The following is a 57,671-nucleotide window of genomic DNA, read 5'->3' on the forward strand; positions in this document are numbered from 1 at the left end:
TACTTCGTGCGGGGCAATACGTTCGACCTGCTGGTGATGGGGGCGGCCGGGGTGTTCGGCTTCGTCCTGCGGCGGCAGGGCTTTCCGATGGCGCCGCTGGTGATCGGCATGGTCCTGGGCCCCACGCTGGAACTGACGCTGCGGCAGGGGCTGATTCTAACGGATGGCAGCTTCCCGGCGTTCTTTACGGGCCATCCGATCGCGCTGGTGCTGGGGATCGTGGCCGTCGTGGCGCTGGCGGTCCCGATGGTCCGGGCGGGGCTGGCGCGCAGGAGGGGGACGGCATGACGGCGATCCTGGGTTGCATCGCGGACGACTTCACGGGGGCCACTGACCTGGCGGGCCTGCTGGCACGGTCGGGGGCGAAGGTGTCGCTGCGGATCGGCGTGCCGGACGGGCCGTCCGCCGATCCGGCCCCGTTCGAGGTGATCGCCCTCAAGATCCGCACGGCGCCCGCCCCCGACGCGGTAGCACAGGCGCGCGCCGCGCTGGCCTGGTTGCGGCGCGCCGGGGCGGAGCGGTTCTTCTGGAAGTATTGCAGCACGTTCGACAGCACGGCCCACGGCAACATCGGCCCGGTGGCGGAGGCGCTGTTGGACGATCTGGGTGCGGCCCAGACGATATACGCCCCCGCCTTTCCGGAGAACGGGCGCCGGGTCTTCATGGGCACCCTGTTCGTGGGGCGGCAGCCCTTGGCGGAAAGCCCGATGCGGGACCACCCGCTGACGCCCATGCGCGACAGCGACCTGACGCGCCTGCTGACCCCGCAGGTGACGCAAGGGGTGGGGCTGGTGGACCGGCCGACCGTCGCGCGGGGCCCCGACGCCGTCGCGGGGGCGCTGGCGGACCTGGCGGGGCAGGGGGCGGCCCACGTCGTGATGGACGCCGTCACGGACGAGGACCTGCGCGCGATCGCCACCGCCTGCCGGGACATGGCGCTGCTGACGGGGGGGTCGGCGCTGGCGATGCCCTTGCCCGACCTCTACCGCGCGGACGGTCTGCTGGACCGCGACCGCGCGCCCGCGCCCGGGGCGGGGGTCGGCGGCGGAACGGTCGTGCTGTCGGGAAGCTGCTCGGCCATGACGAACGCGCAGGTGGCCGCCCATCGCGACGGCGGCGCGCCGTCCTATCGGCTGGATCCCCTGGCGCTGGCGGGGGACGGGGCCGGCCCTGCGCTGGACTGGCTGGCGGCGCAGGATCTGACGCGTGCGCCGCTGATCTACGCCACCGCCCCGCCCGACGCGGTGCGCGCGGCGCAGGACCGTTTGGGCGCCGCGGAGGCGGGCGCCCTGGTCGAGGCCGCGCTGGCCGCCTGCGCGGTCGCGGCCCGCGACGCGGGCGCGGGCCGGTTCGTGGTCGCGGGCGGCGAAACGTCGGGCGCGGTCACGCAGGCCCTGGGGGTCACGCGCCTGGACATCGGCCCGGAGATCGCCCCCGGCGTGCCCTGGACCTTCTGCGACAGCGGGGGCCGGCGGATCGCGCTCGCGCTCAAGTCCGGCAACTTCGGGGCGGAAACGTTCTTCGCCGACGCGCAGGCGACCTCGTGACCGCCGAGGCCCGGTTGCGCGAATCGATCTGCCTGCTGGCGAAGTCGATGTTCGACCGCGGCCTGACGGGCGGCAGCACGGGCAACCTGAGCGCCCGCACAGAGGACGGCGGCCTGCTGGTCAGCCCGACGGGCACCAGCTTCGGGCGGCTGGATCCGGGGCGGCTGTCGCGCTTCGACGCGGGCGGGACCCACGTCGCGGGCGACCCCCCGACCAAGGAGATGCCGCTGCACGCCGCGTTCTACGACACCCGCGCGTCGGCGGGCGCGGTGGTGCATCTGCATTCGTGCCACTCGGTCGCCTGGTCCATGATGCCGGACGCGGATGCCGACGACCTTCTGCCGCCGCTGACGCCCTACGGCATCATGAAGGTGGGGCGCGTGAAGCTCCTTCCGTTCTTCCTTCCGGGCGATCCTGAGATGGGCGAGGCCGTGCGCGGCCTGGCTGGTCGGCGGTCCGCGGTGATGCTGGCCAACCACGGCCCCGTGGTCGCCGGCGCCGACGTGGAGGCCGCCTGCAACGCCGTGGAGGAGTTGGAGGACACCGCGCGCCTGGCCCTGCTGACGCGCGGCCTGTCGCCCCGGATGCTGGATGCCGCGCAGGTCCGCGCGGTGGTGGACCGCTTCGACGTCGAATGGGACGGCTGACCGCCGCGTCGGGCGCGCGCCGGTAACCTCCTGTTGGGATCTCGCCGCTAGGTCGGGCGACGCGGCGATGCGCGCTGACCGGTTGGCATGACACGCCGCCCGCCCTGCGGGAGAGGCCGATGAAGACGTTGAACATGGTCCGCGGCAGCATCGCGGTGAAGCTTGCGCTGTCCGTCCTGGGCATGGCGGCGATGACGGCCGCGGCGATCGCCGTGTCGTTCGCGACCGTCCGCGACCTCACCGGCGCGCTGGAACGGTTCCAGGCCACCGACCTGCCCGAGCTGCACGCCGGCACGGCGGTGTCCCACCACGCGGGCCTGCTGACGCAACGGCTGAACTACATCATCCTGGCCTCGACGGTCGAAACGCTGGACGCGGCGGTGGAGGAGGCGCTCGCGGTGTCCGAAGGCTTGGCGGACCGCATCGCCCGTCTGCCCCGGCCCGCGCCCGACCTCCTGGAGATGCACGCCCGCGCGGAAGCGTCCCTGCTGGAGATGCGCGACGTCCGCGCCGAGATGTTCCTCGCCCGCGATCAGCGCGACGACAGCCTGCGACGGTTCGGCCTGCACGTCGCCGAGGCGCAAAGGCAGATCGAGGTCCTGGTCGACGACACGGACGTCCTGCAGACGTCGCAGGGCCGCCGCGACGCGCGGCAGATCCGATCGACCTTCGAGGAGGTCGTGGTCGACGAGTTCGAGATGATGGAGGCGATCCAGTCCGCTCGGGGGCGGGCCGCCGCGCTGGTGGCGTATGTCACCGCCCGGATGAGCGTCCAGGAACCGGACCTGCGGGCGGAGGCGGACGCGGCGATCGAACGCACGATCGCGGAGTTGGAGACGTCGATCGCGGCGCTCGAGGCACAGCCGGGCCTGGTCGTATTTGCGCCGCCGTTGCGCGACCTGATCGACCATGCCGCCGCCGAGCGGATGTCGGGCTACCGCGGGGGCGATGCGTTCCGCGCCGACATCCTGTCGATCCTGGCGGGAGCGGAGGTCAGGCTTGGGGATGCGGTCCGCGGGGTCGCCGGGCTGATGAACGGCCGGATCGGTCGGACGTCGGACAAGAACGAGGCGCGCATCCGCGAGCTGGTGAACAGCGGCGTCGTGGCGATGCACGACGTGACGATGCTGGAACGGCGGCTCCAGAGCACGTTCGCACTGGCGCTTCGCGCGGGTCAGGCCGGCGACGCCGTGGCGCTGCGCGATCTGCGCGGCGCGATGACCGCCGAACTGAAGGCGCTGAACGACCATATCGTCGAAATGGGCGAGACGCCGGTCCTCGGCGGAACGGCCCGCATGCTGCGGTCGCTGGCGATCGGCCCGCAGGGCGTGATCCCGTCGCGCGCGACCGAACTGCTCAGCGATGCCCGCGCGGCGCAGGTCTCGGCGGAGGCCACGACCGTCCTGACGGAGATGGGCGCGGTCGCGGACGCGATCGGCAGGGGCGCCACCGACCGGATCGTCACGCAAAGCGACGCCCTGGTGTCGCAGGCGAACGCGATGGCCCCGAAGATGCGTGCGATCGTGCTGGCCAGCGTGGCGATCATGGCCATGGCCGCGGTCATCGGATGGTTCTGGATCGTGAAGCCCCTCCTGCGTCTGTCGCGGGTGACCGAGCGCATGGCCGACGGCGACCTTGCGGAAGTGCGCGGCTTCGGCACCACGGGCGAGATCGGGCGCATCGCCACCGCGCTCGACGTGTTCCGCGACGGTCTGATCGAACGCGCTCGGATGCAAAGGGAGGAGCGCGAGCGCGAGGCCGCGGAGCGCGAAGCGGAGCGCCAGGCCGAGCAGGACGCGCAGGCTCGGGAGGAGGCGGCCCGCGCCGCCGCGCTGGAGCGCGAGCAGGCCGAGCAGGCGCGCGAGGCCGCCGAGATCGCGGAGCGCGAACGCCTGCGCGACGAGGCGGAGGCCACGCGCGCCGCGCACGCCGCGGAGCAGGATCGGATCGTCGGCACCTTGGCCCGATCGCTGGGACGGCTGGCGCAGGGCGACATGGGCGTCGCGATCGCGGATCCGTTCCCCGAGGCCTACGAGCCGCTGCGCCACGACTTCAACAGCGCTGTCCGCGCGCTGTCCGACCTGATCGCGGCGCTGACCGCCAGCGCCAACGCCGTGGACCACACGTCCGGCGAGGTGGCGGCCTCGGCGTCCGAGATCTCGCGCCGGACGGAGCTGGGCGCATCCACCCTGGAGGAGACGGCCCGTTCCATCGGGGTGCTGGCGGAATCGGCGCGCGGATCCGCGACGCGGGCGGAGGAGGCCGACCGGATCGTGCGCCTGGCCCGGGACCACGCGGAGCGCAGCCGCCGCGTCGTGCTGGATGCGGTGACGTCGATGACCGACATCGAGGCGTCGTCGCGATCCATCAGCCGGATCGTGGATCTGATCGAGGACATCGCGTTCCAAACGAACCTGCTCGCGCTGAACGCGGGCGTGGAGGCGGCCCGCGCGGGCGAGCAGGGGCGTGGCTTCGCCGTGGTGGCGACCGAGGTCCGGTCGCTCGCGGGGCGGTCGTCCGACGCCGCGCGCGAGATCGCGGAACTGATCGGAACGACGAACGGCCAGATCACCACCGGCGTCACCCAGGTATCGGAGGCGGGCGACGCCCTGTCGGGAATCATCGATTCCGTCACCTCCATCAGCACGGAGGTGGAGGCCATCGCGGCGGCGTCCCAGGCGCAGTCGAAGAACATCGGCGAGATCAGCCGCGCCATCGACGAGCTGGACCAGGCGACGCAGCACAACGCCGCCGTCAGCGAGGAGACCGCCGCCGCGGGCATCGCTCTGACGAAGGAATCGCGCCGCCTGGCGGAGATCGCGGGCCGGTTTCACGTGAGCGGCTTGGAGCCGGGGACCGAGGCGCGCGCGGCCTGACGGGCGCCCGGGTTGCCATCGCCCGCGCCCTGTCGTCCTGTGGGGGGGACCCCCGCCATCATGGATACGGGACCCCATGGCCGAGCCCACGCAGATGCACCGCGAGGTGCGCGAGATCCCCGATGCCGTCGACCGCCTCCTGAGCCGGGGCGCGCCCGCGATCGCCGCCGCCGCCGCCGCCATCCGCGACCTCGACCCGCCCTTCCTGTTGTCGGTCGCTCGGGGGTCTTCGGACCACGCCTGCACGTTCCTGAAATATGCGTCCGAGCTGATCCTGCGACGGCCGGTGGCCTCGGTCGGACCGTCCGTGACCTCCGTCTATGGCGTCGATCTGCGATGCCGGGGGGCGGTGGCGCTGGCGGTATCGCAATCGGGGGCCAGCCCCGACATCGTGCGGATGACCGCGTCGCTGGAACGGGGCGGGGCGCACACGGTCGCGTTGACGAACGACCCCGGCTCCGACCTCGCCGCCGCGGCCCGGACGGTCCTGCCGATCCATGCCGGCCCGGAAACGAGCGTCGCGGCCACGAAGACCTTCGTCACCTCCGCGGTGGCGGGCCTTTGGCTGGTGGCGGAGGTGGCGGGGGACGCGGGCCTGCTGGACGCGATCGCGGCGCTGCCCCGTCGCCTGGAGGACGCGACGCGGTGCGACTGGGGCGAGGCGGCGGCGGCGGTTGACGGGCGGTCGCTGTTCACCATCGGACGCGGACCGTCCTGGGCCATCGCCAACGAGGCCGCCCTGAAGTTCAAGGAGACCTGCCGGATCCATGCCGAGAGCTATTCCTCGGCGGAGGTCCTGCACGGCCCCGTCTCGATCGTGGGCGACGGCTTTCCCGTGATCGCCTTCGCGGCCGCGGACGCCGCCGAGGCGGACGTGGCGCGCGTAGCGGACGGGCTGGTCGACAAGGGTGCGCGCGCGTTCGCGACGACGGCCCGCGCGACCCGCGCGACGGTGCTGCCGCATGTCCGCACGGGGCACGGCCTAACCGATCCGATCGCGGCCGTGGTGTCGTTCTACGCCATGGTGGAAACGGTGGCCCGCGCGCGCGGCATCGATCCGGACCGCCCCCGTTACCTGCGCAAGGTGACGGCGACCGTATGACCGCGCCGCTGGCCTTCGCGGGCGGGCGCGTCTTCGACGGAGCGGCGCTGCACGACGGCCCCTGCGCCCGGTTCGAGGGCGGCACGTTCCACGGTTTGGCCGATGCCCCGCGCACGGGGGACCGGGTGGTCGATCTGGGGGGCGACGTGCTGTCGCCCGGCTATGTCGACCTGCAGGTCAACGGCGGCGGCGGCGTCATGCTGAACGCGGACCCGTCCGCCGCGGCGCTGGCCCGCATCGCGCGGGCCCACCGGACGATGGGAACGGTCCGCATCCTGCCCACGCTGATTACCGACACCCCGGCGGCGACGGCGGCGGCCATCGATGCGACCCGGGCCGCGATGGCCGAGGGCGTCTCGGGCATCGCCGGGCTGCACCTGGAAGGCCCCCATCTGTCGATCGCGCGGAAGGGGGCGCACGACGAGGGCCTTATCCGTCCGATGACCGACGCCGATCTGGCCGTCCTGCTGCGAGCCAAGCGGGACCTGCCCGTCCTGAAGGTCACGGTCGCGCCGGAGGGCGTGACGCCCGACCAGACCCGCGCCATGGCCCACGCGGGCATCCTGGTGTCCCTGGGGCACACGGACGCGCCGTTCGAGGATTGCATCGCCCACGTGGCCGCGGGCGCCCGCTGCGCCACCCATCTGTTCAACGCCATGAGCCAGCTCGGAAGCCGTCGGCCCGGTCTGGTCGGGGCCGCCCTTACGGACGGGCGGCTGTCCGCGGGGTTGATCGCCGATGGGCTCCACGTCCACCCCGCCACGATGCGCGCGGCCTGGGCCGCGAAGGCCGGACCGGGCACGCTGTTCCTGGTCAGCGACGCGATGGCGGTCGCGGGAACCGAGCGGACCGGGTTCGACCTGGGCGGCCGTCCGGTCGAACGGCGGAACGGTGGCCTGCGGCTGGCAGACGGGACGCTGGCCGGCGCGGACCTGGACCTGACCCGTGCCGTGCGCATCCTGGTGGAGCGGGCGGGGGTGCCCTTGGCCGACGCCCTTGCCGCCGCGACGCGCGGTCCCGCCGCCCTCGCCGGGATGGCCGCGGGCCGCTTAGTCCCCGGGCACACCGCCCTGTGCGACGTGATCCGCATCCGGGGGGATCTGTCGGGCCCGGTCCCCGTCCCCTGATCCGCGTCGTCCGGCATGCGGCGTCGGCGTTAATCGCCCCTGTCGGATGGTTAACATTTTCAAAGATCGGGGAACATTGCCGGGCCGAACGGCGCTTCTAGGTGCCAAATGACGTTGATACACGTTGTGTGAACCCATGCTCGATACGTCGATCTGCCCCCCGGGCGCGGACCTCCTGGCCGCGCTCGCCGATGCCGCACGTCCGGAGGATACGGGCCGTCCCATCGACGGCTCCGTCACCCGTCTGCTGGCGTCGGGTGCGGGCGATCTGACCGGGCCCGACCTCGTGCGGGCCCTGATCGCGGTGGCGGAGGCGAACCTCCCGCTCGCCCGGCTGTACGAGGGGCACGTCAACGCGGTGCGCCTGATCCATCTGCTGGGCGGCGACCCGCCGGCGCCCGGCATCCTCCACGGGGTGTGGGGCGCGGACGGCACGGCGCCCGTCGCCGCGCGGGGCCGGCGGCTGTCCGGGGCCAAGCGGTACTGCAGCGGCCTGGGCTCCGTCGCACGCGCGGTCGTCACGGTCGGGCAGGGAGGGGAATGCCGCCTGGCGGTGGTGGACGTGTCGGATGCGGCGCGTCACCGGCCCGGCACCTGGGCCATGCAGGGGATGCGCGCCACCCTGTCGGGGGATTGCGACCTGACGGGGCTGCGGGCGGACTGGCTGGGCGGGCCCGGGGACTATTTCCGCGAGCCGTCGTTCCTGGGCGGCGTGTGGCGCATCGCGGCCTGCCAGGTGGGCGGCACGCTGGGTCTTCTGGGGGCGGCGCGCGACTGGCTGGCGACCCAGGGCCGCCTGGGCGCGGACGCGCAGGTCGCCCGGCTGTCGCCCCTGGTCGCGCGCGCCATGGCCGCCTGCGGGCTGGTCGAGCGCGCCGCCGCGGTGGCGGACGGACCGGCGGGAACGGCCGACCCCGATCGCGCCGTCGCCCTGTCGCTGCAGGCCCGCCTGCTGACGGAGGACCTGGCCCAGGACGCCGTCGCCGGGGTGGAGCGGTCCGTGGGGCTGGCGCATTTCGCCGAAGGCTCGCAGACGGGACGGATCGCGCGGGACCTGGCGACCTATTGCCGCCAGGCCGCGCGCGACGCGTTCGAGCAGCGTGCCGGGACCATCGCGTTGGGGTGGCACGGTCCGCTTTCGGGGCTGTGGCATGGATGACCTGACCTCCCCGCACGGGCCCGTCCTGGTCCTGGCCCCGCATGCGGACGACGAGTCGCTGGGCTGCGGGATGCTGCTGGCCGACCTGTGGTGCGGCGGCGGGCGGGCGCACGTGGCCTGCCTGACCGACGGGGCGGCGTCGCATCCCCGGTCGCGGACCCATCCGCCCGCGCGGCTGGCCGCCATCCGGCGGCACGAGATGCGCGCCGCAATCGCCCGTCTGGGCGGAACGGATCGCGACGTGACCTTCCTGGACCTGCCGGACGCGGGCGCGCACCGCGTCCACGGGCCGGGGCAGGATCCCGCGCGCACCCTGGCCGCGCTGGTCGACCGCCTCGGCGCGGCCGTGCTGGTCGCGCCCTCGCCGCTCGATCCGCATTGCGACCACGACGCGGGCGCGCGGGCGGCGCGGGCGGTGGCGGCGATGCGCCCCGGTCTGCGCCTGCTGCTGTACCCGATCTGGTCGCGCTGGATCGGCGGCGGCACGGCGCCCGTGCCCTGGAACGGGACGCCCCTGCGCTTCGACGCGCCCCGGCACCGCGCCCGCAAGGCGGCGGCCATCGCGGCGCATGCCAGCCAGCGGGGCCGCGTCGTGCGCGACGACCCCGACGGGTTCGCGATGCCGCCCGGCTTCGCGGACCACTTCGTCGCCGGACCGGAACCCTTCTTCGCGGTGGCGTCGTGACGCCCCCCGCCGTCACCGCCGTGCCGCGCGCGCGGCTGGACGACCTCTATGCGCGGACGGACGATCCCTGGGACTTCCGGACGTCGCCCTACGAGATCGGGCGGATGGGGGCCGTCGGCATGGCGCTGCCGCGGGCGCGCTACGTTTCCGCGCTCGAGCTGGGCTGCGGCAACGGCGAGCTGGCCCGCCGCCTGGTGCGGCGCTGCGACGCCTATGTGGGCCTCGACGCCGCGGGGGCCGCGCTCGCGGCGGCGCGGACGGTCCTGCCGGAGGTGCGCTTCGTCCACGCCTTCCTGCCCTGCCCGCTGCCCGCCGGGGACCACGACCTGATCGTCGTGAGCGAGGTGCTCTATTTCCTGGACGAGAAGGGCATCGCCGACCTCGCGCGGCGCGTGCGGGCCCACCGCCGCGCGGACGTGGTCTGTGTCACCTGGCTGGGCGACACGGGCGCGGGGCAGATGCGGGGCCGCGACGCGCTGGCCCTGTTCCTGCGGGGGCTGGGGCGCGACGACGTCGTGACCTACGACCACGGGGCGTTCCGGATCGACGTGGCGGTGCCCCGGTGATCGGCGCGGACCGGCTGGCCGGATCGGACGCCGTGGCCGTGATCCCCGCCCGGGACGAGGCCGCGCGCCTGCCCCGCGCGGTCGCGTCGCTGCGCCGTGCGGGCGTGGCGGTGCTGGTGGTCGCGAACGGCTGCCTGGACGCGACCGCCGCGGTGGCCCGCGACGCGGGCGCGGCGGTGATCGAGCGGCCCGCGCTGCAGGGCGGCGTGGGCGAAGCGCGGCGCATCGGCATGGCCGCCATCCTGGACCGGGCCCCGCGCGCGCGGATCGTCATGACCACCGACGCCGATTGCACGCTGGGCGCGGGCACGATGACGGCCCTGCGGCGCGCGCTGATCCAGGCCGACGCGGTCTTCGGGCGGGTCGAGCCGGACCCGGACGAGTTCGCGGCCCTGCCGCTCCACGTCCGCCGCCACGGCATCCTGGAGGATCGCCACGACGCCCTACTGGCCGAGATCGAGGGCATCGGCGCGGCCCTGGCGTGGGACCCCCCGCGGCGGCACAACCAATCCCCCGGCGCGCTGATCGCGTTCCGGCCCGGGGCCTATGCCGCGACGGGCGGCTTCGTGCCCCTGCGCTGCCACGAGGACCGCACCATGGCCGAGACCCTGGTGGCCCGGGGCCTGCGGGTCGCGCGGCCCTGGGACGCCGCCGTGATCGCGTCCTGTCGCACCACGGGACGCGCGGCGGGCGGCATGGCCGACACCATCGCCCGGCGTGCCGTGTCCGACCTGGACCCCGAGACGACGCGCCTGCGCGACGCCTGCGCCGCGCTCGAAGGGCGCCGCGACGCCCTGCGCGCCGCCGCGACCTGACCTTCCCGACCCCAACACGACAGGAGAAAGACCATGTTCCATCATTCCGCCAAGCTGCAATACGAGGTTCGCGTCGACACGCCGGATCCGGTCTTCGCCAAGTGGCTGCAGCAGGCCATCGGCGGCGTCGAGGGCGAGATCCGCGTCGCCATGCAGTACATGTTCCAGGCCATGGGCGCGCGCGGCGACGCGAAGTATCGCGACATGCTGATGATGACCGCCACGGAGGAGCTGTCCCATATCGAGTTCCTGGGCCACGCCGTCGCCCTGAACCTGGAAGGCGCCCCCCTGGAGGCGCAGGAGGCCGCGTCCCAGGACATGGTCGTGGGCGCCATCATGGGGGGCATGAACCCGCGGCACCTCCTGTCGTCGGGGCTGTCCGCGATGCCGGTCAACTCCAACGGCGTCCCCTTCGACATGTCCCACGTCTATGCATCGGGCAACATCACCGCCGACATGTTCGCCAACGCCATGGCCGAGATGACGGGCCGCACGCTGGCCGGCCGCCTGTACAACATGACGAACGACGCCGGCATGAAGGACATGCTGTCCTTCCTGATCGCGCGGGACACGATGCACCAGCAGCAATGGCTGGCGGTGATCGAGGATCTGGGCGGCATCGAGAAGTGCCTGCCGATCCCCAACTCGATCCCGGAGGACCACGAGAACCTGGAGCATTCGTACTACTTCCTGAACACGTCGATCGACGAGCCGACGCCGCAGGGCGTGTGGACGAACGGTGGTCGGGCGATGGACGGGCGCGGGACCTATACCGCGAAGGATTCCGCGGCGCCGATGGGCCAGAAGCCCGATCTGGGCAAGGCCCGGCCGAACTCCGCCGCCCAGAAGGAGCAGATGTAGCCCGCATCGCCCCCGCGGTCCGGCCCGCCGTTCCGTGTCATGCTCCCCCCGGGGCGGCGGACGTGGCCGAACCGTTGCAAAGGCGTCGGGCGCGCCATGCGCCGCCCGGATGCGTCCGGATCGGACCGTCGCCTTCGGGGGCGGCGGTCAGTCCAGCCGGAAGCCGATGGACCGGACGTAGCGGCCGAACCCGTCCCGTTCCGGCAGGGCGTATTGCCTGACCTTGTCGTCGGACCAGCCGTAATCGGGCGTCGCGCCGTGCCGCGCCACGTCGCGCTGCACGGCATAGGGTTGGACCGCGCGCCGCGCGGCATCGTACCCGGCGATCGCCTCGCGCAGGCCATCCTCGCGGTAGCGGTCGGCATGGACCGTCGCTGACAAGGGCAGGCGCATCGAGATCGGGGACGCCGCGGCGGGGAAGCCGATCGCCAGCCCCGCGAACGGGAACACGTGGTCCGGCAGGTCCAGCAGGTCCGACACCGCCGCGGCCTCGTTGCGCACGGCGCTGATGGGGCAGCAGCCCAGCCCCATCGCCCGCGCCGCGGCCACGAAGGCGCCGAGCGCGATCGCCGCGTCGCAGGCCGCGTTGAAGAACGCGTCCAGATGGTCGTTGGCGAACGGGACCCCCTGCCATTCGTGCAGCAGGCGCTGCCGACGGTTGTTGCCGCAGAACACGGCCAGCATCGGCGCGTCCGCGACCCAGGCCTGGCCTGATACCAGGGCGGCCAGACGCGCCCGCCGTCCCGGGTCGCGCAGGACCACGATGTCGCGCCCCTGCAGGTCGCTCTTGGACGGGGCCGACAGGGCCGTGGCGCACAGGACGTCCAGCCACGCGTCCGGAACCGGATCGGGGCGGAACGCGCGGCAGGAGGCATGCCCGGCCAGCCGGGCCAGGATGTCCGCGCCGGGCAGGTCGTCCGGGACGTCCGGGGGATCCGCGAAGCGTGCCGCCAGGGAATCCCGCAGATCCGATCCATCCATTCCATGGCCTCCGATACCGTAGCTTACGATCCGTGAAAGGAACCATCGCTTCCCTTAAGCGACCCTTTCAGGCATAGGGTGCCATGGTTTCCCTACCGACGGAAAGAGAGCGCAGGCGATGGCGGTGGATACGCTGAAGGTCACGATCGACAGGGGTGCGGATGCGGGCGCCCGGTCGACGTTCGACGTGCCCGCGTACGGCAACCAGACCGTGCTCGACGTCGTGTCCTGGGTGCAGCAGAACGCGGATCCCACCCTGTCCTACCGCTTCGCCTGCCGGGTGGGGATGTGCGGCTCCTGCGCGATGATGGTCAACGGCGTGCCCCGCTGGACCTGCCGGACCCACATCTCGAAGGTGGTCGAAGACGGCGCCGTCGCCATCGGTCCCCTGCGGAACCTGCCGGTCATAAAGGACCTGGCGGTCGACATGGACCCGTTCTTCGACAAATGGGTCGCCGCCGAAGGCGTCCATCACGGCACCGCCACCCGCGACGACCCCATCGCCCCCGTGGACGAAGGCTCCGCCGCGCGGGTGGAGGCGAACGCGGGCATCGAGTGCATCAACTGCTCCGTCTGCTATGCCGCCTGCGACACGGTTGCCGGCAACCCCGATTACCTTGGTCCCGCGCCGCTCCTGCGCGCCTGGACGCTGTTGAACGACGCGAAGGACGAGGGGCGCCGCGCCATCCTGGAGGCCGTGTCCGGCAAGGGCGGCTGCCACAACTGCCATTCGATGGGATCCTGCACAGCTTACTGCCCCAACGAGCTGGACCCGATGTCCGCCATCGCCGGCCTGAAGCGCGAAACCGCGCGCGCCGCCCTGCCCTGGGGGCGGCGATGATCGGCCTGCGCCTGTACATGGCGCAGCGGATCACCGCGCTGCTGATGGCGCCCTTCGTGCTCGTGCATCTGGGCGTGATGATCTACGCGATCCAGGGCGGGTTGAGCGCGGCGGAGATCCTGGGCCGGACGCAGGGCTCGGTCGTGTGGTTCCTGTTCTACGGGTCGTTCACGCTGGCCGTGGCGATCCATGCGGCCATCGGCCTGCGGGCCATCGCCTACGAATGGGGCGGCCTGAAGGGACCCGCGTTGGAGGTCGGCATGTGGGCCGTGGGTGTGGGGCTGCTGTGTCTGGGGTGGTATTCGGTCTGGGCCGTGACCTACGGGGTCGCCGCATGAGCGTGGCGGCCTACAGGAACCGGGCGCATCCGCTGTGGATCGCCTATCTCGTCCACCGGCTGTCGGGTCTGTTCCTGGCGCTGTTCCTGCCGTTCCACTTCTGGGTCCTGGCGCTGGCGGCCAGCGATCCGGGACGGTTGGACGGGTTCCTGGCCTTCACCGAATACGGGATCGTCAAGGTCGCGGAGTTCGGCCTGGTCTTCGGCCTGGCGGTCCACATGTTCGGCGGCCTGCGCCTCCTGGCGCTGGAATGGCTGCCCTGGTCCGCGCCCCAGAAGACCCTGGCGGCGGGCGCCGCGGCCCTGTCCTTCGGCATCGCCGGGACGTTCCTGATACAGGCGGTATGACCATGCGCGCGCACGACATCGAACGCCACGACACCGACATCCTGATCCTGGGCACCGGCGGCGCGGGCCTGTTCGCAGCCCTCCACGCGCAGCAGACGGCGCCGGTGGGCACGAAGATCACCGTCGCGGTGAAGGGGCTGATCGGCAAGTGCGGCTGCACCCGCATGGTGCAGGGCGGGTACAACGTCGCCCTGGGCGGCGGCGACACGGTGGAACGCCACTTCATGGACACGATCAACGGCGGCAAGTGGCTGCCCGACCAGGACATGGCGTGGCGCCTGTGCGAGCAGGCCGTGGTGCGCATCCGCGAGTTGGAGAACGAGGTTGGCTGCTTCTTCGACCGCAACCCCGACGGCACGCTCCACCAGAAGGCGTTCGCCGGGCAGACCGCCGACCGCACCGTCCACAAGGGCGACCTGACCGGCATCGAGATCATCAACCGCCTGATGGAGAAGGTGCTGGCCTCCGGCGTGGAGCGGATGCAGGAGCACCGCGCCGTGGGCCTGATCCCCACGACGGACGGCAGCGCCCTGGCGGGCGTCCTGATGATCGACATGCGCACGGGGCGTTTCCGCCTGGTGCGCGCGAAGTGCGTGCTGATGGCGACGGGCGGCGGCCCGACCATGTACAAGTACCACACGCCGTCGGGTGACAAGACGATGGACGGCCTGGCCATGGCCCTGCGCGCGGGCCTGTCCTTGCGTGACATGGAAATGGTGCAGTTCCACCCCACGGGCCTGCTGGCCGGCGACCACACCCGCATGACCGGCACGGTGCTGGAGGAGGGACTGCGCGGCGCGGGCGGGCAGCTGATCAACCACGCGGGCAACCGCTTCATGTTCGACTACGACGGCAAGGGCGAGCGTGCGACCCGCGACGTCGTCAGCCGCGGCATCTATGCCGAGATGCGCAAGAACAACCATCCCGATCAGGAAGGCGTGTTCATCTCGATGTCCCATCTGGGGCCGGAGAACGTGCGCCGGAAGTTCAAGGGCATGGTCAAGCGCTGCGCCGACAGCGGGTTCGACCTGGCGGCGGGCAAGGTGGAGGTCGTGCCGACGGCGCATTACTTCATGGGCGGCGTGGTGGTCGACGTCGACACGCGGACGGCGATGGAGGGCCTCTACGTCGCGGGCGAGGATGCGGGCGGCGCGCATGGGTCCAACCGCCTGGGCGGCAACGGGGTCGCCAACTCCACCGTCTATGGCGGGGTGGCGGGCGACACGATGGGCGGCGACGTCCGGTCCATGACCCTGCGCGACCCCGACGAGGGCGCGCTGGACGCCGAACTCGCCCGCGCGATCCACCCCCTGCGCCGCGCCCCCGGCCTGGTCCTGCCCCTCCGCAAGCAACTGCAGGAGGTCATGTGGGAGGAGGTCGGCGTCATGCGGACCGCATCAGGCATGCGGCGCGGCCTGACGGGCATCGCCGCCGTGTCGGACGCGCTGATGGACACGGGCGTGGACGGATCGAACCTGGCCTTCAACCTGACCTGGCACGACTGGCTGAACCTGCGCAGTCTGTGCGACGTGTCGGAGGTGATCGCGAAGGCGGGCCTGGCGCGCGAGAATTCGCGCGGGGCCCATTTCCGGGAGGACTTCCCGGACGACGGCGGGTTGGAGAACAGCGACTTCACCGTCGCCAGCATGGACGGCGACGCGGTGCGGGTGACGCGGCAGCCCGTGCGGTTTACGATCGTCCGGCCGGGCGAGACCATCCTGCCGGAAACCGAGCCCGAAACGCTGGTGGCCGCCGAATAGGGGAGGCAGGCATGAAGGACGTCGAGACGGACCGGATGCCCGACGTGGAACTCGATTGGAGCGTCGTGCGCCCGGCGAAGATGAACGCCGAGATGATGCGCGCGCTCTTGGACGCGGGGCTGTTGGAAGGGCGGAAGGTCGAACTTCGTCACGGCGAGCTGGTCGAGGCCGAGCCGTCCAAGATCCTGCGAGACGTTCGGATCGATCCCGAACTGCGTCGGCACGGCCTTCATCCCGCTCCGGTGGACGCTGCGATGATGGACGCGTTGATCGATGCGGGCACGCTGAGGGACAGAAGGTACGAATTGATCCAAGGAAGATTCATCGAGATGTCGCCGGGGAAGAATCTTCATGGAACGATCCTCGGCGAAGCGTTCGTCCAGCTCTACAACGGTGCGAAGAACGGCCTTTCCTTAGCGATCGACGTCGCAGTCCGCCTGGATGCCGATACGATTGTCGGTCCAGACATCATCGTCCTTCCGAAGGGCTTATCGAGTGACGACGCTGGAGGGTCCGATGCGTTGCTCATCGTCGAGATCTCGAACTCGACCCTCTCACAGGATATGAAGGCCAAGGCTCGCCTCTACGCCATGCACGGCGTCATCGATTATTGGGTCGTGGACATCCCGAACCGCCTGATCCACGTCCACCGCGACCCCTCCCCCAATGGCTACAACTCCGTCGTCGCGCGACCCTGGACCGAACCCGTCACCGCCCTGAACGCCCCCGACCTGACCCTGTCCCTGCCGGAAGGATTCGGACGATGATCCCCATCTCCCTGATCCAGTCCACCGCCGAGACGTTGATGGACAAGGCCGCCATCGAGATCCCCGCCGACTATCTCGACGGGCTGAAGAAGGCCGCCGCCACCGAGGACGGGGACCTGTCGTCCTTCGTCCTCAAGGCGATGCTCGACAACTACGAGGCCGCGAAGGAGGATCGCCGCGCGATGTGCGGGGACACGGGCGTGCCGCGCTGGTTCGTGAAGCTGGGCAACGAGGCGCAGGTCGAAGGCGGCATGGTCGCCCTGGAGGCCGCGCTCCGCCGTGCGACGGCCAACGCCACCAACGGCGTGCCCCTGCGCCCCAACCGCGTCCACCCCCTGTGGCGGACCGACCACGACAACAACGTGGGCATCGGCGCGCCGGAGATCGAGTATGGGTTCGAACCGGACGGCGCTTGGATCGACCTGATCACGGTCCACAAGGGCGGGCTGTTCGGCACCGACTATCGCATGCTGTTCCCGTCGGACGGGATCGGGGGAATCAAGCGCTTCTACCTCGATTCACTCATGGCGTTCGGCAAGCGCGGCCTGTCCTGCCAGCCCGCCATCATCGGCATCGGCCTGGGCGGCTCGAAGGACATCTCCATGGTGCTGGGCAAGCGGGCATCGGTCCTGCGGGTCGTGGGGTCGCGCAACTCCGACCCCCGGATCGCCGCGATGGAGGACGAGTTCAAGGAACTCGGCAACTCCATCGGCATGGGGGCGATGGGGTTCGTGGGCAAGAACATGGTCATCGATTGCAACATCGAGGTCGGCTATTGCCACACCGGGGGCATGCCGATGTCGGTCCACGCCTTCTGCCTGTCGTCGCGCCGCGCCGTCGCGCGCATCCACGCGGATGGCCGGGTGGAGCACCGCACGGACCCCGACTGGTTCACCGACTATCAGCGTCGCGACACCGTGGAGTGGGAGCCCGCCCGGGTCGCCGCCGAATGAGCGTCCGGGAGATCCGCCTTTCGACCACGCCGTCGGACGAGGACATCGCCAAGCTGCGCCTGGGCGACGTCGTGTACCTGGACGGCTTGATGTACACCGCGCGCGAAGGCGTCTACATGCGCGCCCTGGAGGACAAGGCCAACATCCCGATGGAGCTTCCGTCGCAATCGGCCGCGAACTTCCACTGCTCGCCCGCCGCGCGGATCAACGCGGACGGGTCGTTCGAGATGGGCGCCGTCACCGCCACAGCATCGTTCCGCTTCCGCAAATGGCTGCCCGAATGGATGGAGAAGTCGGGCGCCAAGCTGATCGTCGGCAAGGGCGGCATGTCGTCGGAGGACTACAGGTCCTACTTCGTGCCTAACGGCGCCGTCTATCTGTCCACCGTCGGCTACGGCACCGGCGCGCTGCTGGGGCGTGGGGTCGAGACGGTGGAGGCCGTCCACTGGAACGAGGAACTGGGCCTGGCCCAGGCGATGTGGGTCATCCGCTGCAACAGGATGGGCCCCTTCATCGTGGCCTCCGACCTGAACGGCGACTGCCTGTTCGAGCGCGAGAACGCGAAGATCGCGGAATCGGGGCTGATGCAGGCGGCCTATGCCGACACGAAGCCCGCCGTCCTCAAGCGCTACGGCGAATCCGACGATCGCACGGACGAGGTAATCTAGGCTCCGTTTCCCAGGGCGCGAAGGAACGTGGCGCGCAGGCTGTCGAAGGCGTCCGCGCGCGTCACCAGCACCAGGTCGCGCGACATGTCCACCAGGCCCGGCACGATCAGGTCCGCCGCGCGGTAGCGTTCGATGTCCGGCCCCGGCAGGATCGACCAGCCGAGGCCCTGGCGCACGCATTCCACCGCCGCCTCCACGTTCTCCAGCACCACCGTGCGCGCGGGACGCAGGCCGCGCTCCGCCAGGATCCCCGCGATGACGCGCCCGATCCCGGATTCGGGCTTGAAGTGGAAGAACGGGCGCCCCGGCGAAGCGTTCGCCATCGTGCCCCCCGGGGTGATGACGCGCATCGCCTCGCGCGCCACGACGTCCTCGACCAGACCGGGGTTCGCCGCGTCCGTGCCGGTGACGACCGCCGCGTCCAGCACGCCCGATGCGACCTGCGCGACCAGCCGTTCCGACAGGTCGGACCGCAAGACCACCTCGACCCCCGGCGCGTCCGCCTCCATCCGGGTCAGGAAGCCGGGCAGCATCCGGACGCTGGCCGACGAGATGAACCCGACCGCGAACCGTCCCGCCAAGGGCGCGTCGGGGTCGCAGAGCGCGCGCAGCCGTGCCTCGTCCCGCAGGATCGCACCGCCCATGTCGGCCACCCTCCGCCCGAGCGGCGTCAGGGCGGGCGGACGGACGGAACGGTCGAACAGCGCCGCGCCCAGGTCGCGTTCCAGGTTCGACATCTGCGCCGACAGGGCGGACAGCGTCATGTTCTCCGCCGCGGCGGCCTGGGTGAAGGATCCGATTTCGGCGATGCGACGCAGGGTGCGAAGGGACCGGGTCCGCATATCTCCACCATCCTCGAAGTTGATCTATGAAGGAATACGTTAGGAACGAACTAGGACGCTAGGGTAGTTTGCGTGACATGAACATGATGACGCGCCTCCGCCCCGACCCCGCCCAGCGTTCCGCCGCCGACTGGTCCGCCGTCGGACGCGACCTCGCCGCTCGCTTCGCGCCGCGCGCCGCGCATTGGGACAGGGACCGCGAATACCCTTGGGACAACGTGGCCGACATGGTGGATGCGGGCGTGATGGGCATGACCCTGTCGGCCCGGTGGGGTGGGGCTGGCGCGTCCTTTCACGATGCCTGCCTGGTGGTGGAGGAGGTGGCGAAGGCCTGCACCCTGTCCGCGCGCATCGTGGTCGAGGCGAACATGGGCGCCGTCAGCGCGATCATGGCCTACGGGACCGACGCGCAGTGGGCGTTGGCCGCCCGTCACGTCCTGCGGGGCGACAAGCCCGCGATCTGCATCACCGAACCCGGTGCGGGCAGCGCGGCCACGGCGATGGAGACGACCGCGCGCCGCGACGGCGACGGCTACGTCATCGACGGCTGCAAGCATTGGATCACGGGCGGCGGCGTGTCGAAGCTGCACCTGATCTTCGCCCGCGTCCTGGACGCGGACGGCACCGACGAAGGCATCGGCGGCTTCCTGGTCCTGCGCGACCCGGGCGCGGGCATCGATCCGGACGGGTTCGCGATCGTCGGTCGCGAACGCACCATGGGCCTGTGCGGCATGCCGGAGGCGGAGCTTCGCTTCGACGGCCTGCGCGTCGCGGCGAACATGGTCGTCTGCCCGCCGGGCGGATTCCGGCGCGGCTTCGCGGCGCTGATGGAGGCGTATAACAGCCAGCGCGTCGGCGCGGGCACCGTGGCGATGGGGGTCGCGGCGGGCGCGCTGGAACGGGCGCGGGACTACCTTCTGGAACGCGAGCAGTTCGGCCGCCCCATCGCGGAGTTCCAGGGCCTGCAATGGATGCTCGCCGAAGCCGATGCCAAGGTCCACGCATCGCGCCTGATGCTGCGGGAAGCCGCGTGCTCGCGCGGCGCCGACGGCTCGCCCTTCCCCGACATGACGATGGCCGCCCGGGCCAAGTTCTTCGCCACCGAGCGCGCGATCGAGGTCGTGTCGGACGCGTTGCAGATGTTCGGCGCCCGCGGCTTCGGCGACGGGGAGCCGTTGGAGCGGATGTACCGCGACGTCCGCATGTTCACCATCGGCGGCGGCACCGCGCAGATCCTCAAGACCCAGGTCGCGGGCTCGCTCCTGGGGATCAAGACTCCGCAGACACGGGGCTAGCGGGGGCCTTTCCCGCAGGCCGGGCGATGGGCGCGAATCATCGATCCGTCCGACGCGGGGCAGACATGTGGCAGACGCGGGGCAGACACCCGCCACACCGGCCCGGCCGGGGCGTTCCGACCGGCGACGGGCGACGCGCTTCCCGATCGGACCCCTTGTTCCACGGGATATCGTCCGGGTTGCCCCACCCCGCGCTCGGACGCAGACTGATCGCACCGGAACGACCCTGTGGGCACCCCAGGCCGGAGAATTCATCGCCGCAGTGCAGCATCGGCCGTGGTGGTTCGGCCGGCGTCAGAACGCCTCGGACGCCATGATCCCCAAGCCCATCAGCAGCGTCAGCACGATCAGCAGGCGGCGGAAGCCGGTGTCGGACAGCCGCTTGAACACCACGATCCCGACCTGCGCCGCGATCAGGCCGCAGGGCACCGTGACCGCCAGCGCCGTCAGGGCGGTGGCGTCATAGGCCCCCCGCAACAGCAGCAGCATGACCGTCGTGCCCAGGATCGCCACGTTGTAGGGCTGCAGGACGGCGCGGACCTCCGACTTGGGCCAGGGCCGCAGCGACAGCCACATCGCGGGCAGCGCCCCCGAAACGGACGCCGCGCCCCCGAGCACGCCGCCGACGAACGCGATCGCGACATCGGCCACGGGCGCCCGGCGCGTGAAGGCGGGCAGGGCGGCGCGGAACCCGAAATAGCCGCCATAGACGATCAGAAGCGTGGCGATCCCGATCCGCAGCGTGCCCGCGTCGATCACGTCCAGGAGCGTGATGCCGATGGGCACGCCCGCCAGGCCGGGGATCAGGAAGCGGGCCAGGCGCTTCGGCCGGGCCCCGATCTCGGACCGCACCAGCCACAAGCCCTGCAGCCCGGCCAGAACCGACATGAAGGCGACGACGGCGACGGCGCGGACGGGGTCCAGCACCACCAGATAGAACCCCAGCGCGAACAGGGCGGTCCCCGTGCCGGACAATCCGTTTATGAAGCCCCCGGCGGCGGCGCCCAGGATCAGATAGGTAACGAACTCGACCGTCACGGTTCCGCCAGGGCACGGTCGGGCGAATCCGCGGCGACGATGGCGGCCAGGGCGGAGTGGACCTCGTCGATGGCACGCGTGCTGGTGCGGTGGTCCGCGTGCAGGAGGCCGATGATCCGCTCCGGTGCGTCCGGCCCCAGGGGCAGCGCCTTGACCGGCACCGCGTCCTGCGGCTTCACCGCCAGGTCCGGGACGATCGAGACGCCCAGATCCGCGTGGACCATGCTGGCGATGGCCTCCAGGCTGTCCAGCTCCATCGTTTCGGCGACCTGGATGTCCCGGGACAGAATCCAGTTGTCGATCAGGGTGCCGACCACGGCGCTGCGGTCGAAGCGGATGAAGGGCCGCGACCGCAGGAGGGCGATGGGGTCGCGGCCGACCTCGCGGGTGGCGGCGATCAGCTGCATCGGCTCGCGCGCCAGGGGGCGGAACACCGTGTTCCGCGGCATCAGGTGCGGCTTCGTCACCACGGCGGCGTCCAGGGTCCCGCGCTCGACCTCCGCGGCCAGGGGTCCCGTCAGGCCGGGACGGATGGTCAGGCCGATCTGCGGGAACTTGGCCTTCAGCGCGGCCATCGCCCGGGGCGCCAGACCGGTCAGCGTGGTGCGCAGCACGCCCAGGGTGACGGCCCCCCCCAGACCGTCGTCGCCCAGCACCGAGGGCACGAGGTCGTCGTAGTCGGCGATCAGCACGCGCGCCTTGGCCACGATCCGCCGCGCGACGGGGGTCAGCTCCGGGGTGCGGCGGGACCGGTCGAACAGGGCGACCCCGAGCGACCCTTCCAGCGTCTGCATCTGCTGGCTGACGGCGGCATGGGTCACGTGGACCACGCCCGCCGCGGCGCTGAACGTCTTGTGGTCCGCCACCGCGACCAGCGTGCGCAACAATCGGATGGTCACGCCATAGCCCCCCGGCGTTAAGCGTCGCTTTCGTTACCGATAAAGAAAATTGACTATTTCAAACCTTTCCTTGACGCTAACCTTTGGAAAAGCCGCGGGCAAGAACGACCGCGCGGGTTCTGGGAGGAACACGATGAAGACCACGACACTGACCGCGACGCTCGCCATCGGGACCGCGTTGACTGCCGGGGCGGCCCTGGCTGACTATCCGGAGCGGGCGATCAACATGATCATCCCCTACGGCGCGGGGGGTGCCACCGACATCAGCGCGCGCACCATCGCCGAACCCCTGGGCGAGGCGGTGGGCCAGCCCCTGGTCATGGCGAACATCACCGGCGCGGGCGGCGCCACGGGGTCGGTCGCGGTGCAGAACGCGAACCCCGACGGGTACACGATGCTGTTCGCGCGGGTGGGATCCCATTCGGTGAACCCCGCGATGAAGGCGACGCTGCCCTACACGCTGGACGACTTCCGCTTCGTCACCGTGTACGAGATCAACCCCTTCGCCTGCGTCGTGAACGCCAACAGCGACATCCAGTCGATGGACGACCTGATGGCGAAGGCCGAGGGCGAGGGGATCAGCTTCTCGTCCTCCGGCGTGGGCTCCGGCCCGCATCTGGGCGCGACCTTCGTTCTCGACGCCTTCGGGCTGGAGAACGCGGCCTCGGCGGCCACGCACATCCCCCAGCAGGGCGGCGGTGCCGCGGCGACCGCGGTGCTGAACAACACGGCCGAGTTCCTGTGCACCAACTCCTCCGCGCTGGCGGGCTTCGTGGCCAACGGGCAGATGCGCGCGCTGCTGGTGACGACGCCCGACCCGGTGGAAGGGTTCGACGCGCCCACGGCGACGTCGCTGGGCCACCCGGAGCTGGAGCAGCTGGTCGGCTGGACGGGCATCGCGGGCCCCGCCGGCCTGCCGGACGACGTCGCCGCCAAGTGGGGCGAATGGATGGAGCAGGCGGCGGGCGACGCGGACTTCGTGAAGCAGATGGAATCTCGCGGGTCGATCATCGACGTGATGTCCCCCGAGGACGCGAACGAGTTCATTCAAGGGCAGTACGACACGTTCCGCGCCCTGGTGGACGATCTGGGCATGCGGATCGAAGGCTGACGCGCGCGCCGTGCGGTCCCGCGTCGCGGTCCGGCCATGCCGGACCGTTCCGCCGCCCCGGGGGGGCGATCCGATGCTTGACCGAATCCCGCCCACCGTGCCGTCATCGGCCCGGGGAACGGGAAGGGGACGTTCATGACGTTGCGCGCCTTGCAAATCAGGCTGGGCTTCGCGGCCCTCGTCATCGCCGCGGCGATGGCTTTGGTCGCGATACCGAACTTCGTGTCGTCGCCGTCGAACGTCCGGAACATCGTCCTGGCGCCGACCTTCTGGCCCTATACGCTGACGGGCCTGACCGCGTTGACGGGCGCGCTGCTCCTGTTCACCGGCTGGCGCGTCGACCCCGCCATCCTGCTCGACGAGGAGGACGCCGCCAAGCCCGGCGCCTGGCTGCGGCTGATCGCGCTGGCGGCGATCATGGTCGCCACGATGCAGGCGATGCCGATCCTGGGCATGCCGCTGACCTGCATGGCTGCCTTCGCCGCGACCGCGTTCCTGTTCCGCACCCGCCATCCGATCGTGGCGCTGATCTGCACGGTCGCGGTGCCCCTGGTGCTGTACGCGTTCTTCGCCCATGTCGCCGGTGTCGCCGTGCCGCAGGGCGACTTGATCCGCCTGCCGTGAGGGGCCGCGCGTGAGCCTTCTGGACAGCCTGGCGGCGGGCCTGAACACCGTCGCGTCGGTCGAGGCGTTCCTCGCGCTCTTCGTGGGGATCTGCATCGGCGTGATCGGCGGCGCGATCCCGGGCCTTTCGGCGACCATGGCCGTGGCCCTGACCCTGCCCTTCACGTTCAGCATGGCGCCGATCACCGGCATCCTGCTGCTGCTGGGCGTGTACAAAGGGGGAATCTTCGGCGGATCGATCCCCGCGATCCTCATCAAGACGCCCGGCACGCCGGCATCGTCCGCCACGATCCTCGACGGCCACCCCCTGGCCGAACGCGGCGAGGCGGGGCGCGCGCTCGGCATGGCGCTGTGGGCGTCCTGCACGGCGGACCTGATCTCGAACCTGGCGTTGATCCTGTTCGCGGGGTGGCTGGCCTCCTTCGCGCTGTCCTTCGGCCCGCCCGAATTCTTCGCCCTGATCCTGTTCAGCCTGACGATCATCGCGGGCGTGTCGGGCGACAGCCTGCTGCGCGGCGCGCTGTCCGCGCTTCTGGGCCTGCTGCTGGCGACGGTGGGGCTGGACCTCGTCTACGGCACGAATCGGTTCACCCTGGGCAACCCGAACCTGATGGGCGGCCTGAACTTCATCGCCGTGCTGATCGGCCTGTTCGCCATCCCGGAGATCATCGCCATGGCGCGCAACCCGACCGCGCATCTGGGCCGCGCCCGTTCGCTGGGCGGCACGCGGGTCAGCTTCGCGGATTATCGCAAGAGCTTCCGCTCGATCGTGCGGGGCAGCTTCATCGGGGTGTTCCTGGGCTCGATCCCGGGCATCGGGGCCGCGCCGTCGGCGTTTCTGTCCTATTCGGAAGCCCGCCGCCGGTCGCCCGACCGCGAGAACTTCGGCAAGGGCGAGATCGAGGGCGTCGCCGCGTCGGAGGCCGGCAACAACGGCGTGGCGGGCGCGACCCTGATCCCGCTCCTGGCCCTGGGCGTGCCGGGCGATGTCATCACCGCCATCATCATCGGGGCGTTCATGGTCCACGGCCTGCAGCCCGGTCCGATGATGTTCGTCCTGAACGTCGACATCATATACGGCCTGTTCATCGGGCTGATCGTCAGCAGCGTGTTCCTGTTCGTCGTCGGCAGCGTCGCGATCCGCGGCTTCCGCTTCATCGCCGAGGTGCCCAAGCGGATCCTGATGCCGACCGTTCTGGTGCTGTGCGTGTATGGCGTGTTCGCCGTGAACAACAACGTGTTCGACGTCGGCGTGATGTTTGCGATGGGATGGGTGGGTTACCTGATGATGCGCGCGCGCATCCCCGTCGCGCCCTTCCTGATCGCCTTCATCCTGGGCCCGCTGCTGGAGGACAACTTCCGGCAATCCATGCTGATGTCGGGCAGCGATCCGGCCATTCTGCTGCGCGGACCGATCACGTGGTTCTTCTGGGCTCTGACGATCCTGACGATCATCGGAATCGCCCGGTCCGTGGGACGGAAGCTGGCGGTCTGACGGGCGGGTGCATTGCCCGCCCACCCGGGGTGCGTTACATCCCGGGCATGAGCGACTGCACGAGGATCGCGCCATGCATCACCTGACCCTGCGGAACGTGGACCCGGCCATCGACGCGGCCCTGCGCGAAGCCGCCGCACGCGACGGCCTGTCGAAGTCCGAGGTCGCCCGCCGCGCGCTGGCGAAGGGCCTGGGCGTGACGATCAAGCGGCGGGACATCTCGGGGTTGGGGGATAGACTGATGGATCGCCGGTCGCGAGAGATCCTCGCCGCACAAGACTGGATCACCCCCGATCTGAGCGATGCCGACTACGACGAGATGGAGGCGGAGGCAGAGAAGCGGGGCGGCTGAGCCATGCTTCTCGACACGATGGCGCTCGTCTGATTGATGATGGAACGCCTGAACCCGAGCTCCGTATCGGCCATCGAAGCCGCATCGAACGTCGTCGTGTCCGCCTGCTCCCTGTACGAGATCAATCAGAAGGTCCGTATCCGTCGTCTCGACGTGCAGGAGATCGACATCGCCTTCATCAGGGAGCTGGAGGATAGCGGCATCGCCGTCATTCCCGTCTTGGCGACGGTCATGGCCGGATCCGCCTCGATGGAATGGCGCGTCCATGGACGGGAACATCGCGATCCGTTCGATCGAATGATTGCGTGGACTGCGTTGGAACTGGCCCTTCCCGTGATGACATCCGACCACGCGTTCGATCACCTGAAAGATCTGGGCCTTCGTACCGTCCCAGTGTGACCGCGGCGGCCCCGGGGGACCGCCGCGACCGGATCAGCTGTTGGTGTAGGGCGGACCGGCCTGGTTGATGACGTCGTTGTATTCTCGGAAGATCCCGACGATCCGCGATTGCAGTTCGCCCTCCTGCGCGACCTCGTCCCAGAACTCCTTGGCGGCGTTCTCGACCTCGGCCCATTCGTCGGCAGGGACGGTGCGCAGTTCCAGCTTGTCGCCTTGTGCGCGCAGCCGTGCCTCGCCGCCCCAGTACCACTGGTTGCGATAGGTATGGCCCGCCTCGATGGCGGCCATGACCAGTTGCTGCAGGTGTTCGGGCAACTCGTTCCACCGGCCCTGGTTGACGAAGAACGATCCGATCCATGCGCCCGAGATGTTGTTCGTCAGGAAGTAGTCGGTCACGTCCGCCCAGCCGACGGTGTAGTCCTCGGTGATGCCGGACCAGGCCATGCCGTCCAACTCGCCCGTCTGGACCGCGACCTCGGCATCCTCGTAGGGGATGTTGACGGGCACGACGCCGAATCGCGACAGGAACCGCCCCGCCGTCGGGAAGGTATAGAGCCGCAGGCCGTCGAGGTCGGACACCGACGTGATCTCGCGCGTGGTGTTGAAGTTGCAGGGATCCTGGCCCGCGGCCGAAAGCCACTGGACGCCGACCTTGGCGTATTCGTCCCGCCAGATGTCGGCCAGGCCGTACTGGTTGAACAGGACGGGCACGTCGAGGATGTGCTTGGTGGCGAAGGGGAAGTAGCCGCCGAACTGGCGCAGCGGCGTGGGCGAGGCCATGGAATCGTCGTCCGAATGGACGCCGTCGATGGTCCCGCGCTGAAGCGCCTGGAACAGCTCGCCCGTCGGCACGATCTGGTCGGCGTAGAACAGCTCGATCTGCAGCTCGCCGTTCGAGGCGGCGTTGATGTAGTCGATGATGGGCTTGGTCACCTGCTCGCCCAGGGCGGCGCCGGCATAGGTTTGGAAGCGCCAGCGGATCGGCTCCTGCGCGCGGGCGACGCCGGGCGCGGCCAGGGCCGCCGCCCCGCCGAGCGCGCCGGTGGTCAGGATCTTGCGTCTGGTGGTGGTCATGGTTCGGTCCCCCGGTTGGTGATGGTCTCAGGCGTTCAGCGGTGCGAGCACGGCGTCGAGGTCGAGCGTGATGCCTGGCGGGTCGAGGCACAGGGGACCGCCCGGCAGGATCGCGGCGACGAACCCATCCGGCGTCCGGCGGTGTGCCACGACGATCTTCCGGCTGGGATCGACGGTCAGGTAATGCGCCAGGCTCTCGATCTGCGTGTACTCGGCGAACTTGGCGTTCGTATCGAGGGAAGAGGTCGATAGCGACAGCACTTCGACCAGTACGATGGGATCGGTGTAGAACATGGCATCGGGCGGAAGCGGATCGCCGCATTGGAGGGCGGCGTCGGGTTCGCGCTGGGTCCTGTCGCCGATCTCGACCGCCATGCCGTCCACGAATACTTCGCAGGACAGACCGGACGCTGCCGTCTGCAGCGCGGAGAAGGCTTCCGCCTTCAGGCGCGCATGGATCGCGCGTTCGGACGCCAACGCCACGATCTCGCCATCCGAAAGCTCGAACCGCCTGTCGCCTGCATGCGCGTCCAGCCAGCGCCTGAACTTGGCCACATTCATCCGTTCGGGCAGGACGGGTTGTTCCATGCCGTACACCCTAGCCCCCCATCCCAATCCTGTCACCGGCCATAGACCAGCCCCGGCAGCCACAGCGCCAGGTCCGGAAACGCCATCACCAGCCCCAGCGCGCCGACCATCACGGCCACGAACGGCACGATGGAACGGTAGATGTCGGTGATCCCGATCTCGGGCGGGGCCATGGCGCGCATCAGGAACAGATTGTAGCCGAAGGGCGGCGTCATGTACGCGATCTGGCAGGTGATCGTATAGAGGATACCGTACCAGATCAGATCGAAGCCCAGCTCCCCCACCAGGGGCACGTAGAGGGGGGCGACGATGACCAGCATCGCGGTGTCGTCCAGGAACGTGCCCATCACGATGAACGACAGTTGCATCAGGATCAGGATGATCCAGGGATTCAATCCCAGCCGTTCCGTGAACAGGTCGTCGATGGCCTTGACCGCGCCCAGGCCGTCGAACACCGCACCGAAGGCCAGGGCGGCCAGGATGATCCACATGAACATGCAGGTGATGCCCAACGTGTTGCGGACCGTGTTCTCGAACGCGGCCCGCGTCATGCGGCGCTTCAGGATCGCGGCGGCGAAGGCGGCCAGCGCGCCGATGGCGCTGCTTTCGACCAGCGACGTCCAGCCGTTGACGAACGGCACCATCATCACCGCGAAGATGCCGATCGGCAGGAGCCCCGCGCGCAGCAGCGCCAGTTTCTGCGCCATGGGCATCGCGCGTTCGGCGGCCGGCAGGGCGGGCCCCAGGGCCGGGTTCATGCGGCAGCGGATCGCGATGTAGGCCACGAACAGGACCGCCATCATCAGCCCCGGCACCACGCCCGCCAGCCAAAGCTGCCCCACGGGCTGGCGCGCGATCATCGCGTACAGCACGAGCACAACGGACGGCGGCACAAGGATCCCGAGGGACGCACCGGCCTGCACCACGCCCGTGACCATCCGCTTGTCGTAGCCGCGCTTCAGAAGCTCGGGCAGGGCAATGGTGGCCCCGATGGCCATGCCCGCGACCGACAGGCCGTTCATCGCCGAAATCAGGACCATCAGCCCGATCGTCCCGATCGCAAGGCCCCCGCGCAGGCCGCCGAACCAAACGTGGAACATCGCGTACAGGTCGTCCGCGATGCCCGATTCCGACAGGACGTAGCCCATGAACACGAACATCGGCAGCGTCAGCAGCGGATACCAGTTCATCACCTTGATGGCCGCGCTGAACCCGATGTCGAACCCGCCCCGGTCGCCCCACAGCCACAGGGCGGCCACGACTGCGACGAAGCCGATGGCGCCGAACACCCGCTGTCCGGTCAGCAGCATCAGCATCATGGAGGAGAACATGAGCGTTGCGATCAGCTCGTAGGACATCAGGCGAGCCGGTCCTCCACGGGTACGTCGGCCAGCAGGAGGACGTCGCGAAAGAACTCCGCCACGCATTGCAGCAGCATGCAGGCCATGCCGAAGCACATCACCGATTTGATCGGCCACATGTAGGGCCGCCAGGGCGAGGAGGATCGTTCCAGGAACGCCGTCTCGGACGTGCCCGCGACCAAGCCAGCGAGGAAGCCCACGGGTTCGGTTCCGAAATATCCGACCGAATAGGCCAGCGAGGCCAGCCCGCCGTAGAGCAGCACGCCCAGATAGAAGGTCAGGAGCCCCACCGTGACGGCGTCGAACCAGGCCTTACGCCGGGGCGACCAGTCGCCGTAGAGAAGGTCCATGCGGACATGGCTGCCCATCTGGATTGCATAGGGCCCGCCGAGGATGAAGTAGGCGACCATCAGGAACTGCGCCATCTCCAGCGTCCAGAGGCTCGGGACGAGGAAGGTCTTCGACAGGCTGGACCACAGCAGGACGCCCATCAGCGCGAAGATGCCGTACATGACCACGCGCCCGATCCGCCGGTTCACGGCGTCGATCCCGCGGACATAGGCGCGCATCAGCGCCAGCACGGGGCGCCATCCATCGATCGATCGGTCCCTGCGGTCATGCGCCCCCCGTTCGCCGGAAGCCTGCGACGCGGCGTGCGGAAGTGTCAACGCGATGCGCGCGGCGGCGACACCGGGTCCCGTCGGTGCCCGTATCGCCCGGCCCGATCCGATCCACCGCTTCGTGACATAAGGCCGATTGCGGGCAGGGCGCGGGAGCGATGCACACTTCACTGCGGCCTTCGGGGGGCTAAGGTGTCCCGAACGGGACCGCGGACCCCCGCGCGCCACGCATAAGGGAGGAAACGAAATGAAGACCTGGATCGGAGCGGCGCTGGCCGCCACCATCGCCGCGACGGGCGCGGCCAACGCGCAGGACACGCGCATCGCGTTGGGAGCGACCAACGCGCAATCCTCGCATTACGCGTACTTCGCGGCCCTCGCGAACCTGATCAATGAGAAGACGGACGGCATCCAGGCCTCCGTGGTCGAGACGGGCGCCACCGTCGACAACCTGAAGCGCATGGAACGCGGTCAGCTCGACGCCGGCCTCGTCACGACGACCACGCTCTACCATGCCAACGAGGGGCAGTACGGCTTCGAGGGCGAGCCGATCGATTCCAAGCTCCTGTTCGCCTACAGTTTGGCGCCGCAACTGGTGATCGTGCGTCGTGACAGCGGCATCGAGTCGCTCGCCGACCTCGACGGGATCGAGTTCGGACCGGGCCAGCGTGGGTCGTCGACGGAGGCCACGTCCGAGATCGTGCTGGGCGCCCTTGGGATCGAGCCGGACTTCGTGCGCGGCTCCAACTCCGAGTTGGCGAACCAGATCAAGGACGATCGCATCCCCGGCTTCATCAAGTCCGCCGTGGGCACCAAGTTCGATCCGCTGACGACGGACATCGCCACGCTCAGCCCCCTTCGCGTCCTGCCGATACCGGAGGACCGGCTGGCGACGATCCAGGAGCAGGTGCCGGAGCTGTCCATCGTGGACATGCCGGCCGACGAGCAGCAGGACCGGGCGGAGCCCTACAAGACCTGGGCCTTCATGATCGCCGTGTCCGCGGCACCCGAATTGGACGAGGAGACGGCCTATCGGATCGTCAAGGCGGTGATCGAGGACGACGGCGCCGACGGGACGGGCATACAGGCGGCCGCGTTCAGGCCCCTCGAAGGCGTCGACATCGCGCAGCTGACCTTGGACAACGCATCGACCGCGCTGCATCCCGGCGCCGTCCGCGCGTTCCAGGAAGCGGGCTACACCGTGCCCGACCGCCTGATGCCCCAGGACGGCTGAGGCGCCGTTCGTGACGGCCGAGGGGGGGAGCGCGCTCGACGAAGCGACGATGGAGACGGAGCCGCGCGCGCCCCGGTCGACGCGCGAATGGCTCGCCCTCGGGCTGGCCGTCGCGATCGGGCTGTTCACCTTCTACACGGTCGCCACGGGCGCCTTCGAATCCCTGATCCAGCGCGGCATCTTCGTCGCGCTGGTCTCTGCCCTGGCGGTCTGCCTGTATCCCTTGGGGTCCGGCACCCGTTGGCGGCCCCTCGGGCTGGCCGTGGACCTCGCCGTCGTGGCCGCGGTCTGGGGCGCGGCGGGCTATGCGATCTGGCACTTCGAACGCATCATGGTCGAACGCCCCTTCGCCGAACCCCACGACGTCTGGCTGGCCGCCCTGGCGACCGTGGCGCTGCTGGAACTCGCACGCCGTGCGGTCAGCATCATCTTCCCGATCCTCGTGGGGCTGATGTTCCTTTACGCCTTCCTGGGCGACCGCATCCCTGGCGCGTTCGGACACCGTGGCTTCGATCAGTACTTCATCGCGGAAACGGTGTTCCTGTCCGATCTGGGCCTATGGGGGATGCTGGTGGGCATCGCGGCCACCACGCTCGCCGCCTTCATCCTGTTCGGCGCGTTCCTCCTGCACACGGGCGCGGGCACGACCTTCTTCAAGCTGTCCGCGCGGGCGGCGGGATCCTCGGTGGGCGGGGCGGGCAAGATCGCCACCGTGGCATCCGGGTTCTTCGGCATGATCTCCGGCTCCACGGTCGCCAACGTCGCCACCACGGGCAACTTCACGATCCCCTTGATGAAGCGCCTGCGCTACCCCGCCCCCTTCGCGGGAGGGGTGGAGGCCATCGCCTCCACCGGTGGACAACTGGCACCCCCCATCATGGGCACGGCCGCCTTCGTCATGGCCGAACTGGTGGGCGAAAGCTATTGGCGCATCGCCGCCGCCGCGATCCTACCGGCCATTTGCTTCTATGTCGGGGTGTTCGTCACCATCGACGCCGTGGCCCGGCGCAGGGGCCTCTACGGGATGGAGGGGGACGAGGTCCCTTCCTGGTCGGAAGCCCTGGATTGGCGCGCCCTGACCCCCATCGTCGCGTCCCTGGGCGGCATCCTGTTCGGCGTTGTTAACGGCAACTCCATCGGCACCACCGCCTTCTACGGCATCGTCGCGATGATCCTGGCCTTCGTCGCCGCGCGCCTGACGGCTGGCGAGGGGCTGAAATCCGCCGTCCTGCGTCTGGCCCCCGCGTTGGAGACGGGGGGCCGCGGCGTCGTCATCGTGGGCATCATGCTAACCGTGGCGCAGGTCTTCGTTTCGCTTCTGAACCTGACCGGGGTGGGCGTGACCCTGACCGGCATCATCCTGGGAAGCGCCGGCGGGCAGATCTGGGCCATCGCGATCGTCATGGCGATCGTCTGCCTGATCGCGGGCATGGGGCTGCCGACCTCGGCGGCCTATGTGCTGGTGGCCGCGGTGTTCGCGCCCGCGCTGATCCAACTGGGGATCGATGCGCTAAAGGTGCACTTCTTCGTCCTCTACTACGCGACGCTGTCGGTCGTGACGCCACCCGTCTGCGTGGGCGTCTTCGTCGCCGCGCAGATCGCGGGGACACCGTGGTTCAGGGTCGCCGTCGAGGCCGTCCGTCTAGGCGCCGTCGCCTACGTCCTTCCGATGCTGTTCCTGGCCCATGACGGGTTCCTGGGCGGCGGCGGTCCGGCGGCGATCGCCGAAGCCGCGGTCGCGGGGATCGTGTTCACGCTGTCCCTGGCCTTCCTGCTCGGCGGCCGCCCCGCGATCGGGACGTCCGGCGTCAGTAGGCTGGCCTGGGCCGTACCGTTGGCCTTGGCCGCGCTGCCGGGCCCGGTGCCGACATCGGCCGCCGGACTGACCTTCCTCGGACTGTGGTGGATGGGCAAGGCCGCGGGACCTGGGATGCGGCAAGCAGTCTGACCCCCGCCCCCACCCTGCCGCAGCATGCGACACTATTCATCACCTGGATCACGGTGGTGATCCTGGATTTCAGAAATTTCTGAAACTAGGTGCCAATCACCGACAACGGACCGGTGACGCGACCATGAACCTTTCGCCGCTTCAGCAGGAATTCGTGCTTCACTTCGGCGAGATGGGGTCCCGCTGGGGCATCAATCGTACCGTCGGCCAGATCTACGCGGTGCTGTTCTTGTCGTCCGCGCCCCTGAACGCCGAAGCGATCCAGACGGCCCTCGGGGTATCGCGATCGAACGTGTCGATGGGCCTGAAGGAACTGCAAGCCTGGAACCTGGTGCGCCTGCGTCACCTGCCCGACGACCGCCGCGACTACTTCACGACCCCCGACGATCTGTGGGAGATCGTGCGCACTCTGGTGGCCGAACGCAAGAAGCGGGAGATCGACCCCACCCTGACCAAGCTGCGCGAGTTGCAGATGCAGCGCCCCGCCACGGCGGAAGACCGCCACGCCCATGCCCGCATGACGGAACTGCGCGAGCTGATCGAGCTGATGACCGGCTGGTACGACGACGTCGAACGCCTGGAAACGGAACGGCTGATCCAATTGCTCACGCTCGGCTCCAAGGTCCGTGGCATGCTCGACCGCATGCCCGCCATCCCCGGCCTGTCGCGGCGCGAAACGAAGGAGGACGAGGGCGGCGTCTAGCCCCGCGCGCCCCGGATCTGTCCCGGGGCGCGCACGGTTCCCCCACCCCTCCCCCGACACCTTCCGGAAGGTCCGCCCCCGCCATGGACACCCTGATCCTGTCGCGCATCCAGTTCGGCGCGAACATCTCGTTCCATATCCTGTTCCCGACCATCACCATCGCGCTGGGGTGGCTCCTGGTGTTCTTCCGCCTGCGCTACACCTGGACGAAGGACGAGGCGTGGATGGACGCCTATCGCTTCTGGGTAAAGGTCTTCGCGCTCAGCTTCGCGCTCGGCGTCGTGTCGGGCATCACCATGTCCTTCCAGTTCGGCACCAACTGGCCCGGCTTCATGGAGACCGTGGGTAACATCGCGGGCCCGCTCCTGGCCTATGAGGTGATGACCGCCTTCTTCCTGGAAGCCGTGTTCTTGGGCATCATGCTGTTCGGCTTCCGCCGCGTGCCCGCCTGGGCGCATATCGGCGCGACCGTCCTCGTGGCGTTCGGCACGACCATGTCGGCCTTCATGATCCTGGTCCTGAACTCGTGGATGCACACCCCCGCCGGCTTCGAGATGATCGACGGCGTGGCGCATCCGACCGACTGGATGGCCATCATCTTCAACCCGTCCATGCCCTATCGCTTCGTCCACATGCTGCTGGCATCGGGCCTGACCGTGGCCTTCCTGGTCGCTGGCCTGTCCGCCCTGCGGATGCTGATGGGGGACAAGGGGGCGGAGGTCCGCGCGACCCTGCGCGCGGGCGTCGTCCTGGGCGCGGCGCTTATTCCGGTCCAGATCCTGGCCGGCGATCTCCACGGCCTCAACACCCTGGAGCATCAGCCCGCGAAGGTCGCCGCGATGGAGGGCAACTGGTCCGATACCGACGGCCACACGCCTCTGATCCTGTTCGGCATCCCCGACGAGGAGGCGCGGACCAACCATTTCGAGATCGCGATCCCGTCCATGGCGTCCGTCATCCTCAAGCACGACCCCGCGGGCGCCATTCCGGCGTTGGACGAGTTCGTCGCCGAGGACGGCACCGCCCTGCATCCGCCGGTAAGCAAGGTGTTCTGGTCCTTCCGCGTCATGGTCGGAACCGGCATGGCAATGCTGGCCCTGTCCTGGGGTGCCGCCTTCCTGCTCTGGCGCCGCCGAGGCACCGACGTGCCCCTGCCCAAGCCGGTCCTGCTGACCTTCGGCGCGATGACCTTCAGCGGCTGGATCGCCACGCTCGCGGGCTGGTACACGACCGAGATCGGGCGCCAGCCCTGGCTCGTCCACGGCGTCATGACCACCGAGCAGGCCGTGGCCGACGTGCCCGCCCCGATGGTGCTGACCACGCTGGTCGCCTACCTCGCGATCTACGCCTTCCTGATCGCGGCCTATATCGGCGTGCTGACCTATCTGTCGCGTAAGGCGGCGAAGGGCGAAGCCGTCCGTCCGCTGACCCCGGGTGCCGGCGCCGCCGAGGCGGAGATCCTGACGGAGAATGCGCCGAAGAAGGGCAGCGACTTCGGCCGGGGAGCGATGGCCTGACAGCTGCTACCCCCCCGCCCCAACCCTCCCCCGGTGGGGGAGGGTTTCCCCGCGTGATTTGTGACGTAACGCCCGCCATCTTGCACGACGTGCCCCCTCCCCCGGCCGGGGGACGGTCGGGGTGGGGGCCTTAGCGAAAGGCCATATCCATGATGCATACCTTCGGGGACCCCGCCATCTGGCTGCCGATGGCCTTCGCCGTGCTGCTGGGCCTGTCCATCCTGATCTACGTCGTCCTGGACGGCTTCGACCTGGGCGTGGGCCTGCTGACGCCGTTCGAGGACGGCGACCGCCGCGATCGGATGGTCGCCTCCATCGGCCCGTTCTGGGACGCCAACGAGACCTGGCTGGTCCTGGCCGTTGGCATCCTGCTGGTCGCCTTCCCCGTGGCTCACGGGGCCATACTGACCGCGCTCTACCTGCCCGTGGCGGTCATGCTGATCGGCCTGATCCTGCGCGGCGTCGCGTTCGAGTTCCGCGCCAAGGCCCCCGGTCACCAGAAGGCCCGCTGGGATCGCGCGTTCTTCTACGGTTCGCTCATGACCGCGCTCAGCCAGGGCTTCATGCTCGGCCTCTACATCATGGGCCTGCGCACCGACGGCGCCGCTGTCGCCTTCGCCGCCCTGTCCGCCCTGGGCGTGACCGCGGGCTATGCGTTCATCGGCGCCGTCTGGCTGGTCGCCAAGACGGAGGACGGGCTGCAGGAACGGGCTATCCGCTGGGCAAAGGCGACGCTGTGGTTCGTGGCCGTGGCGCTGATCGGCGTGTCCGTCGCCTCGCCGCTGGCCAGCGAACGCGTGGCCGAACGCTGGTTCGCTTTCCCCGAGATCGTGGCCCTGGCCCCCCTGCCGCTGATGGCCGCCCTGCTGATCGCGGGCCTGCACTACGGCCTGCGCCACATCCCGTTCGGCTGTACCCGCGCCGACTGGATCCCCTTCGGCCTGGGATCGGCGCTCTTCGCGGTGACCTTCGCGGGACTGGCCTACAGCTTCTACCCCTATGTCGTGCCCGACCAGCTGACGATCTACGACGCGGCCAGCGCGCCCGGATCGCTCTGGATCATCTTCGTGGGTACCTGCGTCGTGCTGCCCATCATCGGCGGCTATACCGTGCTGGCCTACGTCATTTTCCGCGGCAAGGCGCAGGACCTGCGGTACGACTGAGGCACCACGCCGTGGGGCGCCCCTGGGCGGGGGGCGTCCGTCATGCCATCCGACCATCCCCCGCCTCCTCGCCGGGATCCTTCACCGTCTCCATCGCGACGTAGGTCGACGTGGACGCCACGTGCGGGAGCGCCGATATCCGTTCGCCCAGTACCACCCGGTACGCAGCGACGTCCCGGGTCCGGACCTTCAACAGATAGTCGAACGGCCCCGCGATCATATGGCAGGCCTCCACCGCCGGAAGGGCGCGTACGGCGGCGTTGAAGGCGCGCAGGGCGGGCTCGCGCGTGTCCGACAGCTTCACCTCGACGAAAGCCACGTGCGCCCGCCCCAGGACATCGGGATCCACGAGGGCGGCATAGCCACGGATCGTCCCCGCCGCCTCCAACCGCCGCAGGCGGGCCAGGGTCGGCGTCTTGCTCAACCCGATGCGGTCGGCCAGCGCGGTGACGGCGATGCGGCCGTCCACGCGCAGCACGTCCAGGATCGCGCGGTCGAAACGGTCCATGCCACCCCCCGTCTTTAGCCCGATCCCCTAGCAGGATCGAGAACACGGTCCAATCGTCCGCGCTGATCTGGTTATCCTGGTCCCGGTAGGATGGGAACGCGACCATGAAGGACCATACGGCAGCCGACCCCCGCGACCGCATGGCCCACCTGCACCGCGCATTCGAAGCGCCGCTGGTCGACCGCTTGGCAGCGGCCACCGGCTTGGGCGAGGCCGAACGCGCCGCCATCGTGGCGACCGCCGCCGACTGGGTCGATACGATCCGCGCGGGGGGCGAACTGGGTCTGATGGAAAGCGTGCTGGTCGAATACGGCCTGTCCACGGACGAGGGCGTCGCCTTGATGACGCTTGCGGAAGCGATGCTGCGCGTCCCCGACGCGCCCACCGCCGACGCGCTGGTGGCCGACAAGATCGGGTCGGGCGATTGGGCGCTGCATATGGGGCATTCGGCGTCCACGCTGGTGAACGGATCGACCCTCGGGCTGGCATTGACCGGGCAGGTCCTGCGCCGCGACCGGGCCGAAGGGCTGATGCGCCGCGCCACTTCCCGGCTGGGCGCCCCGGTCATCCGCACCGCCACCCGCGCCGCGATGCGCCAGATGGGCCGTCAATTCGTGCTGGGCCAGACCATCGAGGACGCGCTCGACCGGGCGGCGGCGTCGGAGGCGAAGGGCTTCGCGCACAGCTACGACATGCTGGGCGAGGCCGCGATAACGGACGCGGATGCAGACGGCTTCCGCCGGGCCTATGCCACCGCCATCGATGCCATCGCGGGCCATGCGAAGGGCCGCGCCATACGCGACGCGCCCGGTATCTCCATCAAGCTGTCCGCCCTGCATCCCCGGTACGAATGGGCGCAGCGGGACGCCGTGATGCGCGAACTGGTGCCCCACGTCACCGCCCTGGCGCGGCAGGCGGCCGCCGCGGGCCTGGGCCTGAACGTCGACGCGGAGGAGCAGGATCGCCTGGTCCTGTCGCTCGACGTAATCGAGGCCGTGCTGGCCGATCCGGGGCTGGCGGGGTGGGACGGGTTCGGGATCGTCGTCCAAGCCTATGGCAAGCGGGCGCTCGCCACCATCGACTGGATCCACGACCTCGCGGCCGATCTGGATCGCCGGGTGATGGTCCGTTTGGTCAAGGGCGCCTATTGGGACGCGGAAGTGAAGCACGCCCAGGTCGAAGGGCTGGACGGCTTCCCCGTCTTCACCGCCAAGGCGGCCAGCGACGTCAGCTATCTCGCCTGCGCGCGCCGCCTGCTGGATCGGACCGACCGCCTCTATCCTCAGTTCGCCACCCATAACGCCCATACGATCGCGGCCGTGCTGCGCATGGTGGGGAACGCGCCGAAGGACGCCTTCGAGCTCCAGCGCCTCCATGGTATGGGCGAGGCGGTCCACGACCATGTCGCGGCCACACGGGGCACGCGGACGCGCATCTACGCGCCCGTGGGGCGTCACCGCGAGTTGCTCGCCTATCTCGTCCGGCGCTTGCTGGAGAACGGGGCCAACACCTCGTTCGTGAACCGCCTGGCGGATGGCGCGGTGCCTGCAGCCGAGGTCGTGGCCGACCCCTTCCCACGCCGCCACGACCGCACCGACGTCGCCCACCCGTCCGACCTGTTCGCGCCACGCGACAACGCCGCCGGGTGGGACCTGAACGACGGCGGCGCCCTTGATGCGCTCGACGACGCGCGGGCACCCCACCGCACGGCCACCTGGGTTGCGGCCCCCGTCCTAGCCGGCAACGGCACGGCGGGCTCGGCCGTCCCCCTGCCCTCCCCCGCCGATCCAGCCGACGTCGTGGGCCACGTCCGGGACGGCGACGCCGCGACCGCCGCCGCCGCCCTGGACCACGCGCGGCCCTGGGACGCGCCGCCGAAGGCCCGGGCCAAGGTCCTGCGCGAAGCCGCCGATGCCTACGAGGACGCAGCCCCCGAACTCTTCGCGATGCTCGCGCGGGAAGCGGGCAAGACCCTGCCCGATGCGGTGGCCGAGCTTCGCGAGGCGGTGGATTTCCTCCGCTACTACGCCGACGAGATTGTGCGCATCGATCCAAAGGGGACCCGCGCGCCCCGCGGGACGGTGGTCGCGATCTCGCCCTGGAACTTCCCCCTGGCGATCTTCACTGGGCAGATCGCCGCCGCCCTGGCCGCGGGCAATGCGATCATCGCCAAGCCCGCGGAGGCGACGCCCCTGATCGCCGCCCGCGCCACGCAGCTGCTGCACGGCGCGGGCGTGCCGCGCACGGCGCTGCAGCTGGTCCCCGGTCCCGGTGCGAGCGTGGGCGCGACCCTGTCCTCGGACCCCCGCGTGGCAGGCGTGGTCTTCACCGGCTCCACCGCGACGGCGCAGACGATCCACCGGACGATGGCCAACCATCTGGACCCCCAGGCGATGCTGATCGCCGAGACCGGCGGCCTGAACGCGATGGTGGTGGACAGCACCGCCCTGCCCGAACAGGTGGTGCGCGACTTGCTGGCTTCCGCATTCCAGTCGGCGGGGCAGCGATGCAGCGCGTGCCGCATCCTCTATGTCCAGGCCGACGTGGCGGAGGGCGTCCTGACGATGCTGCGGGGCGCGATGGACCGGCTGGTCCACGGCGACCCGTGGGACAGGTCGACCGATATCGGCCCGCTGATCGACGCCCGCGCGAGGGACGCCTTCACGGCCTATGTCGGCGCCGCGCGAACGGAGGGGCGGGTGATCCACGAACGCCGCTTCGACGGTCCCGGCCACGCCTTCGGTCCCGTGCTGATCCGCGTCCCCGGCATCGAGGCGATGGAGCGAGAGGTGTTCGGTCCCGTGCTGCACGTCGCCACCTTCCCCGCTGGCGGCATCGACGGGGTGATCGACGCCGTGAACGCCCGTGGCTATGGCCTGACGCTGGGGGTCCACACGCGCATCGGGGACGCCGCCGGACGTGCCGTGGCGCGCGCCCACGTCGGCAACGTGTACGTCAACCGCAATCAGATCGGCGCGATCGTCGGCAGCCAGCCCTTCGGGGGCGAGGGGCTGTCGGGCACCGGCCCCAAGGCGGGTGGCCCGGCCTATGTGGAACGGTTCCTCCGACCCGTGGCAGCGGACCCCACCGCCCCCGCGGACGCGATCTTGGCCGGTCCCACGGGCGAGCGGAACGTCCTGCGCCACCACCCCCGCGCGCCCATCCTGTGCCTGGGTCCCGACGCCGCTGCGCAGGCGGCGGCCGTCCGGGCGGTGGGCGGGTCGGCCACGATCCCCGATGGCCCGGTGGACCTGACGACCATCGAGGATATCGGCGGGGCGATGTACGACGGCAACGACGGGCGCGCCCACCGCCGGGCCCTGGCGGCGCGCGACGGCCCCATCCTGCCGCTTCTGCGGCGGGGGGAGGCCGCGATGGCGGTGGTCGAACGCCACGAATGCACCGACACCACGGCCGCGGGCGGCAACGCGACCCTCCTGGCGGGGGACTGAACGACGCCGCCCGGGACGGGCGCCGTCAGGCCGGTTTCGCGCTTCCCCCCATCGCGCGGGCCAGGAAGAACAGCGCCAGCGCCCCGCCGACGCCGATCAGGTCCGAAAGAAGGCCCCCCTCGATCATGAGCAACGCTACCACGACGAGGCCCGCCCGCACGACCCAGTTCGCTCGCGCGCCGACCCACCAGCCCTGGACGCCCGACGACAGAAGGAACACGCCGGCCACCGCGGTCAGCACGGCGCGGATCACCTCGAACCACGTGCCGTCACCCAGGAGCGCCCCGTTGTAGAAGAACATGAACGGCACGATGAAGGCCGATATGCCGATCTTGAACGACGCCACCGACGTCGCCATCGGGTTCGCGCCCGAGATCCCCGCCGCCGCATAGGACGCCAGCGCCACGGGCGGCGTGATCGCCGACAGCACCGCGAAGTAGAACACGAAGAAGTGCGCCGTGAGCTGCGGAATGCCCAGCTGGATCAGGCCAGGCGCCACGACGCTGGCCGCGACCGCATAGGCCGCGGTCGTCGGCATCCCCATCCCGAGCAGGATGGCGATGCACATGGCGAAGAACAGCGCCAGCAACTGCGACGTGTCCGCGATGCCCAGCAGCAGCGACGAGAACCGCGCCCCCACGCCGGTCAGGCTGATGACGCCCACGATGATGCCCGCGCAGGCACAGACCGCGATGATCTGAATGGACATCGCGCCCGCCAGCTCGAAGGCGTGCGCAACGGATCGCAGGCCCATCCGATAGGGGGTCAACCACGACACGACGGCCGCCGCGACGGTGGCCAGCGTGCCCGCGCGGATCACCGAATACCCCATGAACAGGGCCACGATCAGGATGATGATCGGCGCGAACAGATAGACCTGGCGGACCAGGCGGTTGAACTTCGGAAGCTCGTCCTCGCGCATGCCGCGCATGCCCAGCTTCGCCGCCTCGAAGTCGACCATGAAATAGACCGACACGAAGTAGAGGATCGCGGGGATGATCGCGGCCAGCGCGATCTCCGTATAGGGCAGGCCCGTGATCTCGGCCATGATGAACGCGCCCGCGCCCATGATCGGCGGCATGATCTGCCCGCCGGTGCTGGCCGCAGCCTCCACCGCGCCCGACGTGGTGGGCTTGTATCCCACCTTCTTCATCAGGGGGATCGTCAGCGAACCGGTCGCCACCACGTTGCCCGCGCTGGTCCCATTGATCATGCCCATCAGGCCGGACGCGAAGATCGCGACCTTGGCGGGGCCGCCCCGCGCGCGGCCCGCGCAGGCGAAGGCGAAGTTGACGAAGTAATCGCCGACCTTCGATGCCTGCAGGAAGGCCGCGAAGATAATGAACAGGATGATGTAGGTCGACGACACCGCGGTCGTCGGCCCCAGGATCCCCGCATCGGTGTAAAGGAAGCCGAAGAATCGGTGCCACGTGAACGGCGACTGCACCGCCAGGATCCCCGGCAGCACGTGCGCCGTGAAGACATAGACGAGGAACACGCTCGAGATGATAACCAGCGCCAGTCCCGCGACGCGGCGCGTCAACTCCAGGATCAGCGCGGTGCTGGCGGTCGCGGCGAAGGCGACGCCGATGGGCACGAAGGGCGTGCCGACCGAGTTGCGCGCCGCCGTCCCGTAGATCGCGATCAGATAGGTCGCCGCCACCAGCCCGCACAGGGTCAGCAGGATGTCGGTCCAAGCGAAGCGCCCCCGCTCGCGCCGCTCCAGCCAGCCCAGCACGATGCCGCCCAGGGTCGCGACCAGCAGCGGCAGGCCGAACCAGTACACTTCGGCGGCATAGAGCTCCGTTCCGGGAAAGGCCGCCCAGGTGGTCAGGCCCCCCATCTGCGGCAGCTCGCCCGAACCGATCTGCGCGATGAAGCCGCTCGCGGTCCAAAGGGCGACCAGCGCCGGCGCGAACAGCAGCGCCGCCCCCCAGGAGGCTAGGCCCGGCCCCTCCGCCAGTCGGTCGTCGGCCCGGAAGGCGTGCGGGGCGAACAGCAGGAAGCCGAGCCCCAAGGCGCCGGCGACGTGCGCGATGCGGAAGTTCCAGGTCTCCAGGGGAAAGCGCGGCAGGAAGCCGATCTCGACCCCGGTCATCCCCTCGATCGACAGGCCGTTCAGCGCGGCCATGTGGAACGCCGCGTACAGGCCCGCCATCCAGGCCATCGCCCAGGCCCGCCATCCGAGGAAGATGCGGCGGTTCCCCTCCACCGGCTCCTCGTCGACGCCTTCGGCCAGCACGGGGCCGGTCAGGTCCGGGCCTTCGGCCAAGCCCTTCGATCCGGCCGCGGCGCGCACCTCGGGCGATGCCGCCGCGATGGCCTCCAACCGCGGATCGATGCGGGACGGCACCTTGTCCTCGTCGTCGTTCGTGCTCATGGACCGTTCCCCCCGACCGCGTCCGCGGTGCCGTCCCGCCCCGGCGCGGCGGCCGGGACGGAACGTCGTCGTCGCGGCGTCAGTTGCCGTGGATCATGTCCGCCGGGATGTCGGCGTCCGCGTTCTCCTGGAACCACTGGGCGGCGCCGGGATGCCACATCAGAACGTTGTTCTTGTCCCAGTTCTCCGGCAGCGTCGCGCGGGCGGCGGCGTTGATGTTCATCATCCGCTCGTTGTCGGACATCACCACGTCGACCACCGCGTTCACGAAGGAATCCGGCAGATCGCAGTTGGCGATGGCGAAGTTCCACATCGACACCGACTGGCCCGGTCCGTCCAGCGACTGATAGGTGCCTTCGCGGATCTCGAACGGCGCGACGGGGAATCCTTCGACGATCTGCGACTGCTCCTCGTCGGAGAAGACCATGATCGTGACGTCGGTCTGCACCTCCAACTCGCTGACGAACGGCGCGGGCGAACCGGCGGCGAAGGCCAGGACGTCGATCAGGCCGTCCTGGAGCTGACCGGCCAAGTCGCCATAGCCGCCGTTGCGACGCTCGAACTCCACGCCCAGCGATTCCAGCATGCGCGGCATGTAGGTATCGCCCGTACCACCCGCCGGGCCGAAGCCCACGCGCGATCCCGCAGGGATGCCCGACAGCGAGTCGATTCCCGACGACGACAGCGCGATGGCCCCGAACGGCGTCTCGTACATGGGGAACATCGCGCAGGCGTTGGTCATCTGCAGGCCAGGCGCGATCGGGTTCGTGCCTTCCAGCGACTCCGCCGCCGGTCCCAGCGTGGTCATGCCGAACTGCGCGTCGCCCGTGTGGACCAGCGCCATGTTCTGCATCGGGCCGCCCGTGATCTCGGCGCCGCCGGTGATGCCCAATTCCTCCGCCACCAGGTTCGCCCAGCCGGAGCCATAGGCGAAGTAGGTCCCGCCCTGGCTCGCGGTGCCCAGCGTGAAGCTGGAAGGCCAGTCGCTACGATCCTGGTGCGCGTCCGCGAACGCGGCCCCCGCGGCGAGCGTCGCGCCGAGCGCCAGTGTTACGGTTGTCTTCATGGTTCTCTCCCCAAACAGTCACCGCCCGACGGCAACCGCCGGCCCGTGCTGACCCCCGTCAATATATCATCCGGGGCCCTGCGCAAATGGCATTTCTTGCGCGGGACGGGCGTCCAGCATCACGATCCGTCCATGCCGCCGGCCTTCTGGCCCGACAGGATCTCCGTCGCGCCGCCGTTGCGTCCGGACCAGGCCAGCGGCTCGGCCAGGAACGCCTCCACCTCCGCCAAGGTACCCGCATCGAAGCTCTCGCGCCGCCGGGCCGCGGCCAGGACGTCGCGCCAGGTCGCCAGCGCGTGCAGCGTCAGCCCGTGGGACGCCATCGCGTCGCGCGTGCCGGGGAAGATGTCGTAGAAGAAGACCACGACGGTATGGTCGCAAACGGCCCCGGCCTCTCGGATGGCCTCGGCGAAGCGGACCTTCGAGCCTCCGTCCGTGGTCAGGTCCTCCACCAGCAGAACGCGCTGATCGTCGTGGAGCCGCCCCTCGATCCGCGCGTCGCGGCCGAACCCCTTGGGCTTCTTGCGCACGTACTGCATCGGCAGGCCCATCTTCTGCGCGATCCAGGCCGCGAAGGGGATGCCGGCCGTCTCGCCCCCCGCGACGGCGTCAAAGGCCTGGAACCCCACGTCGCGCAAGAGCGTGGCGACGGCGAAGTCCATCAGCGTGTCGCGCACCTGCGGGTACGAGATCAGCGCACGGCAGTCGATATAGACCGGCGAGGCCAGGCCCGACGTCAGCGTATAGGGGTCGGCGGGCCGGAAGTTCACCGCCCGCACCTCCAGCAGCATGTCCGCGGTCATCGCGGCCATCGCGTCGCGGTCGGGGAAGCTGTTCGAGAACATGGGCGCACCACTGGTTGGACGGGTGCGGCGTGCCAGCCGGGGGGGAAGCGGTCAAGCCGGTCCGCGGGGCCATCCGGCCCGCCCCTACAGCGGCAGTTCCAATTGGACGGCCTGCGGGTGCAACGCCTTCGGCAGGCGGATCCGGTCCTCCGCGGCCAGCACGACCTGCGCGCAGGCCCGCGCGTCCTCGCCCGCGTCGTGGTGGTGGAACCGCAAACCGAGCGCGCGCTTCAGGCTGGCCAGCCCGTGCCCCGTCCCCCCGTTGCGGCGCCGCAGGTCCGGCCAAGCCTTCCGCGCGATCTGCACGCTGTCCAGCCACGTCGCGTCCAGGCTGCGCACTCGCGCCAGGCGGCAGGCGCCGTTGAACGCGCGTTCGTCGATGCGGCTATGCTGCACCAGCGGATGCGCTTCCATGACGGGGCGCAGGTCCTCGATCACGTCGGCAAAGGTCGGCGCCCCCAGGCAGTCCCGCTCCGACAGGCCGTGGACCCGGACGTTGCCGGGGGCGAAATACGTTTCCGGATCGATCAGCGCGGAATAGGTCGCCACCCGCCCGTCGTGGCCGACGAAGGCCAGACCGATCTGACAGATGCTGCTGTTGCTCCGGTTCGCCGTCTCGACGTCCACGCCGATGAACCGGAACCGGCCCCGCGGCAGGTGCCGCAGGTGGTCCATGCTCGCGCGCTGCGCGATCGTGGGGGCGATCCGTGTCACCGGTCCGGCATACAGGGTGACCGGAAGGGGACCAAGGGCCCCGGGGTCACACCGCCGCGGTGCCGTCCAGGTGATAGGTCGCCACCGCCTTGTCCGCCACGAACGCCGCGATGGCCGCGTCGAACGCCGCGAAGTGATCGGTCGCCAGATGCACGTCGAACGATGCGCGGTCGGTATAGATCTCGTACAGGAACACGCGCCCCGCGCCTTCGTCCACGCAGACGTCGAACCGGCGGCAGTCCGGTTCCCGGTCGAGCGACGCGGCCGCCTGCTTGCGGAACAGCGGCATCGCGTCGTCCAGGGTGCCCTCCCGCAAGTCGAACGTGACGCAAACGACGAACATCAGCGGCCCCCCCCGATGCGGGCCACCACCGCCGCGGTCACGGCCTCCGTGCCCATGTCGCCCCCAAACTCCATCGGGCGCAACGCGTTCGCGGAGAAGCCCTCCTCGATCGCCCGGTCCAGGCGGGCGGCCGCGTCCGTGAAGACGGGGGCGGAGCGCTTGGCCGCCAGATAGTCCAGCATCAGCCCCGCCGACAGGATCGCGGCCAGCGGGTTCGCGCGATCCTGCCCCATGATGTCGGGCGCCGATCCGTGGGCGGGCTGGAACAGGCCCGTCGCATCGCCGATCTCGGCGCAGGCGGCCATGCCCATGCCGCCCACCAGCCCGCCGGCCAGGTCGGACAGGATGTCGCCGAACATGTTCTCCATCACCAGGACGTCGAAGTCCCAGGGCCGCCGCACCAAGTCCAGCGCCTGCGCGTCGACGTAGTTGTATCCCGCTTCCACGTCCGCGTTCTTCGCCGCCACCTCGTCGAAGATGCGCCGGAAGAACGCCATCGACGCGAAGACGTTGGCCTTGTCCACGCAGGTCACGCGTCCCCCCCTGCCCCGGGCGGCGCGCTTGCGGGCCAGGTCGAAGGCGAAGGCGTGCAGCTTCTCGGTCGTCGCCCGCGTGATCCGCAGGGTATCGCGCACCTCCTCGTCGCCGCGCACGTCGCTGCGTCCGTGGACGGCCGCCGACCAGAACAGCCCTTCCGTGCTTTCGCGCAGGATCACCAGGTCGATCCCCGCCGCGCGCGGATCCGCCAGGCGTTGCGGCACGTTCGGATAGGCCCGCACGGGGCGCACGCCCGCATACAGGCCGTACCGATCGCGCAGGCGCAGGTGGGGCGAGATCTCGGTCCCGTCGGGCGCCCGCACGGAAGGCAGGCCGATCGCGCCCAGGAAGATGGCGTCCGCCTCGCCGGCGCGTTCCTCGCCCCCAGGTTCGATGTCCTGCCCCGTCCGCTGGAAGCAGCCCGCCCCGGCCTCGATGCGCGTGACGTCCAGCGCGGGCGCCCCCGCCGCGGCCAGGGCGGCGTCCGCGGCGCGCATCGCGGCGCGCGCGACGTCCACGCCGATCCCGTCCCCTTCGATCAGCGCGACGGTGGCGGGTCGGGTCATGGCGGCGGGCTCCCTCGTGGCGTTCTTCAAATCGGGTACCGGACCGCGGGCAGGGTCGCGACCGCCGGGCATCCGGTCACTTCAGCAGCGCCAGCGCCTGGCGGATCACCGCGGGCCCGGGCGTGGGCTTCGGGACCACCGGCGCGCCCAGGCCGGCGACCAGTTCCCCCTGCCGGTGCAGATCGCCGGTGTGCAGAAGGAAGGGCACGCCCAGATCGTGCAGGCGTTCGGCCACCGGCGCACAGGTCGCGCCCCGGCCCAGGTTGACGTCCAGCACGGCCACGTCCGGCGCATTCCCGTCGATGGCCGCCAACGCCCCTGGGACGTCCCGCGCCTCCACCGGTTCGGCGTCCAGATCCTCCGCCGCGAAGCGCAGGTCCATCAGGATCATCGGCTCGTCATCCAGGATCAGGACCCGCCGGGGGGCATCGGTCAACGGGCATCCCCGGGCAGTTCGATCGTCGCGGTCAGCCCATCGGCCGACCAGTCCCGCGTCAGCGAGCCGCCGGCCGCGCGCAGCAGCGTGTCGATGATGCCCATTCCCGTTCCGTGCGTCCCGTCGGGAGGCGTCACCGAGGGGCCGCCCCGCTCGCGCCACCGCAGCCGCAGGGACGGTGCTCCGCTCGCGTCCCCGTCGTTCCCGGTCTCGGCGGTCACGACCACCGTGCCCACGTCGTGCGACAGGCTGCCATGCTTGACCGCGTTGGTCGCCAATTCGTGCAGGGTCAACCCCAGCGACGACACCGTGTTGGGCGCGGAACGGATGCCGTCCACCTCCACCCAGATGCGCGTCCCATCGGGGTCATAGGGGCGCAGGACCGAGCGCACCGCCTCGCCCACGTCGATGGAACCGCGCTGCGCGTCGTCCAGCGTCGTCTCGTACGCTCGGCCGAGGGCCTGGATTCGCTCGTTGATCTCGTGCGCAAGGGGCACCGCCCCACGGCTGCGACCGGTGAAGGTGACGATGCCCCCGATCACCGCGAACATGTTCTTCATGCGATGCGACAGCTCGCGCGACATCAGCTTGGCGTGCTTCTCGTCGGCGCGGGCCGCGTGGACGTCCGTGACGTCCCATTGCGACCCGAAGAAATAGATCAGGTTCCCGTCCGGGTCGTAGATCGGGCCCAGGTGCAGGGCGTTCCAGAACGGCGTGCCGTCCTTGCGATAGTTCAGCAACTCCACCACGATCACCTCCTCCGCGTCCAGGGCCTCGCTGATCCGGCGGATGGTGCCCGCATCGGAATCGGGACCTTGGAGGAATCGGCAGTTCCGGCCGACGATCTCGTCCTCGTCGTATCCGGTCAGGTCGCGAAAGGCGCGGTTCGCGAACACGATGGGGTGGTCGTCCTTGCGCGGGTCGGACAGGCAAATCGCCATGCGGGTCTGCGCCATCGCCTGCTCGAACAGAACGCCGGAGGCGCCGTCGAACGCATCGCTCGAATGGACCGCGCGGAAACGGTCGCCGCTCTCGTCGCGGGACCGTCCGAACGCGCGATAGGCTTGATCGGACTGGCGTGGCGCTTCGTCGTCCTGCATGTCCTCGGACCCGTCCGCGCCATCCCTATCATCGCTCATATGCATCCTCCGGGTGGGGCGCGATGGAACGCCCATCCGGCAGCATTGTCGGATGTTAGCTGCCTAGTCCGGCGGTGACATGGGCGCAATCGGAAGGAATGCAAGGGCCCCAATGCATTAGAGGTGTCTTTTGTCGTATACGCATACGTATGTCAGGCTTGGCTTACAGGCATCGGCGTCCCATGGGGACGGCCCACGGGACGCTTGGGCCGTCACTCCCAGTCGACGTCGGCGAAGATCCGGTTGGCGGCGGCGACGTTCTTGGCCACCGCGGACAGGTCCACGGGATCCGCCTCGAACTCACCCAACTGCTGCACGCTCTCGGACAGCGGCACGCCCTCCACGGCAGGGTACTCGTCGTTGCCGTTTGCAAAGTAGGATTGCGCGCTGTCGGAGGCCAGGTATTCCAGGAACGCCACCGCGTTGTCGCGGTTGGGCGCGTTCGCTGCCACGCCGCCGCCCGACAGGTTCACATGCGCCCCCGCCGTCTCGGTCATCCGCGGGAACACGTATCCGATGCCGGCCAGCTCGTCCTGCCCCAACCCATCCACGTCCGTGCGCAACGCGCGCGCGAAGTAGTAGGTGTTCGATACGCTGATGTCGCACTCCCCCGATACCAGCCCGCGCAGCTGGTCCGTGTCGCCACCCTGCGGCGCGCGGGCGAAGTTGTTCACGACGCCCTGTGCCCAATCGCGCGCGGCCTCCTCGCCGTGATGCTCGATCACCGCGGACAGCAGCGTCTGCGAATAGACGTTGGTGCTGGACCGGTGGCAGACCATCCCCTCGTATTGGGGATCGGCGAGGTCCAGATAGGTCTGCGGCGGGTCCGTGACGTCAGCCTCGTCGTAGAAGACGATCCGCGCCCGTTGGCTGAACCCGAACCACTCGTTGTCGGCATCCTGCAAGTTGCCGGGAATGCGCGATTCCAGGACATCGCTGTCGACCGCTTGCAACAGGCCCGCGTCCTTCGCCCGCTCCAACCGCGTGGTGTCGACGGTCAGCAGCACGTCGGCGGGCGAGTTGCGCCCCTCCGCCTCCATGCGGGCGATCAGCTCGTCGGCGTTGCCTTCGATCCGGTTGATCGTGATCCCGGTCTGCTCGGTGAAGTCGGAGTACAGCCGTTCGTCCGTGTCGTAATGGCGGGAGGAGTAGAGGTTCAACTCGCCCTCGGCGAAGGCCCCCGTCACCGGAAGCGCGATGGCCGCGGCGGACGTCAGGAGGAGGATGCGTGTCACGATGGTTTCCTTTCAGATGCGATACCTGAGCTATTCACTCTGATATCCCCAGACCGTCGTCAACGCTTATTTCCGACGATCGCGGTCGGATATTAACCCGCCCTATCGGGCAAGCGGCCCGTCGCCTAGTCTGAGCACCATGCCTGGACCCGAGACATGGACGACCACGCGCCCCGCCTTGCGCGCGGGCGACGGAATGGTGGCGGCCCAGCACGTCGACGCCGCACGGGCAGGTGCCGCGATCCTCCATGCGGGCGGGAACGCGGTGGACGCGGCCGTGGCCGCTGCACTCTCGCTCGGCGTGGTGGAGCCCTGGATGTGCGGCCTGGGCGGCAGCGGTCTGATGGTCGCCTGGCTGGCGGGCGAAGGCCGGGCGGTCGGTCTCGACTTCCAGGGCGTCCTTGCGGGGAACGCCTCGACCGACGCCTATCCCGTCGATCCCGACCTGCCCCGGACGCTGATGGGCTTTCCCGCCGTGCGGGGGCAGGCGAACGTGATCGGGCCCGGCTCGATCACCGTCCCCGGCGCCCCCCGGGGCCTGCAGCATGCGTTGGACCGATGGGGGTCGCGCGACCGCGGGACGGTCGCCGCCCCCGCGGTTGCGCTGGCCGACCGGGGCCATGCGGCCAACTGGTTCACCACGTTGCAGGTCGCGCTGGCGATGGACGGCCTCGCGCGCGACGCGACCTCGGCCGCCCTGTGGCTGCCGGGCGGGAACCCGGTGCAGCCCGGCACCGTGGTGGCCAACCCCGCCCTGGCCTCGACCCTCCGGCTGTGGGCCGAGGGTGGGGCCGACGCGTTGGCCGGGCCGATAGCGGGGGACCTCGCCGCGATCGGGTCGGACATCGTGCGCTCCGACCTCGACGCCTACCGGGCGGTCGAACGGACAGTGGACGCCGTCCCCCACCGCGATGCCGTCGTCCACGCGCCGGGACCCGAAAGCGGCGGCGCCCGCCTTCGCCGGTTCCTGCGCGACGCCGCGACCGTGAGGCCGGGCGACCTGGGGCCCGGAACCTGGGCGGCCTATGCCCGCGGCCTGACCACCGCCTGGGCGGAGCACGACGTCCGCATGGGCCGCGACGTCGGCGCGGGCACTTGCACCTCGCATCTGTCGGTGGTGGACCGGTGGGGCAACATGGCCACCCTGACCCACACGCTCCTGAACCGCTTCGGGTCCGGCGTGACGTTGCCGGGCACCGGGCTGCTGACCAACGACGCGGTCGGATACTTCGATCCGCGTCCGGGGCGTCCGACCTCCGTCGCCGGGGGCAAGCGGATCGACGCGTCGAACATGTGTCCCACGATCGTCACCCGGAACGGCGCGGCGGTTCTGGCCGTCGGCGCCTCGGGCGGAAACCACATCGTGCCCGCCGTGGCGCAGGTCGTGGCCCTGACGCTGGATCACGGACTGCCGCTCGACGCCGCCCTCGACCATCCGCGCCTCGACCTGTCCGGCGGCCCCGCCCTGCGCATGGATCCCCGCCTGGGGCCGGACGTGGCCGCGCGCCTGGCCCGGGACGGCGCGGTGGTGGCGGACCAGCGTACGGTGTTCCCCAAACTCTACGCCTGCCCCACCGCCGTCGCGGTCGAGGACGGCGCCTGCGTCGGGGCCTGCGACCCCTCCCTCCCCGTCGCGGGCGCCGCGGCACCGGGCCCCTTCGTGGTGGAGGCGGTGACGCAACGGGCGGGCGTGCAGGCCTAGCCGGCCCCGCCGGGCACCCGCGTCCGCGCGCCGGGCACGGGCCGCCGCGCCACCTGCAGGCACAGCAGCAGGACCGGCACCAGGCCGATCAGCGCGATGGTCAGGCTGGGCACCGCGGCGCCCCCCAGCCGTTCGTCCGATGCCAAACGGTATGCCTGGACGGCGAGCGTGTCGAAGTCGAAGGGCCGCATGATCAGCGTCGCGGGCAACTCCTTAGCGACGTCCACGAACACGATCAGCGCCGCCGTCACCAACGCGGGCCGCAGCACGGGCAGGTGGACGCGTCCGACCACCCCCCAGCCCGACCGCCCCAGGACGCGGGCGGCGGCGTCCACGTTGGGCGTCACCGAGGCCAGCCCCCCTTCGTACGCGCCGATCGCCGCGGCCAGGAACCGGATCACGTAGGCGAGGACCAGCACCCAGATCGACCCCGTCAGCAGCAGGCCCGTGCGGATCCCGAACGACCGCTCCGCCCAAAGGTCCAGGGCGTTGTCGAAGGCTGCGAAGGGCACCAGCAGGCCGACCGCGATCACGCCGCCCGGTACCGCGTAGCCCAGCCGCCCCAGATACAGCGCCCACCGCGCGGGGCGCCCGCCCCGGACCCGGTGCAGCGATCCCAGCAGGACCGCCGCCCCGACCGTCACCGCCGCGGCGACGAGGCCCAGGACGACCGTGTTGCCCGCGAAGCGAAGGTAGCGGGGATCCGTCCAGGACTGCTCCGACCCGGCGGCCATGGCGGCCAGCGTCCCCACCGGCACGACCAGCCCCAACGCCACCGGCAGGGCGCAGGCCAGGATCGCAAGGACGGCCCCCCTGCCCCGCAGCGCGATCCGCGGTGCCGGAACGACGCCCCGCGTGGCATAGCGCGCGCCCCCCCGGCTACGCCGTTCCAGCACGGCGAGGGTCAGCGCGAAGGCCAGAAGCCCCAGGGCCAGCTGCGCCGCCGCGGCCCTGTCCGCCAGGGTGAACCACGAGGTATAGATGCCCGTGGCGAAGGTGCGGACCCCGAAATGCGCGACCGTACCGAAATCGGCCAGCGTCTCCATCATCGCGAGCAGGACGCCCGCCGCGATGGCCGGGCGCGCCATGGGCAGCGTCACGGTCAAAAAGACCCCCAAGGGCCCCCGCCCGAGCGACCGCGCGACCTGCGCGGGTCCCGCCCCTTCCATCAGGAAGGCCGAGCGGGCCAGCAGGTAGACGTAAGGGTACAGGACCAACGTCAGCATCGCCGCCGCACCGCCCAGCGACCGGATTTCCGGGAACCAGTAGTCGCGCGGCCCCCATCCTATCGCGTCCCGCAAGGCCGTTTGCACCGGACCCGGATGATCCAGAAGGAACGTATAGGCATAGGCCGCGACGTAGCCCGGCAGGGCCAGGGGCAGGATCAGAGCGCCCTCCAGGAGGCGGCGTCCGGGGAATGCGAAGGCGGTGACGATCCAGGCCGTGGCCGCGCCGAGGACGAAGGTCCCCGCACCCACGAGCGCCACGAGGGCCAGCGTCGTCAGGACATAGCGCGGCAGAACCGTGGCGGCCAACTGCGAGACCGTGTCCACCGAACCTGCCATCGCCGCGACCAGCACGCCGGCATGAGGTAGCGCGCACAGCACCGCGACGACGATCGCGGCGGCCGTTCCGATCGGAATGCGGGTTGCGCGCCGGATGCCCATGCGGGCGGCCTTACCGCGCGATGCCGCGACGCGCCAGATATCCGAGCGATCCGGTCGGGCTTGCTCGGACGATCCCGTTCCCCGCGCGAACGGTCCACGATCCGCTCCGGAACGGGTAGCGATATCTGCCTTCCCAGCGACCTGTCGTGCGGACGGGTCCGGCCCTCTTCACGCCCCCCCCCGTCACCGCGGGCGCGGCACCCGCGAAGGCGTTGCGAAACGGGTCCGGGGGTGCCTATAGGAACGCGAAGGACGACGCAGGCGGAACGAAGCGTTGCGAGCATCGAGCGGACCGATGGGCGGTACGGCACTTATCGATCAACGCTTCCGGGCGAACGCGGCCGACCTGCTCGCCGGGGCCTCTGATGCGGGGGCGGAGCCGAGGCTCGACTGCCTTCGCGACCTGTCCGCGCAGGAGGTCACGGTCGACCCGGTGGTGAAGTCCACCGCCATCTCGGAGGCGGGATCGATGCATCGGACCGTGCACGAGGTGGAGCGCGCGCCGTTCCCTCGCGGCACCTGCGACCGGGCGGTGGACGGCCTGAGCCGGGTCGACGACGAGATCGAGGGTCCGACCGAACGGGCATGGGGTCGCTGATGACACGAAAGAACCCCCTCCGGCGCCGCGGGACACCCGGCCCCCTCGGGCGGACGCCGAACTGGCGGGACGGCCCGGCGGCCCGGTCGGCACAGCGCGATCGTCCCTCGCGCGCCCGCAGGAGGACGCGGTTCGGGACATCGACCCGTCCCTAATCGACGATGCCGGGTTCGAGGACCGATTGTCCGTGGATGCCAGGGCACAGGCGCGCCTGACCGAGTCGCTGCGCGCCCACGGGCAGCAGGTCCCCGTCCTCCTCCGCCCCCATCCGTCGACGCCGGGGCGATTCGAGATCGTGTACGGCCGCCGTCGCCTGGCGGCCCTGCGCGACCTCGGGCGACCCGTCCGCGCGATGGTGCGGCAGTTGGACGACCACGCGCTGACGATGGCGCAGGGACAGGAGAACACGTCCCGTCAGGATCTGTCGTTCATCGAGAAGGCATCCTTCGCGGCACAGTTGGACTTGGCGGGGTACGACCGGGATGCCGTCGCGGCGGCCCTGTCCACGGACCTGCCGATGGTCAGCCGCATGCTGAATATCGGCCACGCCTTTCCCCTGCCCCTGCTACGTGCGATTGGCTCCGCCCCCGCGGTGGGTCGCGACCGTTGGGCCGAGTTGGCCAAGCTCTATGCGCGACGCGGCGTAGCGGGACGGATCAAGGCGTCGATCGACGGGCCGGACTTTCGCGGCGACAGCAACGCGAGGTTCGAGGCCGTGCTGGCCCGGGCCGAGGGAAGACGCGCCATCCCCGCGGCCGCACCGCCCGCGCGCGACGTGACCGCGGACGACGGGACCGTCGTCGTCGACGGAACGGTGGCTAAGGCGACGGGCACCGACGCCCGTAGCATGGCCCCGTGATCGAGACAGGGGGGTCGGCTCGACGGCGGCTAGAACCGCAGCTCGAAGACCTGTCCGATCGTCGGCACACCGCCTTCATCCGCGTGCAGCCGCGTCCGCGAGACGCCCGCCCCACCGAAGATCGGGCTTTCGCGCGACATCGCGACGCTCGATCGGCGGATGCCGTCGGCGACCTCAACCTCCAGCGAAGCCGAAAGCGTGGCGCCCGATGGGGCCAGCGTTTCCAGCCCGATCCGTCCGCCCACGCCGCAACCCGCGTCCTCGCCACCCATGCCGCGCTCGCAGAACAGGCGCGGCGCGACCTCCAGGACGCGGCGGTCCGACAGGACGTCGGCACCGCCGTCCCTTCCCCTGCCGAAGACGAAGGTCGGTTCGAGATAGCCGCGTATGCCCCGCACCGGATCGAGGTCCAGCGAGCCGAAGTCGAGTTCGCCCCCCCCTACGCGCGGTCACGTCCGCCGTCGTGGCCTCGGCGATGCCCAGGTCGACCCCCACCCGGGGTCGGAGCGTGAAGCGGGCGCGCACGACCTCGCCCGACAGCGCCACGCCGGCATAGACTGCGCCATAGCTGTAAAAGCCGGCGGCGCCGATGGGTCCCGCTCCATCGGCGAAGGCGAGGTCATAGCGGTGATGGCCGAGGCCGCCCGCCAGATAGTGGTCGACGAACAGGCCACCCTCCAGCGCCCGCGCGCCATAGATGCCGAGGGCGAAACCGAGGCCGTCGATATGTCCATCCATCAGTCCGCCCACGCGCGTCCGCGACGCGTAGCCGCTCAGGAACCAACCGCGCAGCGCGTGGTCGCCGATCCGACGTTCGCGCTGCCGGACGACGTTGAACGTCGCCTGCGTGCCGAGGCCATCGGCGTGGTTCAGCGCGAAGTCCCCGCCGACGATCGTTCGCACGCCCGTCGCGCAATCGTATCGTGCCGTTCCGAACACGCCCGCCGTGTCGAGATGGGTCAAGCCCGCTTCGGCGGCACCGTCCACGTCGAACGCTTCCTGGGTCCCGCATCGCAGGTCGTCCGTGCCGTCCCGCAACCGGTCCAGCGCATCGCCCGACAGGGACGCGAAGCGGCGCGACTGGGTGCCGATGGTACCCTCGAGGTCGCGCTGGAGCACGAAGCTCAGGGCATCGCGCACCTGATCCACCAGGTCGTCCACCACCGTGACCGCCGCGAGACCCAGCGTCAGCGCATCGAACCGCGCATCGCTCGACCGGACCGTCACCGTCGGCCGGCAGACATGCCGCCCCTCCACGGCCGTGTCGTCGATCGCCGCGATGGTCAATCGTTGCGGCGTTGCATAATCCGATGCCGTGAAGGTCATGGTCCTCGGGGCGACGTCGCATTGGGCGTCGCCCGAGAAGGCGAGCGTGACGTCCGCGATGGGCAGCCCGCCCAACGAGAAGGTCATCGCCGCATCGTCGTCGCGCCCTTCGGTGGCCGTCAGATCCAGATCGACGATCACGACCGCGACCTGGTCATCGTCCGAGATCGTGGCCTCCGCCGCGAAGCGTTCCACGTCCAGAACCGTGGCCGCGTCGCCCCCGGTCACGGCGTCCAGGACGAGTTCGATCGTTTCCACGCCTTCGACGGCACCGTCCTCCAGCACGTCCACGGTGATGGTGGTCGCCGTGTCCCCCGCCGGGATCGTCACCGTTCCCGAAGGCGCGGCGAAGTCGGTGCCGGGCAAGGCCGTGCCGCCAACGGAATAGGCGAGCACGGTATCGACCGTCGAGACGCGGCCCTGCGTTATGACGAAGTCCGCCGCCGTCGGCGCGCCGCGGTTGGCTTCCGCGCCGTTCCGCGTCGCCTCGATCCGGACGGCGTTCACCGCGCATTGCGCGACGGGAACGTTGTTTCCGATCACGTTGGGGTCGCCCGCCTCGATCTGAAAGGTGGTGTGGAAGGTCGAGTTGGCTCCCGCGGACGCGTCCGCCAGCCGGCCGGTGGCGCCGAACTCGCTCGATCCGAGGGAGGCTGGATCGTCGGGCAGCAGCGACGTCACGTCGAGCGGACCGCCCCCAGTGCGCGTAGGACTCGGCACGCCGACGTCGGGCGGATAGCGCAGCGCCATCGTATAGGTGCCGGGCCGCTGGGCGAACCATTGGTATTCGCCCGACGATCCATCGCGCACGATGCGGATGTCGTTGCGCGTGCCCACCGTATCGTTGGACCCGTTCGGACCCGTTACCACGATGCCGCCGCCCGGCAGGATGCGACCGTCGTCCTCGCAATAGAAGTAGCCCTGCGGGTCGTAGTCCGCCCGGTCCATGATGCCGTCGCCGTCCCGATCGGCGGTGGCGGATTCGCTGTCGTCGTCCAGGCCGTCCCCGTCGCTGTCGACCATCGAGGGTCCGGGAACGGGGGTCCCGGTGCGGTCGGCGCGGACGGTAAAGGGGGTGCTGGCGGTGTTCGGGTTTCCCGTTCCGTCGACCGCGCGCCCCGCCGCGACAGCGACGGAAACGGGACCGTCGTGAATGGGCGCGACGGTGGCGGTATAGACGACCGGACCACCGGCCAGGCCGGACGCGGTTCCGTTCGTGACCGACAGGTCGTCGAGCGCGACGCCCGCGACGGCCTCCGAGAACGTCACCGTCACCGTGAACGGGTCGCTCTGCGCGGCGGTCGGCCCCGTCAGCGCCACCATGGGCAGGCCCGTGTCCTTCGCGGCCGTATCGGTCGCCGGCGCGCCGGCATTGCCCAACGAGTCCGTCAGAGCCAAGGACACCGTCAGCGTGCCGTCCCCGACCCCCGTGACGTCGATCCCGGCGATGGTCATCGCGGCGGCGGAGACCGCGCCCGCGCCCGACACCGTCCCGCCCCCGTCCGAGGTGATCGCATAGGCGAAGGACGCCCCGTTCTCCGCGCCGGACAGGTCGAACGAGACCGATCCCGCATCGGCCGCGCCGATCCTGTCGCGGACGAACGCGACGGCGTATCCCGAGGGCGGCACCGCGTCGACGACCGCGTCCGTGCCGTCGGTCAGGGTCGTCTGCAGGCCGGCGGCGTTCGTGACGGTGATCGCGACGTTGCGGTCGTCGCCCGCCGCCGTGCCGGCGGTGATCGTGTAGCGCACCGTCCAGATGCCGGACGCTTCCGACAACGGTATCGCAGTTCCCCCTCCGAACGCCGACAGATCGGCCGTCACGCCGGTCACGTTCGCGGCGGCATCGCCGGAAGCGGAGTTGTCCCACCGCACGGTCACGACGTCGCCCACGATGAAGGCGCCCCCGGTTCCGGAGCCGCCGGAGATGGACAGGTGTCCGTCCGAGACCACGGGACGCGGATCGCCCGTCATGCGGGCGCTGTCGGCCGGCGC

At 70.3% G+C, this 57,671-nt stretch carries 53 protein-coding genes (2 of these 53 cut by a window edge); 33 read left to right on the forward strand and 20 right to left on the reverse strand.

Annotation, left to right across the window (positions count from 1 at the left end; translation table 11 throughout):
• The 11 genes from P0084_RS09645 to P0084_RS09695 form a co-directional block, all read left to right on the forward strand.
• On the forward strand, positions 1–288 hold the end of the coding sequence (locus P0084_RS09645; protein WP_308916631.1) for a tripartite tricarboxylate transporter permease. 1,206 nt of this gene lie to the left of the window's left edge; only the last 288 of its 1,494 coding nucleotides appear in the window; its start codon lies beyond the left edge, outside the window; the stop codon is at positions 286–288.
• A complete protein-coding gene (otnK, locus tag P0084_RS09650; protein ID WP_308916632.1) occupies positions 285–1,547 on the forward strand; it encodes a 3-oxo-tetronate kinase in 1,263 nt (420 codons plus the stop codon). Before P0084_RS09645 ends, otnK begins: the two co-directional genes overlap by 4 nt.
• Positions 1,544–2,194 carry a 3-oxo-tetronate 4-phosphate decarboxylase gene (gene otnC, locus P0084_RS09655; protein WP_308916633.1) on the forward strand — a complete coding sequence of 217 codons (651 nt, stop codon included), beginning with the start codon at positions 1,544–1,546 and terminating at the stop codon, positions 2,192–2,194. Before otnK ends, otnC begins: the two co-directional genes overlap by 4 nt.
• A gap of 119 nt (positions 2,195–2,313) precedes the next feature.
• On the forward strand, positions 2,314–5,070 hold the full coding sequence (locus P0084_RS09660; RefSeq protein ID WP_308916634.1) for a HAMP domain-containing methyl-accepting chemotaxis protein: 2,757 nt from the start codon (positions 2,314–2,316) through the stop codon (positions 5,068–5,070).
• Between the two features lie 76 nt (positions 5,071–5,146).
• Positions 5,147–6,172, forward strand: coding sequence for an SIS domain-containing protein (locus P0084_RS09665; RefSeq protein ID WP_308916635.1), 1,026 nt, complete (start codon positions 5,147–5,149; stop codon positions 6,170–6,172).
• The gene (nagA, locus tag P0084_RS09670) at positions 6,169–7,299 is read left to right on the forward strand and encodes an N-acetylglucosamine-6-phosphate deacetylase (protein WP_308916636.1); all 1,131 of its coding nucleotides are present in this window, start codon (positions 6,169–6,171) and stop codon (positions 7,297–7,299) included. Before P0084_RS09665 ends, nagA begins: the two co-directional genes overlap by 4 nt.
• Before the next feature lie 136 nt (positions 7,300–7,435).
• On the forward strand, positions 7,436–8,458 hold the full coding sequence (locus P0084_RS09675) for an acyl-CoA dehydrogenase (RefSeq protein ID WP_308916637.1): 1,023 nt from the start codon (positions 7,436–7,438) through the stop codon (positions 8,456–8,458).
• Positions 8,451–9,143 carry a PIG-L deacetylase family protein gene (locus P0084_RS09680; protein WP_308916638.1) on the forward strand — a complete coding sequence of 231 codons (693 nt, stop codon included), beginning with the start codon at positions 8,451–8,453 and terminating at the stop codon, positions 9,141–9,143. The genes P0084_RS09675 and P0084_RS09680 overlap by 8 nt, the downstream gene beginning before the upstream one ends.
• Complete coding sequence (locus P0084_RS09685; protein WP_308916639.1) at positions 9,140–9,709, forward strand: methyltransferase domain-containing protein; 570 nt, start codon at positions 9,140–9,142, stop codon at positions 9,707–9,709. Before P0084_RS09680 ends, P0084_RS09685 begins: the two co-directional genes overlap by 4 nt.
• Positions 9,706–10,524: a glycosyltransferase gene (locus P0084_RS09690; protein WP_308916640.1), complete on the forward strand. Its 819-nt coding sequence runs from the start codon at positions 9,706–9,708 to the stop codon at positions 10,522–10,524. The genes P0084_RS09685 and P0084_RS09690 overlap by 4 nt, the downstream gene beginning before the upstream one ends.
• A 33-nt stretch (positions 10,525–10,557) precedes the next feature.
• Positions 10,558–11,385 (forward strand): manganese catalase family protein, encoded by an 828-nt coding sequence (locus P0084_RS09695; protein WP_308916641.1) that lies wholly within the window; start codon positions 10,558–10,560, stop codon positions 11,383–11,385.
• Positions 11,386–11,532: 147 nt separating this feature from the next.
• On the opposite strand, the gene P0084_RS09700 is transcribed toward P0084_RS09695, so the two are convergent.
• Positions 11,533–12,366, reverse strand: coding sequence for a nitroreductase family protein (locus P0084_RS09700; protein WP_308916642.1), 834 nt, complete (start codon positions 12,364–12,366; stop codon positions 11,533–11,535).
• A gap of 118 nt (positions 12,367–12,484) precedes the next feature.
• Between P0084_RS09700 and P0084_RS09705 the strand changes: the two genes are divergently transcribed.
• Genes P0084_RS09705 through P0084_RS09735 form a run of 7 tightly spaced genes read left to right on the forward strand, consistent with a single transcriptional unit; the run spans position 12,485 to position 18,040 of the window.
• Positions 12,485–13,207, forward strand: a complete 723-nt coding sequence (locus P0084_RS09705) for a succinate dehydrogenase/fumarate reductase iron-sulfur subunit (RefSeq protein WP_308916643.1) — start codon at positions 12,485–12,487, stop codon at positions 13,205–13,207.
• Complete coding sequence (locus P0084_RS09710; RefSeq protein ID WP_308916644.1) at positions 13,204–13,545, forward strand: succinate dehydrogenase/fumarate reductase transmembrane subunit; 342 nt, start codon at positions 13,204–13,206, stop codon at positions 13,543–13,545. The genes P0084_RS09705 and P0084_RS09710 overlap by 4 nt, the downstream gene beginning before the upstream one ends.
• 2 nt (positions 13,546–13,547) lie before the next feature.
• On the forward strand, positions 13,548–13,892 hold the full coding sequence (locus P0084_RS09715) for a succinate dehydrogenase/fumarate reductase transmembrane subunit (protein WP_308916690.1): 345 nt from the start codon (positions 13,548–13,550) through the stop codon (positions 13,890–13,892).
• A 2-nt stretch (positions 13,893–13,894) separates the two neighbouring features.
• A complete protein-coding gene (locus P0084_RS09720; protein WP_308916645.1) occupies positions 13,895–15,652 on the forward strand; it encodes an L-aspartate oxidase in 1,758 nt (585 codons plus the stop codon).
• 11 nt (positions 15,653–15,663) lie between these two features.
• Complete coding sequence (locus P0084_RS09725) at positions 15,664–16,419, forward strand: Uma2 family endonuclease (protein ID WP_308916646.1); 756 nt, start codon at positions 15,664–15,666, stop codon at positions 16,417–16,419.
• Positions 16,416–17,372 (forward strand): fumarate hydratase, encoded by a 957-nt coding sequence (locus P0084_RS09730; protein WP_308916647.1) that lies wholly within the window; start codon positions 16,416–16,418, stop codon positions 17,370–17,372. The genes P0084_RS09725 and P0084_RS09730 overlap by 4 nt, the downstream gene beginning before the upstream one ends.
• Entirely contained in the window at positions 17,369–18,040 is a 672-nt protein-coding gene (locus P0084_RS09735) for a fumarate hydratase C-terminal domain-containing protein (RefSeq protein ID WP_308916648.1), read from the forward strand. The genes P0084_RS09730 and P0084_RS09735 overlap by 4 nt, the downstream gene beginning before the upstream one ends.
• On the opposite strand, the gene P0084_RS09740 is transcribed toward P0084_RS09735, so the two are convergent.
• Positions 18,037–18,882 carry a LysR family transcriptional regulator gene (locus P0084_RS09740; RefSeq protein WP_308916649.1) on the reverse strand — a complete coding sequence of 282 codons (846 nt, stop codon included), beginning with the start codon at positions 18,880–18,882 and terminating at the stop codon, positions 18,037–18,039. The two genes, P0084_RS09735 and P0084_RS09740, sit on opposite strands and share 4 nt — an antisense overlap.
• An 86-nt stretch (positions 18,883–18,968) precedes the next feature.
• Here P0084_RS09740 and acdA point away from each other — a divergent pair, with 86 nt between their 5' ends.
• Positions 18,969–20,177, forward strand: coding sequence for a 3-sulfinopropanoyl-CoA desulfinase (gene acdA, locus P0084_RS09745; RefSeq protein ID WP_308916650.1), 1,209 nt, complete (start codon positions 18,969–18,971; stop codon positions 20,175–20,177).
• Positions 20,178–20,471: 294 nt separating this feature from the next.
• Here acdA and P0084_RS09750 read toward each other — a convergent pair whose 3' ends face one another.
• Both P0084_RS09750 and P0084_RS09755 read right to left on the reverse strand, forming a co-directional pair.
• A complete protein-coding gene (locus tag P0084_RS09750; RefSeq protein ID WP_308916651.1) occupies positions 20,472–21,215 on the reverse strand; it encodes a sulfite exporter TauE/SafE family protein in 744 nt (247 codons plus the stop codon).
• Positions 21,212–22,114: a LysR family transcriptional regulator gene (locus P0084_RS09755; protein ID WP_308916652.1), complete on the reverse strand. Its 903-nt coding sequence runs from the start codon at positions 22,112–22,114 to the stop codon at positions 21,212–21,214. Before P0084_RS09755 ends, P0084_RS09750 begins: the two co-directional genes overlap by 4 nt.
• Positions 22,115–22,247: 133 nt before the next feature.
• Between P0084_RS09755 and P0084_RS09760 the strand changes: the two genes are divergently transcribed.
• The 5 genes from P0084_RS09760 (at position 22,248) to P0084_RS09780 (ending at position 26,095) form a co-directional block, all read left to right on the forward strand.
• Entirely contained in the window at positions 22,248–23,225 is a 978-nt protein-coding gene (locus P0084_RS09760) for a tripartite tricarboxylate transporter substrate binding protein (RefSeq protein ID WP_308916653.1), read from the forward strand.
• Between the two features lie 135 nt (positions 23,226–23,360).
• Positions 23,361–23,849, forward strand: a complete 489-nt coding sequence (locus tag P0084_RS09765) for a tripartite tricarboxylate transporter TctB family protein (RefSeq protein ID WP_308916654.1) — start codon at positions 23,361–23,363, stop codon at positions 23,847–23,849.
• Positions 23,850–23,859: 10 nt separating this feature from the next.
• A complete protein-coding gene (locus P0084_RS09770) occupies positions 23,860–25,344 on the forward strand; it encodes a tripartite tricarboxylate transporter permease (RefSeq protein ID WP_308916655.1) in 1,485 nt (494 codons plus the stop codon).
• A 73-nt stretch (positions 25,345–25,417) separates the two neighbouring features.
• On the forward strand, positions 25,418–25,696 hold the full coding sequence (locus P0084_RS09775; RefSeq protein WP_308916656.1) for a hypothetical protein: 279 nt from the start codon (positions 25,418–25,420) through the stop codon (positions 25,694–25,696).
• Between the two features lie 36 nt (positions 25,697–25,732).
• Positions 25,733–26,095 (forward strand): type II toxin-antitoxin system VapC family toxin, encoded by a 363-nt coding sequence (locus P0084_RS09780; protein WP_308916657.1) that lies wholly within the window; start codon positions 25,733–25,735, stop codon positions 26,093–26,095.
• A gap of 33 nt (positions 26,096–26,128) precedes the next feature.
• On the opposite strand, the gene P0084_RS09785 is transcribed toward P0084_RS09780, so the two are convergent.
• From P0084_RS09785 to P0084_RS09800, 4 genes are read right to left on the reverse strand one after another with little or no spacing between them, the layout of a single operon-like run.
• The gene (locus P0084_RS09785) at positions 26,129–27,169 is read right to left on the reverse strand and encodes a TRAP transporter substrate-binding protein (RefSeq protein ID WP_308916658.1); all 1,041 of its coding nucleotides are present in this window, start codon (positions 27,167–27,169) and stop codon (positions 26,129–26,131) included.
• Between the two features lie 27 nt (positions 27,170–27,196).
• Positions 27,197–27,757, reverse strand: a complete 561-nt coding sequence (locus P0084_RS09790; RefSeq protein WP_308916659.1) for a Uma2 family endonuclease — start codon at positions 27,755–27,757, stop codon at positions 27,197–27,199.
• 32 nt (positions 27,758–27,789) lie between these two features.
• A complete protein-coding gene (locus P0084_RS09795) occupies positions 27,790–29,115 on the reverse strand; it encodes a TRAP transporter large permease (RefSeq protein WP_308916660.1) in 1,326 nt (441 codons plus the stop codon).
• The gene (locus P0084_RS09800) at positions 29,115–29,699 is read right to left on the reverse strand and encodes a TRAP transporter small permease subunit (RefSeq protein ID WP_374213633.1); all 585 of its coding nucleotides are present in this window, start codon (positions 29,697–29,699) and stop codon (positions 29,115–29,117) included. Before P0084_RS09800 ends, P0084_RS09795 begins: the two co-directional genes overlap by 1 nt.
• Before the next feature lie 286 nt (positions 29,700–29,985).
• Here P0084_RS09800 and P0084_RS09805 point away from each other — a divergent pair, with 286 nt between their 5' ends.
• The 5 genes from P0084_RS09805 to P0084_RS09825 all read left to right on the forward strand — a co-directional run bounded on the left by P0084_RS09805 (position 29,986) and on the right by P0084_RS09825 (position 36,303).
• On the forward strand, positions 29,986–30,972 hold the full coding sequence (locus P0084_RS09805) for a TAXI family TRAP transporter solute-binding subunit (protein ID WP_308916661.1): 987 nt from the start codon (positions 29,986–29,988) through the stop codon (positions 30,970–30,972).
• Positions 30,973–31,021: 49 nt separating this feature from the next.
• Positions 31,022–32,920, forward strand: a complete 1,899-nt coding sequence (locus tag P0084_RS09810; RefSeq protein ID WP_308916662.1) for a TRAP transporter permease — start codon at positions 31,022–31,024, stop codon at positions 32,918–32,920.
• 124 nt (positions 32,921–33,044) lie between these two features.
• On the forward strand, positions 33,045–33,623 hold the full coding sequence (locus P0084_RS09815; RefSeq protein ID WP_308916663.1) for a GbsR/MarR family transcriptional regulator: 579 nt from the start codon (positions 33,045–33,047) through the stop codon (positions 33,621–33,623).
• Positions 33,624–33,706: 83 nt separating this feature from the next.
• A complete protein-coding gene (locus P0084_RS09820; RefSeq protein ID WP_308916664.1) occupies positions 33,707–35,140 on the forward strand; it encodes a cytochrome ubiquinol oxidase subunit I in 1,434 nt (477 codons plus the stop codon).
• A gap of 149 nt (positions 35,141–35,289) precedes the next feature.
• Positions 35,290–36,303 carry a cytochrome d ubiquinol oxidase subunit II gene (locus P0084_RS09825; protein ID WP_308916665.1) on the forward strand — a complete coding sequence of 338 codons (1,014 nt, stop codon included), beginning with the start codon at positions 35,290–35,292 and terminating at the stop codon, positions 36,301–36,303.
• 40 nt (positions 36,304–36,343) lie between these two features.
• Here the strand turns inward: P0084_RS09825 and P0084_RS09830 are convergent, their stop codons facing one another.
• On the reverse strand, positions 36,344–36,811 hold the full coding sequence (locus P0084_RS09830; RefSeq protein ID WP_308916666.1) for an Lrp/AsnC family transcriptional regulator: 468 nt from the start codon (positions 36,809–36,811) through the stop codon (positions 36,344–36,346).
• A 104-nt stretch (positions 36,812–36,915) separates the two neighbouring features.
• Between P0084_RS09830 and putA the strand changes: the two genes are divergently transcribed.
• A complete protein-coding gene (gene putA / locus P0084_RS09835) occupies positions 36,916–40,263 on the forward strand; it encodes a bifunctional proline dehydrogenase/L-glutamate gamma-semialdehyde dehydrogenase PutA (RefSeq protein WP_308916667.1) in 3,348 nt (1,115 codons plus the stop codon).
• Between the two features lie 25 nt (positions 40,264–40,288).
• Here putA and P0084_RS09840 read toward each other — a convergent pair whose 3' ends face one another.
• From P0084_RS09840 to P0084_RS09880, 9 genes are all read right to left on the reverse strand, one after another.
• Positions 40,289–42,643, reverse strand: a complete 2,355-nt coding sequence (locus tag P0084_RS09840) for a TRAP transporter permease (protein WP_308916668.1) — start codon at positions 42,641–42,643, stop codon at positions 40,289–40,291.
• A gap of 79 nt (positions 42,644–42,722) precedes the next feature.
• Positions 42,723–43,709 carry a TAXI family TRAP transporter solute-binding subunit gene (locus P0084_RS09845; protein ID WP_308916669.1) on the reverse strand — a complete coding sequence of 329 codons (987 nt, stop codon included), beginning with the start codon at positions 43,707–43,709 and terminating at the stop codon, positions 42,723–42,725.
• Positions 43,710–43,828: 119 nt separating this feature from the next.
• The gene (locus P0084_RS09850) at positions 43,829–44,554 is read right to left on the reverse strand and encodes an orotate phosphoribosyltransferase (RefSeq protein WP_308916670.1); all 726 of its coding nucleotides are present in this window, start codon (positions 44,552–44,554) and stop codon (positions 43,829–43,831) included.
• Positions 44,555–44,638: 84 nt separating this feature from the next.
• Positions 44,639–45,268, reverse strand: coding sequence for an exonuclease domain-containing protein (locus tag P0084_RS09855; RefSeq protein ID WP_308916671.1), 630 nt, complete (start codon positions 45,266–45,268; stop codon positions 44,639–44,641).
• A 46-nt stretch (positions 45,269–45,314) separates the two neighbouring features.
• Positions 45,315–45,611, reverse strand: coding sequence for a putative quinol monooxygenase (locus tag P0084_RS09860; protein ID WP_308916672.1), 297 nt, complete (start codon positions 45,609–45,611; stop codon positions 45,315–45,317).
• Entirely contained in the window at positions 45,611–46,714 is a 1,104-nt protein-coding gene (locus tag P0084_RS09865; protein ID WP_308916673.1) for an isocitrate/isopropylmalate dehydrogenase family protein, read from the reverse strand. The genes P0084_RS09860 and P0084_RS09865 overlap by 1 nt, the downstream gene beginning before the upstream one ends.
• Before the next feature lie 76 nt (positions 46,715–46,790).
• Complete coding sequence (locus P0084_RS09870; RefSeq protein ID WP_308916674.1) at positions 46,791–47,150, reverse strand: response regulator; 360 nt, start codon at positions 47,148–47,150, stop codon at positions 46,791–46,793.
• Positions 47,147–48,289: a PAS domain-containing protein gene (locus tag P0084_RS09875; protein ID WP_308916675.1), complete on the reverse strand. Its 1,143-nt coding sequence runs from the start codon at positions 48,287–48,289 to the stop codon at positions 47,147–47,149. The genes P0084_RS09870 and P0084_RS09875 overlap by 4 nt, the downstream gene beginning before the upstream one ends.
• A 212-nt stretch (positions 48,290–48,501) precedes the next feature.
• Positions 48,502–49,515: an extracellular solute-binding protein gene (locus P0084_RS09880; RefSeq protein WP_374213634.1), complete on the reverse strand. Its 1,014-nt coding sequence runs from the start codon at positions 49,513–49,515 to the stop codon at positions 48,502–48,504.
• Positions 49,516–49,663: 148 nt separating this feature from the next.
• On the opposite strand from P0084_RS09880, the gene P0084_RS09885 reads away from it, so the two are divergent.
• Complete coding sequence (locus tag P0084_RS09885; protein WP_308916677.1) at positions 49,664–51,226, forward strand: gamma-glutamyltransferase; 1,563 nt, start codon at positions 49,664–49,666, stop codon at positions 51,224–51,226.
• On the opposite strand, the gene P0084_RS09890 is transcribed toward P0084_RS09885, so the two are convergent.
• Positions 51,223–52,893, reverse strand: coding sequence for an ABC transporter permease (locus P0084_RS09890; protein WP_308916678.1), 1,671 nt, complete (start codon positions 52,891–52,893; stop codon positions 51,223–51,225). The two genes, P0084_RS09885 and P0084_RS09890, sit on opposite strands and share 4 nt — an antisense overlap.
• Before the next feature lie 295 nt (positions 52,894–53,188).
• On the opposite strand from P0084_RS09890, the gene P0084_RS09895 reads away from it, so the two are divergent.
• Together P0084_RS09895 and repB are read left to right on the forward strand one after the other, a co-directional pair.
• Positions 53,189–53,491, forward strand: a complete 303-nt coding sequence (locus P0084_RS09895; RefSeq protein ID WP_308916679.1) for a hypothetical protein — start codon at positions 53,189–53,191, stop codon at positions 53,489–53,491.
• Between the two features lie 154 nt (positions 53,492–53,645).
• Positions 53,646–54,350 carry a plasmid partitioning protein RepB gene (gene repB, locus P0084_RS09900; protein WP_308916692.1) on the forward strand — a complete coding sequence of 235 codons (705 nt, stop codon included), beginning with the start codon at positions 53,646–53,648 and terminating at the stop codon, positions 54,348–54,350.
• Positions 54,351–54,524: 174 nt separating this feature from the next.
• On the opposite strand, the gene P0084_RS09905 is transcribed toward repB, so the two are convergent.
• On the reverse strand, positions 54,525–57,671 hold the 3' portion of the coding sequence (locus P0084_RS09905; protein WP_308916680.1) for an invasin domain 3-containing protein. The gene runs 2,751 nt beyond the window's last position; 3,147 of the gene's 5,898 nt are visible here — the last part of the coding sequence; the start codon falls outside the window, past its right edge; its stop codon occupies positions 54,525–54,527.

The sequence above is a fragment of the Jannaschia maritima genome, from assembly GCF_030973515.1.
GTDB classification, from domain to species: Bacteria; Pseudomonadota; Alphaproteobacteria; order Rhodobacterales; family Rhodobacteraceae; genus Jannaschia; species Jannaschia maritima.

Coding starts and splice junctions, on each gene's coding strand:
- otnK (WP_308916632.1), top strand. CDS start 285: ATGACGGCGATCCTGGGTTGCATCGCGGACGACTTCACGGGGGCCACT.
- P0084_RS09660 (WP_308916634.1), top strand. CDS start 2,314: ATGAAGACGTTGAACATGGTCCGCGGCAGCATCGCGGTGAAGCTTGCG.
- P0084_RS09665 (WP_308916635.1), top strand. CDS start 5,147: ATGGCCGAGCCCACGCAGATGCACCGCGAGGTGCGCGAGATCCCCGAT.
- nagA (WP_308916636.1), top strand. CDS start 6,169: ATGACCGCGCCGCTGGCCTTCGCGGGCGGGCGCGTCTTCGACGGAGCG.
- P0084_RS09675 (WP_308916637.1), top strand. CDS start 7,436: ATGCTCGATACGTCGATCTGCCCCCCGGGCGCGGACCTCCTGGCCGCG.
- P0084_RS09680 (WP_308916638.1), top strand. CDS start 8,451: ATGGATGACCTGACCTCCCCGCACGGGCCCGTCCTGGTCCTGGCCCCG.
- P0084_RS09695 (WP_308916641.1), top strand. CDS start 10,558: ATGTTCCATCATTCCGCCAAGCTGCAATACGAGGTTCGCGTCGACACG.
- P0084_RS09700 (WP_308916642.1), bottom strand. CDS start 12,366: ATGGATGGATCGGATCTGCGGGATTCCCTGGCGGCACGCTTCGCGGAT.
- P0084_RS09705 (WP_308916643.1), top strand. CDS start 12,485: ATGGCGGTGGATACGCTGAAGGTCACGATCGACAGGGGTGCGGATGCG.
- P0084_RS09710 (WP_308916644.1), top strand. CDS start 13,204: ATGATCGGCCTGCGCCTGTACATGGCGCAGCGGATCACCGCGCTGCTG.
- P0084_RS09720 (WP_308916645.1), top strand. CDS start 13,895: ATGCGCGCGCACGACATCGAACGCCACGACACCGACATCCTGATCCTG.
- P0084_RS09725 (WP_308916646.1), top strand. CDS start 15,664: ATGAAGGACGTCGAGACGGACCGGATGCCCGACGTGGAACTCGATTGG.
- P0084_RS09730 (WP_308916647.1), top strand. CDS start 16,416: ATGATCCCCATCTCCCTGATCCAGTCCACCGCCGAGACGTTGATGGAC.
- P0084_RS09735 (WP_308916648.1), top strand. CDS start 17,369: ATGAGCGTCCGGGAGATCCGCCTTTCGACCACGCCGTCGGACGAGGAC.
- P0084_RS09740 (WP_308916649.1), bottom strand. CDS start 18,882: ATGCGGACCCGGTCCCTTCGCACCCTGCGTCGCATCGCCGAAATCGGA.
- acdA (WP_308916650.1), top strand. CDS start 18,969: ATGACGCGCCTCCGCCCCGACCCCGCCCAGCGTTCCGCCGCCGACTGG.
- P0084_RS09760 (WP_308916653.1), top strand. CDS start 22,248: ATGAAGACCACGACACTGACCGCGACGCTCGCCATCGGGACCGCGTTG.
- P0084_RS09765 (WP_308916654.1), top strand. CDS start 23,361: ATGACGTTGCGCGCCTTGCAAATCAGGCTGGGCTTCGCGGCCCTCGTC.
- P0084_RS09775 (WP_308916656.1), top strand. CDS start 25,418: ATGCATCACCTGACCCTGCGGAACGTGGACCCGGCCATCGACGCGGCC.
- P0084_RS09780 (WP_308916657.1), top strand. CDS start 25,733: ATGATGGAACGCCTGAACCCGAGCTCCGTATCGGCCATCGAAGCCGCA.
- P0084_RS09785 (WP_308916658.1), bottom strand. CDS start 27,169: ATGACCACCACCAGACGCAAGATCCTGACCACCGGCGCGCTCGGCGGG.
- P0084_RS09790 (WP_308916659.1), bottom strand. CDS start 27,757: ATGGAACAACCCGTCCTGCCCGAACGGATGAATGTGGCCAAGTTCAGG.
- P0084_RS09795 (WP_308916660.1), bottom strand. CDS start 29,115: ATGTCCTACGAGCTGATCGCAACGCTCATGTTCTCCTCCATGATGCTG.
- P0084_RS09805 (WP_308916661.1), top strand. CDS start 29,986: ATGAAGACCTGGATCGGAGCGGCGCTGGCCGCCACCATCGCCGCGACG.
- P0084_RS09810 (WP_308916662.1), top strand. CDS start 31,022: ATGGAGACGGAGCCGCGCGCGCCCCGGTCGACGCGCGAATGGCTCGCC.
- P0084_RS09815 (WP_308916663.1), top strand. CDS start 33,045: ATGAACCTTTCGCCGCTTCAGCAGGAATTCGTGCTTCACTTCGGCGAG.
- P0084_RS09820 (WP_308916664.1), top strand. CDS start 33,707: ATGGACACCCTGATCCTGTCGCGCATCCAGTTCGGCGCGAACATCTCG.
- P0084_RS09825 (WP_308916665.1), top strand. CDS start 35,290: ATGATGCATACCTTCGGGGACCCCGCCATCTGGCTGCCGATGGCCTTC.
- P0084_RS09830 (WP_308916666.1), bottom strand. CDS start 36,811: ATGGACCGTTTCGACCGCGCGATCCTGGACGTGCTGCGCGTGGACGGC.
- putA (WP_308916667.1), top strand. CDS start 36,916: ATGAAGGACCATACGGCAGCCGACCCCCGCGACCGCATGGCCCACCTG.
- P0084_RS09840 (WP_308916668.1), bottom strand. CDS start 42,643: ATGAGCACGAACGACGACGAGGACAAGGTGCCGTCCCGCATCGATCCG.
- P0084_RS09845 (WP_308916669.1), bottom strand. CDS start 43,709: ATGAAGACAACCGTAACACTGGCGCTCGGCGCGACGCTCGCCGCGGGG.
- P0084_RS09850 (WP_308916670.1), bottom strand. CDS start 44,554: ATGTTCTCGAACAGCTTCCCCGACCGCGACGCGATGGCCGCGATGACC.
- P0084_RS09860 (WP_308916672.1), bottom strand. CDS start 45,611: ATGTTCGTCGTTTGCGTCACGTTCGACTTGCGGGAGGGCACCCTGGAC.
- P0084_RS09865 (WP_308916673.1), bottom strand. CDS start 46,714: ATGACCCGACCCGCCACCGTCGCGCTGATCGAAGGGGACGGGATCGGC.
- P0084_RS09875 (WP_308916675.1), bottom strand. CDS start 48,289: ATGAGCGATGATAGGGATGGCGCGGACGGGTCCGAGGACATGCAGGAC.
- P0084_RS09885 (WP_308916677.1), top strand. CDS start 49,664: ATGCCTGGACCCGAGACATGGACGACCACGCGCCCCGCCTTGCGCGCG.
- P0084_RS09890 (WP_308916678.1), bottom strand. CDS start 52,893: ATGGGCATCCGGCGCGCAACCCGCATTCCGATCGGAACGGCCGCCGCG.
- P0084_RS09895 (WP_308916679.1), top strand. CDS start 53,189: ATGGGCGGTACGGCACTTATCGATCAACGCTTCCGGGCGAACGCGGCC.